Consider the following 57671-nt stretch of genomic DNA (forward strand, 5'->3'; position numbering starts at 1 on the left):
CTCCACCTGGCGGTAGGCCTCCAGGGCCTGGTGGTAGGCGCTCAGGGCCTCCTCGGGGCGGCCCGCCCGGCGCAGGGTGTTACCGGTGTTCCTCAGGCAGATCCCCTGGACCTGCGTCGTGCCCTCCACCTTGCGGTAGGTCTCCAGGGCCTGGTGGTAGGCGGTCAGGGCCTCCTCATAGCGCCCGACGTCGTCCAGGACGTTACCCGTGCTCAGCATGCAGTCGGCCTGGTCGCGCTCACTGTCCTCGGTCAGCCGGTAGGTCTCCAGCGCCTGGCGGTAGGCGGTCAGGGCCTCCTCGGGGCGACCCGCCCGGCGCAGGCAGTTCGCCATGTTCTCCCGGCAGATGGCCTGCTGACGCTCAGTGCCCTTAATCTGCTGGTACAGGTCCAGGCTCTGCTCGTGGGCGGTCACGGCCTCCTGGTAGTGCCTGAGATCCTCCAGGCAGTCACCGATATTGAACAGCACGAGGGCCTGCCGACGCTCGGTCCCCTCCACCTGGCGGTAGGCCTCCAGGGCCTGACGGTAGGCGGTCAGGGCGTCCTGGCAGCGGCCCAGCCCCGTCATGGCCAGGCCACGACCGTACAGGCAGTCGGCCTGCTCCCGCTTGCTTCCCTCCACCCGCCGGTAGGTCTCCAGGGCCTGGCGGTAGGAGGTCATGGCCTCCTCGTAGCGCCTGGCCCGGCGCAGGGTGCCGCCGATGTTGTACAGGCAGTTGGCCTGCTCCCGCGAGGTCCTCCCCACCTGGCGGTACAGCTCCAGGGACTGGCGGTAGGCCTCCACGGCCTCGGCGTACCGGCCGACGTCGTCCAGGGCGTTGGCGGTGCTGTGCAGGCAGTTGGCCTGGTCGAGCTCGGTCCCCGGCAGCTGCCGGTAGATGTCCAGGGCCAGGCTGTAGGGGGCCAGGGCCGCCTCGGGACGCCCGGCACCCGTCATGGCCAGGCCGACGCCGTTCAGGCAGTCGGCCTGGTCCTCCTCGGTGCCCTCCACCTGCCGGTAGAGGCTCAGGGCGTCCTGGTAGGCGAGGCGGGCCTCCTCGTACCGCTGCGAGCGGCGCAGGGCGTTGGCGGCGTTGTACCGGCAGTTGGCCTGGTCCCGCTGCGTGTCACCTACCTGGCGGTACAGCTCCAGGGCCTGCCGGTAGACCTCCAGGGCCTGGCTGTAGCGCCCCGTCGTCTGCAGGGTCAGGCCAATGCCGTAGTGCAGGCAGTTGGCCTGCGCCACGGTGGTGCCGGGCAGGGCGCGGTAGAGCTCCAGGGCCTGGCGGTAGGTCTCCAGGGCCTCCTCGCACCTGCCCGCCTCACGCAGCCTGACACCCTCCTTGCGCAGGGCGTCGGCCCGCTGGCGGTCCGGGCCGGGCCTGCCATTGGTGACCGGGGCGGGACCTGAGGGGAGGGGGCCTGGGGGGACGGCGCCCGGGGTGCCGGGCCCTTGCCCGTCGGTAGCGGACACGGTCCTGCCCATGCCGCGCAGACAGGACCTGTAGTTGTCCTGCCTCAGCTCCCTGGCCCACTTGGGCAGGGCGTCGTAGAGGCGCACGGCCTGCTCGTAGACCGCCCGCGCCTCCTGGCGCCTGCCCAGTGCGATCAAGGTCTCACCGGTGCCGTGCAGGCAGTCAGCGTACTCGTCCTTGGCGTAACCGAGGTCACGGTAGATGTTCACGGCCTGCTGGTAGGCGGCCAGGGCCTCCTCGTAGCGTCTCATGGCACGCAGGGTCTGGCCGATCCTGAACAGGCAGCTGGCAGGCTTCCAACCGGTGTCGGAGGTCTCACGGTAGATGCTCAAGGCACTTCTGAGCTCGGCAAGCGCCTCCTCGTACTGCTCGCCGTGCAGGAACTTCGTTCCTGCGTCGAAGTGCTTCTTCGCACGCCCCTCGTCCTTGTGCGCCATTCCTGCCTCCTGCCTCGCGTGATCCGTCGTGTGTGCGTACCTGGCGCGCCCGCCGTGAGACAGTTCTGGGTTCAGTGGCTCTCCGCCGTTGGGGAGGGGCGGGGCCGACGCGTGGGTGCCAGCTCCGAGCCTAGGAGGCCGAAGGGCCCAAGGGCGTGATCCACACGCCCTTGGGCCCGGTGATAGGACACGATGTCGGCGGTAACAGGCCGCTGGCGTGACCCGCGCCCCAGGTAAGGGGCGTCCGCGCAGGTCAGCCCTGGCGCGTGCGCCCGGGGGCGTCGCCGTCCTCGGTGAGGCGCCGGGTGCTCCAGGCGGCGCGCAGGTCCTCGGCGTCGGCCTGCCCGACCTCCTCGCACAGACCCGGGCAGAGATCCTCCGCCCCCTGGAAGGCTGCCGGGGCCTCCTCGTAGCGCCCCACCTCCACCAGGGCCAGGCCGGTGCTGTGCAGGCAGGCGGCCTGCTGGCGGCTGGTGTCCGGCAGGCTGCGGTAGAGCTCGACGGCGTCCTGGTAGGCGGTCAGGGCATCCTCGTGACGCCCCGCCACGCCCAGGACCACGCCCGTGTCGTACAGGCACCCGGCCTGCTCCGCCACGGTGCCACTCAGCGTGCGGTACAGGCCCAGGGACTTACCCAGGGCGGCCAGGGCCTCCTCGTAGCGCCCCGTCTGCGCCAGGGTGGTACCCAGCTCGTGCAGGCAGCCGGCCCTCTCCGCCACGGTGCTCTCCCCCCGGTAGTCCTCCAGGGCCTGGCGGTAGGCGGCCACGGCCTCCTGGTCGCGCCTCAGCTCCACCAGGAGGGTGCCGATGCGGAAGTGGCAGACGGCCCTCACCTTGCGCGCCTGGTCACCCTGCCCGCCAAGATCCAGGATCTGCCGGAGAGCGGTCAGGGCCTCCTCGTAGCGCCTCGTCACCCACTGGGCGATGTCCGCGCAGCGCAGGAGGCACTCGGCCTGCTCCTCCTGGGTGCCGGGCAGGCTGCGGTAGAGGCTCAGGGCCTGACGGTAGACCGTCTGCGCCTCCTGGAACTGACCCGCCTCACTGAGGCAGTCGGCAGCAGCCTGCAGGCACCAGGCCTGGTCCGACTGGGTGTCAGGCAGGCTGCGGTAGAGCTCCAGGGCGTCGTGGAGGACGGTGCGGGCCTCCTCGTAGCGCCCCAGCTTCCTCAGGGCCAGAGCGGTACCGCGCAGGCAGTCGGCCTGGTCCGACTGGGTGCCGTCCAGGGAGCGGTAGAGCTCCAGGGCGTCGCGCAGGACCGCCAGCACCTCCTCGTGGCGCCCCGCCCGCAGCAGGCTGAGGGCGGCCATGTGCAGGCAGTGGGCCTGCTCCTCCTCGCACCCCTCCACCTGCCGGTAGGTCTCCCGGGCCTGGCGGTAGGCCTCCGCGGCCTCCTGGTACCTGTCGAGGTCGTCCAGGACGCTACCGGTATCACCCAGGCACTCAGCCTGCTCCTCCCGGGTGCCCTCCACCTGCTGGTAGAGGCCCAGGGACTGCCGCAGGCAGGTCAGGGCCTCCTCGTGGCGCCCCAGCTTCCCCAGGGCCATACCGGTACCGCGCAGGCAGTCGGCCTGGTCCCGCTCGCTGCCCGCTACCTGGCGGTAGAGGTCCAGGGACTGCTCGAACCGGGTCAGGGCCTCCTGGTAGCGCCCCTCCCGGTGCAGGACGTGACCGATGTTCTCCAGGCAGACACCCTGCAGCCGCTGGGTGCCACTGACCTGGCGGTAGGCGTCCAGGGCCTGGAAGTAGGCGTCCGCAGCCTCCTGGTCCTGCCCCAGCGCCCCCAGGACCAGGCCGATGCTGTTGAGGCACTCGGCCTGGCCCACCTTGGTGCCCTCCTGACGGTAGGCGTCCAGGGCCTGGCCGTAGACGGCCAGGGCCTCCTGGTACCGTCCCGCCCTGCGCAGGACCAGGGCCTGGTCACGCAGGGAGTCGGCCCGCTGCTGCGCGACGCCGGAGGACGTAACGCCCTCTGACGATGGGGCAGGTGGAGCGGGCGGGGCAGGTGGAGCGGGGGCGGGCGGGGCTGACGGGGCGGGGGCGGTGTCCTGGGTCCCGCCCTGGCCCAGCGCACGCAGGGCGCGGTCGATCCCCGCCTGGCAGTCGGCCTGGTCCTTCTCGGTGCCCTCCACCTGACGGTAGGTCTCCAGGGCCTGGTGGTAGGAGGCCAGCGCCTCGGTGTAGCGGCTCATGCGGCACAGGGTGTTACCCGTGTTCTCCAGGCAGACCCCCTGGTTTCGCGTCGCATCCTCCATCTGGCGGTAGACCTCCAGGGCCTGGCCGTAGGTGTCCACGGCCTCGGCGTAGCGCCCCAGGTTGTCCAGCGTGTTGCCAATGTCAAGCAGGCAACCAGCCTGGCTGCGCGCTGTCCCGGGCACGCTGCGGTAGGCCTCCAGGGCCTGGCGGAAGTTGTCCAGCGCCTCCTCATAGCGCTTGAGGCCGCGCAGGGCCGTCCCGGTACTGCCCAGGCAGTCGGCCTGGTCCTCCGTGGTGCCACTCACCTGCCGGTAGAGGCCGAGGGCGTCCTGATAGGCCTCGCGGCTCTCCTCGAGGCGCCCCGCCAGGGACAGGGTCTTACCGGTGTTGTACAGGCAGTTGGCCTGGTCCTTCTGGCTGCCCTCCACCTGCCGGTAGATCTCCAGGGCCTGGCGGTAGACCTCCAGGGCCTGGCTGTAGTGCCCCGTCGTCTGCAGGGTCAGGCCAATGCCGTAGTGCAGGCAGTCGGCCTGGTCCTCCGCGGTGCCGCCAATGCCTCGGTAGGCCTCCAGGGCCTGCCGGAAGGCGTCCAGCGCCTCCTCGTGACGCCCTTCCCTGCGCAGGGCGAGAGCGTCGTTGCGCAGGGAGTCGGCCTGCTGGCGCGTGGTGCCGGACGACGGGACACCCCCTGACGGTACGCCGGACGGTGCGGCGGCCCCCGGCGCAGCACTGGCTGGCGCGGCGGTCCCTGGCGCGGAACCGCTCGACGCCGGCCCGGCACTGGCGGGCGCGGCGGCCCCGTCCCGGCCCAGCGCACGCAGGGCGCGGTCGATCCCCGCCTGGCAGTCGGCCTGGTCCTTCTCGGTGCCCTCCACCTGCCGGTAGATCTCCAGGGCCTGACGATAGGAGTCCAGCGCCTCAGCGTAATGACTTTCCTGGAGCAGGGAATCGCCAGTACTATAGTGGGAACTGGCCTGCTTCTTACTGATGTCAGACCGGTAAGGCCACAGATGCTGCGCCAGCCGGTAGGCGGCAGCAGCCTCCGTATAACGCCCTAGTGCGCACAGGGTGGCACTCGCGTCACTCAGACAGTAAGCTCGCTCCTTCTTGTAGTACTTGGAGCCTTTGTAGTCACGGTAAGTATTTGCAGCCTGCTGATAAGCGGTCACGGCCTCCTCGTAGCGCCCTAGCGCACGCAGCACATCGCCGACGTCACTCAGGCCGCTAGCCCGCCGCGTTTCGAAGCTCTTCTCCTTGCGCCAGTAGTCCAGGGCCTGCTGAAAAGCGGACAGGGCCTCCTCGTGCTGCCCCATTTCGTACAGAGCCTCACCAGTTTTTTTCATGAGTTGGCCCCGCTCGTAGTCCGAGTCGGACACCAATGCACCCTGCCGGTACTCCGCTATGGCCTCCTCGTATCGTTTCATGTCACGCAGGGAGTCGCCAGCTCCCTCCAGACAGTCTGCCCGTCGAAAATCGAAATCGCACACGTCCGCACCCTGTCGGTACGCCTTGAGGGCCTCCTCGTACCTCCCTAGCTTACGTAGAACCCCACCAATATCCTCCAGGCAACAAGACTGCTCGAACTCGTCACCCAGGCTGCGATATATACTGAGAGCCTCCTTATACGCGGCAAGCGCCTCAGCATACTTACTTTTCCACTTAAGTTCAAAGCCCTCATCGCACTTCTTCTTTGCGCGCCTGCGCTCTTTCCTGTCCTGACGTGACATTTTTATCTCCCGTCTACCTCAGACAAACACAACCTGACACGATCTCTCACAGACCCCTCCTGAGACGTCGCAGGTGGGCACCGCGGCGAGCACGGCCCTCAGACGCGCCGCGAGCAACGCCCTCAGACGGCGGACCTGGTCCTGGTCATCCTGCCAGTAGTACATTCCTATAACCCCCTAGCTGTCGATTACCTGCTGACAGTGTGCCCGCCCAGCACCCGAGCCCCGCGGGCCGCGGGACCGCCGTTCCAGGCGTCGCCTATCCACCCGATGAAGTCACCCGGGACCGCCGGCCGCCGCAGGCCACCGGCCCGGGCCCTGCCCGCGCACCCGGATCCCTTGGTGCCGTGCCCCTCCGCGGCCTAGAACTGCCTAGAACAGGTACCCCGCCTGGGCCATGCCCCACAGGATCGGGTCCAGGACCCTGAAGGGGGAGACGCCCCGCAGGGTCAGCTGCTGGTTGTGCTCCGGCGTCTCACCCAGGGCCGAGACCGCGAAGTGCCGCAGTTCGCCGATCTTGTGGCTCTGGTGCGCCTGCTCGGCCAGGAGCACCACACTGTTCTGCCCGAGCTCCTGATACAGGGTGCGCAGCTCGGCGTCGAGGAGCTCGGAGTCGCGGTCCAGGGCCTTGACCGCCTCGCGCGGTGGCAGGGCGGCACGGGCCATGGTGTCGTCCTGGTTGATCTGGGACCCGGGGTTGGCCAGGGGCAGTGCCAGGGGGTTATTGGCCTGCGGGAGCTGCTGCAGGGAGTCGAACTTGGAGATGGTCAGGGCCATGGGCGCCTTGCTCCTCTCCATCTGGTTGAGGACATTGGCGAGCACCTTCTCCGCGGGCGCGCCCAGGCGCTTGGGATCCACGTCCGGGATAATGCCGGACAGGACCTGGCGGACGCCGTTCAGGCGCAGCGGGTCGAACAGGAAGACCACGAGATCCGCCCGGCTGAAGAAGGAGAAGGCCTTGGACCGCCCCACGATCTTCTCCAGGTCCTCCCCCGCCGCGTCACGGATGACCAGGAAGAGCCTTCCCAGGGGCCCGCCGGACATGTCCCAGATCAGCGGGTCGCGCTGGTAGGCGCCACCGGCACTGACCGGAGGTGTGCCCCTCATGGTGATGTTCTCGTCGAACAGGGGCTTGTAGTACTCACGGTTGTAGACGTCCAGGGTGCCCTGCGTGTAGGGGCTCACCGTGCAGGCCCGGGACTGGGCGTAGCGTGTGAGCGACTGCATGCCGACCCCGATGTACACCGACTTGCCGGCGCCGCGCGCACCCGCCACCGCCACGGTGAAGGCGCGGGAGCTCCGCCAGCCCGCGGGGATGTCGTAGTGGCAGGTGGGGCAGATCTCCTGGGTGCACCGGCTCTGGCAGCGACGGCAGGGGACCGAGGAGGGCAGGACCTTGATCTCACCGGTCAGGGAGGCCCGGTACCAGGGTGTTAGGAGCACGTTCGTCCCGGCGTACTCGGAGGCCACCGGGTCACTGGTCTGGGGGCAGGTGCCCGTGCAGCGGAAGACGACCTGGTCGTCGGGCAGCGGCGTGAAGCACGAGGGGCAGGCGGTGGTCATGCGGGGACTCCATTCGTGTCTGCGGGGTGGCTGACCCACTCCAGGAGCGGGGTGAGTGTGCTGAACGTGTGCTGCGTGAACGCCGTGTCCTCACGGCGCAGCTCGTGCCACACCTCCTTGGTGGGCACGAAGACCTGCCCGGCGGGCAGGATCTCAGCGAGCTCCGGGGAGCCGATGACCAGGCTCTCGCCGTCGCCGTCCAGCAGCGGCATGTCGGTCACGACGACGGTGCGTCCCCTCCCCCGGAGCCGGGAACCGCCCACGTAGCCCACCCCGTGTGCCAGCGCCCCGCCGGCCCCCTCCCGGACCACCGCCGGGGGCGTGGCACCCAGGGTGGCGTAGACGTCGTCGAGCCACCGGGTCAGCGCCTCGACCTCCCGGGCGTGGCGGCGCATGGAGGAGGAGTCGTCCAGGAGCACCGTGCCCACGGTGGGACGCAGAACCCGTCCGTTCTCCTCACAGCGCCTGACGCACCACCCGCCCAGGCTGAGGGCGACCTGCCCCTCCGCGCCGGGTACGAGGACCAGCCCCCGCTCGGTACGACGCAGCTGGACCAGGGGCGCCTCCACCTGCCCGGTCACCGGCAGGCCGCGCAGGAGGTAGCCGGCTCCCCCGCCGGCGTCCACCGAGAGGTCCACGACGCAGTCCGCCGGGAAGGGCTCACGGCTCACGGTGAGTGCCCGGATAGTGACCGGCTTGTCCGGGGCGACGGCGCCCACGGGGAACGCGAGCGTGTCGCGGGCCGCCCCGAGGTACTTGGGCGTGGTGGTGGTACCCGTGGCCGCCACGGTGGCGGGGACCTTGCTGACGAGGGTCAGGGTGAGGGCGGAGCGCCCCGTGACCGGGAGCTCGTCCCACTCACCGTAGGAATGGATACTGGACATGAACTACGACCTCTCCTTGTAGTACCCGGCCTCAGCGGCCGCCGAAGAACCTGCCGCTGAGCTTCTTCCTGAGGCCCGACGCAGGCATAATGTGCTTCCTGACCCACTTCTCCGCGTCGGGGTCGCCGGGGAGCCCGGAGAGCACGGTCGCCACGAACCTGTTACCGGAGTCCTCGTCAAAGCCGCACACCCACGCGCGGCACAACGCCAGCACCAGCTCGTCCTGGGAGTGCAGGAGGTGGTGGGAGGCGGTCTCCACCTCGGTCAGGGCCTCCCGCTCGGCCTGCTGGTCCTGGTGCCTGGAGCCGCCCATGAGCCAGTAGAGCCGGACCACGGCCCCCGCGACGAGGACGGAGTCGACGTCCTCCCCGTCGACCAGGAAGGCGTTCGTCTCCTCCAGGCGTCCCGCGAGCAGCCCCAGACGCTCCTGGGCCAGCACGGTCATCTCCGGGCGCAGGCCCTCCAGGCGCACCGCCTGGTCGTTCCACAGCACCAGCAGGAGGACCGCGAGCGCCCGGTCGCAGACGTCCTGCTGGTAGGGGGTGAGCCGCACCGACTCCGGGGAGGGGGGCGCGGGCGGGCGGGGCGGGTCACCCGGGTAGCGGATGTCCTGCCGGGCGGGCGGGGCCTGGGTCCAGGGGTCCGGGCCCCACACGCCGTACGGGTCGGGCCCGATGTCGCCGTCCTGGGGGGCCGGGTCCTGCACGCCCTCCGGGACGGGCGGGGCGGCGTCGGGCACGGCCTCGGGCTGGACCACCTCCGGCTGGGGGGCGTCCGGCGGCCCGCCGCCACCGGGGGCCGGCCAGGCGGGCCGCCCGGCCACGGCCTGGGGGGCCCACATGCCCTGGGAGGTCAGCAGGGACTGCAGCGCCACCAGGATATTGCCCGCCAGGCAGCACGCCACGCTGGTCTCCAGGCCGCTGGCCAGGGGGACCTGCCGGGAGAGCGTCAGCAGCGCGGCGGCGGTCCCCTGGCTCATTGCCTCCAGGGGGGTGACGCTGAGCTGCTCGAGGGAGTGCTGCTTGACCCGCATGAGCCACTGGGCGGCCTCCTGGGCCCCCTCCCCCTGGGGGTCGCGGGCCAGTACCCGGCTCACCAGCACGACCCTGTCGGCGCACAGCGGCGTCATCGCCAGCGCCTGACGTGGGGTGCAGACGGCGACCAGGGAGTCCACCACCGTGGGGTCCAGGTGGAAGCGGCGGGACAGGGCCCCCAGGAAGGCCAGGACCGTCTCGACGTCGGTCCCCGGGGCCCCCACCAGGAAGGCCAGCGCCACCTCGGCGCCCAGGGCCGGTCCGAGCGTCCTGGGGCCGTCGGCGGCGAGCCAGGCGGCGACCTGCCTGTCCAGGCGGGGCAGTACCGGGACGTCCTCCACGGGGACCACCAGCAGGTCCTCCACGAGGACGCGGATGGCGTCCATGAGGTCCGGGGCCGGACTGAGGCTCAGGACCTGGCCCCGCAGCAGCGGGTTCCCGGGACCCACCAGGCTCTGGGCGGAGTCAATGACCAGGCGCGTTGTGTCCGCCTCCCCCAGGACCACGCCGTCACGGGTCAGCCGGTCGGCCAGGAGGAGGTGGGTGATGGGCGTGTCACCGACGGTGCGCTCAGCGGTCCTGACCAGGAGCCTCAGCCTCATGTCCCGGCCCGGCTCGGGCTCCGTGGTCCAGCTGCGCAGCCAGTACGTCACCGTGGCGGAGGCCTGACGGGTGTCGTCCAGCAGCCAGCCGCTGTCCGCGACCGCGCTGTCCAGGTACTTGTTCACCAGCCCGGAGACCACGCCGCCCACGGGCGTCCCGAGCGGGACGGCGTCCAGCTTGGCGTACCAGCTCGCCGGGTCGGTGTCCGAGGAGTCCAGGAAGCGCTCAGTCAGCAGGCCGGTCAGGTAGGGGTTCTGGGCCAGGGCGGCCGGCTGGCAGGTCATGAGCTCACGGTCGACGTCGGTTATGACGTTGATCACGTCTGAGAACAGGCCTGGTTCGCTGGCCTCGGCCATGGCCAGGGGCCAGGCCGGGGTGAGCTCACGGTGGTCCTCCAGGAGGCTGAGGACGGTCTCCAGGCCCTCCTGGCCTGTGACCCACCTCGCCATGCTGGAGGTCATGGCCGCCACGAGCTTGCCCCAGGTGCCCTGCGGGGCGGACGTGGGAGGGCTGTCCGGGTTAATGACGACCAGGCCGGGGCGCGCCTCGACCGCCTCCAGCTCCGCCAGGGGGACGCAGGCCAGGTCGGTGGGGGAGGCCATGACCGCGTCCACCTCCGTCATGGTCCCGGCCGTCTCCAGGGTGGAGAAGCCCAGGTAGCACCCGGTCAGCGGGGCGCAGCAGCGTTGCAGGGCCGCGACCCACAGGGCCGCCTCGTCGGTGGAGCGCACACCCAGCAGGACGGTGGTGTCCGGGGCGGGGCGGGGCGGGCCGGGCACGCGGGAGGCCAGGACCGGCTCCAGGGCGTCGGCGAGCGCGGTCAGGACGGCGCCGCGCCTCTCCTGGAGGACGAACTCGGTCACGGCGTCCATGGTGGTGACCTCGCCGGGGACCAGGTCCTGGGGCGGTGGCAGGACGGCGTCGCGCACGGCCTGCGCCCCGAAGGGCGTGACCCACCCCGGGCTGCGCCACAGGTCCGTGGTCCGCAGGGACGGCGCGGCCTGCCGGGGCAGCAGGAGGACGTGGGTCATGGAGTTGGTGCGCCCGGTGGAGTCCGTACCCGCGGGGGCGGTGTGGACCAGGACGGTACCGGAGGAGGAGGGCACCTGACGCAGGCGTCGGTCCGCGGCCGCCACCTGCTCGGGGGTGGGGTACCCCGGCAGCGGGCGGGTGCCGCTCAGGCCCGGGTCGATCAGGCTGCGCAGCCAGTCGGCCTCGGCCTCGTCCATGCCGGGGGTGGTGGCCATGGTCTGCCAGCCGCTGAGCTCCTGGCCGTCCACCACCCGGTCCACGTTGGTGTAGAGCAGCTGCTCCACCGAGGGCGTGCTGTTGTAGGTGGTCATGACGTCTCACCGCTTCCGTAGGAGGCTGAGGGGCGGGTCGGTGAGCGCGTAGCACTCCAGGGCGTGGCCGTGCCCCTCGGTACCGGCCACGGCCGGGCGGGCGTTGACCAGCAGGCGCACGTAGCCGGGCCCCAGGTCCTTGTGGTCGAACCACATGCTCATGGGCACCCCGTGAGGCGGCAGCAGGACCGCGGTGTGGGTCTCCTGACCCCCGTCCTTGGTGGGTCGCTCCAGGTAGAGGGGGACCGGCTGGCCGTCCCCGGCGTGGAGGGGGAAGTGGTCCGGGTTGTAGACCAGGCTCATGCCGACGGCGTCGTCCTGGCGGGTGATACCGACCTGGGACACGACCTCGACCTCCACCAGGGCGCCGAACAGGGTCACCTTCTTCATGAGCGGCCACTTGAGCGTGTACCGGTACCTCCACAGGGGCGGCGCCTCCAGGCTGACCGGGGCCGAGGTGATCTGCTGGCCCCCGTGGTAGGTCAGGGAGTTGAGGTAGACCGTGCTGCCCTCCGCCGGCAGGCCGCCGGGGACCATGCACCCGCCGTCGGTGCGGTACCGGTCCTGGTTGACGCTGACCAGCGGCGGGACGTCGGGGTCGAAGGGCTGGTCGACCGGCAGGGCCCGCAGCTCCACGGAGGTCGCGTCACCGGGCCAGGTGAAGGTCACCAGGTCCCAGGAGCCCCGGCGTCTCAGGGTGGCGTTGCGGATGCCGCCGGCCCGCTTGAGCTGTACCGGGGTGCCAATGGTGGAGGTGCCGTCCTCGTGCCTGGTCACGGGGGTGAGGTAGCAGGTGTCCCACTGGCTGCCCTCGGGCCAGACGACCTTCTCCAGGGTCCGCAGCTGGCGGTTGGGGTCCTCGGTGGCGCTCAGGCCCGCGGCGCTGGTGATGACGTCGGACTCCTTCAGGCCGGCGGACTCCAGCTGGCTCGTGGCCAGGGTGCCCTGCGCCAGCGCCGCGGCGTCCACCGGGGAGTCGGTGCGGTAGACGACGACGTCGGACAGGGGGTTCTGGGTCCAGGTGACGCTCAGGAGGGTGCCGCGCACACCCTCGGCGCCCTGTGCCTGCTGGTGGGCGCTCAGGTCGGTGACCGCCTCACGGACGAGCTCAGGGGTGATGTGCGCCACCTGCGGGGCGGAGGTGTAGGTCTGCCCGGACACGGTGACCTCGACGGCGGCCACGTAGGTGTGCTTCCTGCCGCCGACAAGGCCGTCACTGTCCTGGAACCCGGCCCCGTTGTTGGGGATCTGGCAGGAGAGCCAGGCCATGCCGCGCAGGTAGCGCCCCACGGGCTTGTCCACGGGGAGCCGGGCGGTGAGGACCGTGACCTGGCCGTCCGCGGGCGCCGTGGGCGGGTTCCACCTGCCCTCCACGGCCCGGGTCATGGTGTCGAAGGAGAGGGTCCACCCCTGCAGGGGGTGGACGACGACGGCGCTGGCCACCCGCCGCCCCTGCCCCAGGACGCTGGTCTTGGAGGAGGGGCGCGTGTACCCCCACACAGTGACGAACCGGACGGCGGTGGTGGGTGGTGTGGTGTCCCGGGCCTCCAGGTCCTCGGTGACCGCCACCTGCTCGAAGTCGTCGGGGACGTAGGGGTCCTCGGTGTCCGAGACGACCACCCGGTAGACCTCGTCCTCCCCGGGGTCCTCCCAGCGGTACAGGAGCGTGCCGTCCACCCGCTGCACGGTCACGGCGTGGTGCGTGCCGCCATCGACACCGACCTGGTCGCGGTCCGGCCGGGAGTAGTCGAAGTCCGGGAACACCCACGCCGGTGCGGGCTGCGGGGCCTCGGGTGCCGGCTCGGGCAGGGCGGCCGGGGCGGGCACCGCGGGCCCGGTCACCGGCGCGGGCCCGTCCACGGGGCGCGCCTGCGGGGCCTGTGGAGCCGGAGCCGCCTGGGGCGGGGCCGGTTGGGCCGGTGGCGCCGGGGTCGGGGCCGCCGCCTCCTGGCGGGGCGGGGGCACCTGGGCAGGTGGGGGCGTCCCCTGTCGCGACGCCGGGGACTCCGCAGCCGGGGGCTCCGCGGCCGGGGAGCTGGCGGCCGGGGGCTCGGCGGACGGGGAGGCCTGGGGGGCGCCGAAACGCTGGTTGAGCATGTCGGCCAGCGGGACGGCCACCCTGTCCCTCAGGCCCGCGTCCCCGTCCAGGGCGACCCGCGCAATGGTGTCGGGCGAGAAGGCCAGGTGCTCCCCCTGCTTGTCAGCCGTGGAGTAGATCGTCTTCCAGCTGGAGGGCTTGAGCCGCTCGCGCGCCTCGTCGGGGGCGGTGGACAGCCACTTGGTGACCGCCATCGTGAAGTCGAAGAAGGAGAAGGTCATTACGGTGTCCTCGTGTCAGAAGGTGACGTCACGCTGCCAGGGCTGCATACCGTCGGCAGGGGGGTCCTGCGCAGCCGGGCGTGAGGTGCCGGGGCCCTCCTGCTGCCAGTCGTGGACGACCCGCTCGTCACGGGGGGCGGGGTAGACGAAGTTCCCCGGGCTGATAGGCTGCGTGGCCGCCATGAGCACCATGGTCTCGGACAGCCCGTCCCTCTGCTCGCGGTACCAGGAGTACCGGGGCTGGGTGAGCACCGCCCCGCCGGTGCGGGCCCGGGCGCGCAGGACGGCCTGCACCACGCTCTTGTGGGCCGCCTGGGCCAGGTCCTGACGGTAGTCGACCAGCTGGCGGGTGTCGCCGTCGGGCATGGTGATCTCAAGGTCGAGCTCCGGCCCGGACCCGGTCTTGAGGATCTCCAGGCACCTGCCCCACCGCTGGGCGCCGGCCGAGGAGGTGACGCCGCCCTGCTCCAGGCCCTGGGCCCAGTTGCTCAGGGCGGTCCCCTGGGTGCCACGCTCGGCGGTGACCGACAGCTGGCGGGTGACCAGGAGCTGGCGCTGGTCGGGGGTGAGGTAGGCGCCCATGTGCTCGTTGAGGGCCTGCCAGGCCTCGGTGAGCCAGCCGACCTGGAAGACGTCGGTGCGCAGGGCGGCCGCCACGTTGGCCAGGTGCTCGGTGCCGGCAGAGACGGTGACCCGCTGGATACCGGCGGGCAGGACGGTCTCGTGCTCGCGGGCGGTGCGCTCGGTGTCCCTCTCCCCCAGGGGGTCGGTGAGGAAGGAGGTCAGGATGCTGGCCCACCGGTCGAACTGGGCGTAGGCCTCCCCCTGGGCGGCCAGGTCCTCCATCGCCAGGCGCAGGTTGGCCAGCAGGTCGGGGTACTGGGTGCTGGTCCTCTCCAGCCGGTAGCGCAGGCGGAAGAACTCACGCTGCTCCTTGACGAAGACCGTCAGGGAGACGATCAGCCACACCAGCACCAGGACAGCGCAGACGGCGCCGACAAGACCCCAACCGACCTTCCCCAGCACCCCGACCGCGGTCAGGACCGCGAGCCCGCCCAGCAGGAGGAGGGCCAGGACGGCGAGGATCCGGCCCAGACGACGCTGGCGCACCTCCAGGTCGCCGAGCTCGTCCTCGCTCTCCAGGGAGCGGATCTCGCCCCTGAGCCGGTCGATGTCGGCACGGGTGGCCTGGAAGACCTCTGCCAGGCTCCGCCCCACCTGCGGCAGGAGACGGTGCTGGTTACGGCCCTGCCACCGGCTCAGCTCCATGTGGCACTCGGCGGCCCGCCGTGCGCGCGGGTCCTGGGACCGGGCCAGCTCCTGGAGCCGGGAGGAGACCCGCTCGACCTCCAGCTGGTCCCAGCAGTGCAGCCTGGTACCGGCGGGGACGTCACCCAGGGACTCCCTGATCTCGAAGACGCCGTCGGCGCCCAGGGCCGGGGCGATGAGGGCCTGGTCGCACACGCAGCCCTCATGGGGGCCCAGCCCCAGGTTGGCGCAGCCCGAGCCGTCCACGAGCGCCATGCTGCCGGTGGTCAGGTCCTGCCACAGGGCACCGAAGTCACGCCTGACCGGCTGGCTGGAGCGCTTCATGTCCTCGGGCATGGCCGTGCTCGCGCTGCTGGCCGCCGCGGCCACCTCACGCCAGCCCACGGAGCGTCCGGAGCTGTCCACGCCGCCGACAATGACGTCCACGGCGCTGTCCTTACCGAAGATCACCGACGTCGTGGTGGACGCGATCCCGGCCTTGGCGCGGCGGACGAGGCCCCTGGCCCAGGTGCCCGGGGCCCCGATAATAGCCCGGAAGAGGAAGGAGAAGAACAGTCCGAGCGCCTTGAACAGGCCCATGGTCTGGGCCGGGACGACGCGCACCTGCACGGGCGGGCGCCGCAGGGACTCGGTGTGCCGCTTCCTCCAGGCCTGGGTGAGGGCCTCGATACGCGCCTCGGGGTCGGCGTAGGGCATCACCTGCATCCCGACCGAGACCTGGTTGGGGCGCGGGAAGGTGCCGGACAGGCGCAGGACCTGGTGGCGCAGCTTGTCCTCGACGTCGTGGGCGTCGGTGACCCGCACGAAGCAGCGGGCGACCTGGACGTCCAGGGAGGTGTCCGGCCCGGCCTCGTCGTAGGGGGCCTGGCTGACCGCGCCGGCGATACCCGCCTGCACGCTCAGGGCCACGGCCACGGCCCCGGGGACGGTGGCCGGGTTGTTCCACCAGGGCACCTGGTTGAAGCCGGGGTCGGCCGTGGACTCCGGGGAGACCATGACGTCCTCCCAGCCAATGCGCCCCAGCTCGGCGGGCAGGGGGTCCGCGCTCCAGGGGACCACGACCCGCACGCTGTGGCGCACGGCGCCGTTGGGCAGGCCCAGCAGCTGGTAGAACTGCTCGGCCGTGGCTGGCAGGGCGTCACCGGCGGGGTGGCCCACCGGGACCAGCACGAGCAGGCGCAGGCGCTCCAGGCCGTGGTGGTTGACCAGGCGCGAGTACGTGGAGGCGCTCAGCGCCCCGTCACGGACCTCGACGGTCCTGGGGTCCAGGCAGTCCTGGGCGTGCTCGGGGTCCCTGGGCGCCTCGACCCAGGCGAAGGGGGCCAGGAGCCCGGCGGCCGACAGGTCGGCCAGGGCCGCCAGGACCGGGCGCTGGCTGGGCGGGGCGACAATGAGGACGGCGGAGCTGGCCTTCTCCTGCTTGTGGGTGGCCATCTCAGAACACCATCCCGCCGTCGGAGAAGGGAAGGCTGCCGGGGCCCTCGGTGCCTGCGGGCTTGAGGGTCTTGAGGACGTTACGAACGTGCATGAGCTCCTCACTCATCTCCTGGGCCAGGTCGACGGTCAGCGGCGTCCACTCCACGAGGTTGCGCCGCCGGTAGTTGGTGAACCAGCCGGGCTCGTCCTTCTTGCCCCGGCCGGGCAGGTAGTGCTGGTCCAGGTAGGCCAGGACCGAGTCGCAGTAGGCGAGCAGCACCTCACGGCGCTCCTCGGGCGTGGTGGCCTTCTCCAGGCCCTGCACCGCCGGGGCCAGGTCGTCGACCGTGCCCGTGGCCAGCAGGTCAGCCAGGTTGTCCTCCACCGGGGTCGGGATGCCGAAGGTCCTCTCGGGGTCGTTCTTCCCCGCCTCGGCCCACCGGCGCATGACCGTCCAGGGCCGGAAGGCCTCCAGCCCCTTCTGGGAGACCTCCAGGTAGGCCAGCAGCGTGGACTCCAGCACCGCGGGCAGCAAGGCGTTGGCCACGATCATCTCGGAGGGGGGCGTGAGCAGCGGGGTGGGGAAGTCCAGCCAGCGCCGGTCCTCCCTGTCCCAGATGCGTACCGGGGTGTAGTCGGCCTGCTTGTCACCCCAGGCGGGGCGCTCCAGGCCGCCGCACAGCGAGGCCACCCACCAGCCGCGGACCTGCATCCGCCGGTCCGCGTCCCCCACCGGCACGCCCCCCACCAGGGGGCGGGCGCGCCGGAAGGTCCACATCTGCTTCCTGGCACCGGGGGACCCCTTGGCCTGCTCCCAGACCGTCTTGACGGAGTCCAGGATCCCGGAGTAGGCGGCCGGCAGGGTCCGGGAGAAGGAGCCGAAGACGTCAATGCGTGAGACGGCCGCGTCGGTCTGGGCGGCGCGTTGGATCCGGCGGGGCAGCTCGGCCTTGTCCACGTCCGGCAGGGTGGCGACGTAGTCGCACAGCTGCTCGGTCACCACATCCCCCACGGGGATGGGGGTGAAGCTGTACTCGCGCTGGAACTTAGCCGCAGCGGTCCCCTGGTGGAGCCGCTCGTAGAGGCCCTTGTTGACCTCCGTCAGGGGGCGGGCCATCTCCATGGTCCTCTTCAGGCCCTCGAGCACGGCCCGGGAGCGCTGGTCCCGCTCGTAGTCGCCCACGCCCTCGTCGCCGAGGTAGTCGCGGATGGACTGGGAGCAGAACTGCTCAAAGGACTCCCCGCGCCGGGCCACGAAGGCGCGCGAGCGCTCCAGCAGGTCCACCGGCCTCAGGCGCAGCTCGTAGCGGGCCGGGGTGGGCAGCACCCCGCCGGTGGCCCCCTGCAGGCCGCTGGGCACCCAGGCGGTGGCCACCGTCAGCAGGTCGGCCGGGGGCCTGACGTCGGCCCCCTGCTCCCACACCCCGGTGACGACCTCACGGACCGCCTCGGCGTAGGCCTGGTGCAGGTCCGCGTTGAAGGGGGGCTGGACGGAGTCGCGCACGTGCTCGTTAAAGCGTCCGGGGTACTCCGAGACCGGCATGAGGACCACCTCGTTGTGGGCGGTGGCGAAGCGCACCGGCACCGCCGCGGCCTCCGCCTGCCCCGCCTCGGGCTCGGCGGGCCAGGCGGTGTAGAACGAGGTCGCGACGTTGGCCACGCCCCGTTCGGTGGTCTCGGTGTGGCGCGCCCCCCGGAGGACCTTGCTGGCGTCCTCCAGGGCGTCCTGGAGAGGCTTGATCGCCGAGCGGGACAGGTCCTTCAGGGCGGTGGCCAGGTGGACGGAGGTCCGGGCGGCCAGCCACTGGTAGAGCTGCTCCTGGAGGGCGACCTGGACCGTCTCCGCCAGCCTCTCGGCCCCGACGCCGCCCAGGACCGCCTTGGCCATGGCGCGCATCTTGGTGACGAGGTCGTTGGGGATCTCCAGGGTGTTGGCGGGCTTGAGCCCCTCCAGGGCCGCCAGGCGCGGTACCAGGGAGTCAATGACGCCCCCGGGCTCGCGTACCCGGGCCAGGACCGTGGAGGCGTAGGGCAGGCCCAGCCGGGCGATGGCGGAGCGGGTGGTGACGACCACCTTCTGGGCGATCTCCTGGGAGCGCTGCAGGGCCAGGGCCGCCGCCACCTTCTCCAGCTCCTCCAGGGCGCGGGGCCGGTGGTAGTCCAGGAACTGGGCCATGCTCGTCCCCCACTCGGGGACGGGCATGCCGTCAGCCTGGGGACGCTGCCCCATGACGGTGGCCACGGCCTCCCCGGCCCGCTGGTTGAGGACGGCGCGGTTGACGCCCTGGCTGACCTCCTCGGAGAGCAGCCAGTTAATGACGCCCTGGTCCGTGGCGGTACCGGCGGTGCTGAGCACATTGACCCCCACGCCGTCGGGCAGTCCCAGGTCGCGTAGCTCCTGGCCCTGGTAGTGCTGCCAGAGGTTGGCCAGGCGCTGGGTGTCGCTGGTGGTGTCCCCCGGGATGCGGAACCCGTCCATGACGTGGTCCACGGCCCTGCGGGCCAGGCGCTGGGAGGCGTACTCCGCGTAGCGGTCCCGCCCCGTGCTCAGCGAGGCGTAGCCAAAGGAGCTCCACGCCGTGTTGTCCGGGTCTACGCCCCAGCTGACCAGGTCACGGTTAGGCACGTCAATATGATTCGCGACGTCATAGCTCACATAGTCCTGGAAGGCGTCGCCGGCGATATAGCGGGCGAGCCCGCGCCCCATACCGCGGAAGACCCCCTCGGAGCTGCCGTCGCCGAACACCGCGCCGGAGCCCCCGGCCTTGAGCCCAATAGGGGTCACCCGCTTAAAGGCCTTGCCTGCCGTCACAGAGACCCCCAGCTTGGCGTACAGGTCCCGGTCCACTCTCGCGGCCTCTCCGTCAGCACCCGACTGGGTGGCCACGATCTCACCGAGCATGGCCAGGGTGTTGCCCGGCATCCCCTGCCGCGCATTGGCCGGCACCGACTTCTGGAAGACCTCGGCCGTGTACAGGAAGACGCTGATACTGTCCGGGTTGATCCCCAGTTCCAGGCTCGTCCCTGCCACCAGGCGGCACACGTCCAGGGTCATGGAGGCCCCCGAGCCCCCCGCCATGGAGGAGACCACCAGCACCATGGGCGCCAGGTCAATGGCCGGGGCCGTGCCGACGCCGGGCACCCGCCGGGCCACCTCCTCGGCCGCCCGCAGGGAGTCGGGGTGGCCCATGGCCTCGACCGCCTGGCGCACCGCGTCCTGGATCTCCGCCAGCCTGGTGAGGATGACCAGCCGGCCGATCCCCCGGTACTGGCCGGCCCCGATGTTCAGCGGCACCGTGACGTCCTGCGGCCTGCGGGGCAGCCAGGTGGCCAGGTCCCGCAGCCCGGTGGAGGTCTGCGCCTGGACGTCCTCCATCAGGGCCTCGTCCACGATCCGGTAGGCGCCGCTGGAGACGCCGCAGGACACGTAGCGTCCGCCCTGCCTGGACACCGGGGCGACCGACGCGGGGGGTTCCTCCTGAAGGGGTGTGTCCACGTTGAGGAACTGCCAGCAGCCCGGAATCTCCTTGATCCCGTAGACCTTGAGGTCGGCCCGTAGCTGGTCCATCATGTAGGCGAGGGTCTTGGCCCCTGAGCCTCCGCACCCAATAACGAGTACGCGGTACATCGTGCTGTTCGTCCTTTCCGCCGGGTGACCGGCGCCCGGCCCTGGAACCACCAGGGTGGCGGTGAGTGGTAGAGGGTTGTCCCCGCGGCAGGGGCTAGAAGGTGGCGGGCGGAGGAGTCGTACCCGATGAGCCGCTGCCCCAGCCAGAGCCAGACGAGCCGCTGCCCCAGCCCTGGCCCGACGAGGGATCCGGTCCCGAGGAGCCCGAGCCGCTGCCAAAGCCGGAGGAGGCGGAGCCCGAGCCCCAGCCCGAGGACCCGCTGGTACCTGAGGACCCGCCGGAGCCCCACCCGGCCCCAGAGGCGCCCGAGCCGAATCCGGAGGATGTGGACGAGCCCGTCGAGCCGCCACTGCCCCAGCCCGAGCCGGAGGAGGCGGAGCCCGAGGACCCGCTGCCGCTGCCAAAGCCCGATCCTGATGAGCCGCCACTACCCCAGCCCGAGCCAGACGAGCCCGAGCCCCAGCCAGAGCCTGAGGAGCCCGAGCCAGACGAGCCCGAGCCTGAGCCTGAGCCCCAGCCAGAGCCTGAGGAGCCCGAGCCCGTCCCAAAGGAGGCGGAGGAGGTGGACGGCCCCGTCGAGCCGCTGCCAAAGCCCGGGTCCTGGGATCCGGCGTCGTCGCCCTGCCCGGCGTCCTGGGGGGCGATGCTGGCGACCCGGTCCGCCAGGTGGCGTCCGGCGTCGTCCAGGACCTGCTGGAGCGCCTGGTTGCCCTTGCTGGTGGCCGCGAGCGCCACCACGGTCACGTGCCGGGGCGAGTCGGGCTGGTCCAGGACGGCCACCCAGTTGCCGCGCACGCCCAGCGGCAGGACCGCGTGGCCCCTGCGCGCCCCGGGGTCGGCGCCGCAGACCGAGGGGACGTCGGGGGAGACCAGCTCCACGGTCGGCGCGGAGGTCGGCAGCAGGCCCGTGCGGACCCTGAACTCGTAGGGCCCCACGGTGAGCTGACGTGAGCGTCCGCGTAGGGAGAGCATGGTGACCTCGTTGCTCGGTACCCGGATGGTGACCGCACCGCCCTGCGCGGGCACCTCCACGACCCGGGTCGCGGTGTCCAGCGGGCCCCGCGGGATCCGCCCGGTGAGGAACTTGAGGACGTAGAGCAGGGCCAGCGGGATGAGGACGCCGGCCAGCAGCACCAGGACGAAGGTGGTCCAGGTGGTGGCCACGTTGAGCGGGCGGCGCATCTCGGCGCTGAAGGGGACCTGGACCGTCTGGGCCCGGTCGGGGGCGTCGTCCGGGGCGAGGGTCACCGCCAGGGTGCCCGAGAGCGCCCCGTTGGCGTGGCCCTGTACGGCCAGGGTCACCGGGAGGGTCGCGGTGGCGCCGTCGGCCACCTTGACGCAGGTGTCCGGGGAGGACGCCGGGGAGGACACGCTCACGCTCCCGGCGTCGGCCGGGGCGCCGGTCAGGGTCGGCTCGCCCGAGCTCAGCCACACGCAGCCGGGGCCGCTGACCGTGAGCTCGGTGGCGCCGCTCAGCTCGTCCTCCAGGGTGGGGAAGGCCGCCTGCCCGGTGACGGCGGGGAAGTTGACGGGGGCCAGGACGGTGACGTCCTGGGCGGCCTCGGTGGGGGTCAGGGCGGTGCCCGGGACGGTGCTGCCGTCCGGCAGGGTGGTGGAGGCGGTGGTGACCGTCACCGAGGTGGTCAGGGTGGCGCTGCCGATGGCGACGTCCGGGGGGAGTGCGACGGTGACCGGGGCCCCCAGGGCGGTGACGTCGGTGCCGCTCCACAGCTCGTGCTCGTTGCCGGCGGAGTCCTTGAGGGACACCGACATGGTGACCGAGCCCTTGACGCGGGAGGCCGGGACGGCCTGGCCGCCCACGTGGTCCAGGAGGGCCAGGTTGACGTCCCCCACGCTCTCGCCCTGGCGCAGCTCCGCCTTGTCCAGGTCCGTCCAGCTCAGGGTCAGGGGTGAGGACAGGTGGACGTTGACGTGGATCTGCTGGTTCTGGGAGGCCGAGGAGGGGTCCACGAAGGCCAGGCGCCACTGGCCGTCCCAGGTGGGCACCTTGGTGGAGTCCAGGTCGGCCTGGAAGGTGCCCGGGGTCAGCCACGTGGCGTCCACGCCCGTGCCGGCCGGGCTGCTCTGGCCTGCCTTGACCACCAGGGGCTGGGTGGCCCCGGGGGCGTAGAGGTAGGCGTCCAGCCCGGGGGCGTCGGAGGAGGCCATGACGTGGACGGCGTCCAGCGTGCCGTCCAGGACGAAGCTGAACTCCCCGGCGCTGCACGCGCTGCCCTGGCAGATGCTCACGGACTGGCTCTGCACGGTGTCCCCCGGGGTGGAGACGGAGTCGAAGGCCATGAGCAGGGTGTCCAGGCTGGAGACCGGGTAGAAGACTCCTGAGGGGCTGGAGACGTTGCCGCACTGCTCCAGGCCGGCCGCGGCGGCGTTGGAGCCCCCGCCCTGGCTGACGCGGCGCATGAGGGTGAAGTCCGGCTGGGGGCCGGGGCCGCTCAGGCCGATGCCGATGAGGGTCACCCCGCTGGAGCGGACCTGGTCGGCCAGGCCGGTGGGGCGGCACAGGTCGCCCCGGCCCGCCTGCTCGGCCTGCTGGACGCCGGACTCGCTGGACAGGTCGGCGCCGGTGGCGTAGCCCTTGGTCTCCCCGTAGTCGTGCTTGGCGGTGTCGGAGTCGCGCACGTCCAGGTCGAACTCCCCGTCCGAGAGCCAGGCGACGGCGCGGCACCCGGAGGAGTCGTGGTCCACCAGGTCCTGGCGCGCCCCGTTGAGGGCGTTCCAGTAGTCGGTGTCGTAGTCCCTGAGGTCGGCGCCCACGGTACGCACCGAGGCGGACACGGCGTCCTTGGTGGAGGCCGTCAGGGCGGTCCAGTCCCCCACCGGGTGGTAGTCGTCGGCGAATCCCGCCACCCGTACGTCAAGGGTGACGCCGCTGCGCCCGGCGAAGCTGCTCAGGCGGTCCACGAGGTAGGTGGCGGCCTTGACTCGGCCCTGGTCGGGGTCGGTCTGGCGCATGGAGCCGGACTGGTCCACCAGGAGCACCACCGAGCCCTGGCCGTGCCCGGACAGGCAGGCCCCGAACTCGCTGAGCCCGGGGGTGGACGCGGGGGCGGGCGGGGCCGCGGGGGATACCACGGGGGCGGCCAGGGAGGTCCCCGCCAGGGCGGCGCCCAGGAGGCTGGCGGCCAGGCCGACGGCGGCGGCCGTGCGCCGGAACCGGGGGCGTAGGAGGCTCACGTCTGTCACATCCTTCCGGCGATAAAGGCGATACGGACGGCGGCGGCTGTGATGCCCAGGAGCGCCACGGCGACGCTGGCGCGGTACAGGTGCGCGGTGGCCCGGGTGCGCGCGTAGAAGGGGAGGGTCTGGCGGGCCGAGTCCCTGAGCAGGAAGAGGACGGCCAGCCCCAGCCCCACCAGGGCGGACAGCGACCAGCTGAGCACGCCCAGGACCAGGCCCGCGCCCAGCGCCGCCAGGGCGATGCCGGCCAGGCTCGCGGCCAGGGAGCCGTAGAGGATGACGACCGGCGGGGAGACCACGGTGATCGCGTCCGACGCCGTCGTCCCGCCCAGGGGGGAGGGTGGCCGGGTGAAGCTCGGGGCCGGGACCACGGGGACCTCCCTGGTGCTCTCCTCCGGGAGGCCGTCGGGTGCGGGCGCCCGGGTGCCGGGGAGACTCTGCCACGCACCGGCCGCGGGCTGCTGGGACGGGTTGCTCATGCGTCAGACCTTCACATCTAGGGGAACCGGGGACGGGCTAGTTCCTGGGAGGGGTGTCAGGAAGTCATCGTGGTGAGGATCCTGTGGACCTCCTCACGGCCCGGGATCCTGATGCCGTAGCCCTCGAGCTGATCGTAGACGGTATCGACGTCCTGTGGGGAGACCTGGCCCACGTAGTTCCAGGCGTCGTCCACGACGTTGTCCTTGAGGGCCTCGGCCCCCAGGATCAGCGAGCCCACCGCCACGGGCAGGGGCAGCAGCAGCGCGGCGGCGAAGACGACGGCGGGCACCCGCCTGGGACGGCTGACGACCATCCCCCGGACGCTCAGCAGGAGGGCGAGGAAGACAAGCAACGCGGACAGGGTGGCGAGGAGGACGTCGGTGAGGTGGATAAGGGAGGCCCCGGAGAACACCACCCCGAAGACGTCGATCGAGGCCAGGAAGTGGTAGGAGCCCCAGGCGATTCCCACTAGTCCCAGGACGCACAGGACGACGGCGGGGCGCGTGGTGCGCGAGGAGCGCACCGGCGAGCCGGCGTCGTCAGCCGCCTGGCCGCTGGTACGGGAGGCGCGGGAGGTCCGGGAGGAGGCAGTGAGGCCGCTGGGGGAGACGGGAGCCGGGGTGCCGGGGGAGGCGGCCCCAAAGCCAGGGGCGCCTGAGGATCCTGAGGATCCTGAGAACCCTGAGGACCCCGAGGCGCCCGAGCCAGGGGCGCCTGAGCCAAAGCCCGCAGAGCCCCAGGCACCTGGGCTGCCCGAGGACCCGGAGCCAAAGCCCGCGGAGCCCCGGGCGCCAGAGGGCCCGGAGCCCTGGGCGCCCGAGCCGAACCCCGAGCCGCCCGACGCCTGCGGGGCGCCCGAGGACCCTGAGCTGCCCGAGCCGAACCCGGGTACGGCGGAGGCCTTCCGGCCCCGTCTCCTCCTGCTCCTGGTGGGCTCCTGCTCCTGGGGGTCGCGGCCGGAGCCGAAGGCGTTGGGGACCCCGCTGAAGTGAAAGTCGTTCACTGTGTGCCTCCTACCATGTCGAGTACCCGGCCCGGGCGATCTTGAACCCTGACCCCGTGTACTGGTTCCAGCAGGTCATTCCGTCGGTGGCGGAGGTGCAGGCGAAGTCGTCGTTGGCCGTCGACTCCCCGTACTCCAGGACGGTGCCGCTGCTCGAGATCGGCTGCCCGCAGGCGAGCTCCGTGCTCTTGTAGACGCTGATGGAGAAGTACTCATCGGAGCAGTCCTGCTGGCCGGACTCGGCGTAGTACCTCTCGTGGATGGAGCAGGTGACGTCGGAGCCGCTGAGCCTGCACGATATATTATGTGAGGGCGCCTCAATGAGCGTGGCGCTGCCCGCGCCCGCTGGCGCCGGGCTGACCTTGACGGGTGTCGGGCTGGCCGAGACGCTGCTGACCGACCGGGACCGGTGGCCGGTGTCGTCCTTCATGACAGCGGCCGCGCAACGCCACAGCAGGAGGACCGCGAACACGATCGCAACCGCCTTGAACACGGTGGGGCCGGTGCGCGAGGGCCTCCTCTGCGCGCCCGCGACCGGCCGACGCGGGGGCTCCCTCAGCACGGAGCCCCGCGGCACGGCCACAGTCGGTGCGGTCATAGTCGGTGCGGGGTCCGGTGCGGCAGGTCGAGGTGGGTTGCGCGGGCGGGTCCGCTCGGCCAGCTCCGCCTTCCACCTCCTCTGGTCCGCCTCCCCCAGCCGGCTCAGGACGTAGGAGCGCAGGTCCTCGGGGCAGGAGGGGTTGAGGAAGATGTCCTTCCACAGGGCGGGCTCCTGGTCGACCAGCTCCCCGAGGCGGTCCGCGCTCGTCCGAGGGTCGCGCGCCTCCAGGGACAGGTCACGATCGACACTCATAGTGCGTCTCCACAGTGGTTTCAGGGAGTGGGTGGGAAACTGCGTAACCAGGCAAGACGCTCAAGCGGGTCAAAGCAGCGGGGACTAGGTTAGGCCTAGGATCCCGGTCATGTCAACCCAGCAACACGCCCAAAACCTGCCTTCCGACTATCTCGGACGAACTCAGATGACGATTTTATAAACGACACCTAACGATCTCTTTGGTTGCGCTTGGCACTTTTTAAGTGCGTATCACATGATGGGCCTACGTCGTCCGGTCCGGCCCTCGTGTCCTGCCGCCCGTCCTGCGGCGCCCGCTCCACGCCACCTCCCGTGTCCGCGGGGGTCAGTTCCTGTACCGGGGTTGACAGGAGGCGCTGGGACCGCCAGACGCCGCGGAGGCCCCGGGGTACCCGGACGCAAGTCAGGGTCGCGCCGGGCCAGGGCACCCCAGGAGGCCCCGGGCGCAAGGCACCGGGCCCGGGAGCACATACCTCCACGCTGACGTTCCGGATCCGGGCAGGCCTCCAGGTATTACGCCCCCCTGCAGGTCAACCAGTGCTCGGTAACAACATTAGCAAGCTCGCGGGAGGAAGGACGGCTCGCGGGCGGCTCCTGGAGCGCCTCCTTGAGGACCGACAGGAGATCCTTGGAGAGGTTCTTGCGCCCGAGGTCAAGACCTTCGACCACGTACCTGTGCCGTAGATAGAGTACATCGGCCTCCTCGGCGGCGTCACGCATACTCGGCCGCGGCAGCTTCGCGCCGATCGGGTCAGCCGTGACCGCAATATGGACAATCCACCAGGCCAGGCAGTAGACGTCTGTCGCGGGCGTGTACTCGCCCAGGCGAAAGGACTGCGGGCAGAACACGTCCGACCTCATGCCCTTGAGCTCCCTGTTACCTCCTGCGGTACTGAATCCGTTAAAAGCGTCAATGACGTACGCCTTAGGGTCGTCAGACTCAGCCCACCGCACGAAGACATTATTTGACGAGATGTCCGCGTGGATGAGCCCGAGCTCGTGCAGGAACGAGATGGCCTCGCAGAGCGAGGAGAGGAACGACCACTTCGCGTTCGGTGGCAGGGGGTCGTTGGCACTGCCTGTACGAGAGGGGATAAGGTGCCTGTCGGAGACAATATTGCCAATCAGCACGTCCCGGGAGCTTCGCCTCCCCATGCGCTCGACCTCGATGTGGCAGGAGTCGGGCAGAATAGGGACGATCAGCCCGGCCAGGCCCCCGTCAGGGTCGTTGACGTACTGCATCGGGACGTTGAGCAGGTTGAACAGCAGGAGGGTCCGCGTGCTCCTGTACTCCATTCGGCTCAGCACCTCCAGGGCCGATCTTATGCACTTAGCCCTCCTGACGCGATCCGCAGGACTGGTGGTGTCGTTCTTAAACATCTTGACACCAAACGTCCGACTGTGGTGCTTCAGGTACAGGAAGTAGGCCTGACCACCCTCTCTCCTGTCAGACGTGTCCACCCCGTCTATGATCTTGCTGCGCTCGACCGGGTCGGCGGCGACAAGGGGCGAGTTATCATTGTACAGCCGGACCGTCCGCGCCATCTCGTTAATGCGGTCATAGTCACCGATATAGTAGTCCACCATGTAGCAGGAACCTCCAGGGCGTCCAAGTACTGTGTGCGAGCACGGGGTCGAGTACTTATTGAAGTATCGGGGCCGTTACGCCACCTCTGGCTGTCGCAGTGGGCGGCCCCCGCCAGGCGGTAAGGAGTCCGAGTCGGTACGCCACAGGGCGACGGCAGTCCGGTCGTCGCCGGCACCGACGGTACGGAAAGCGACCTGGCTGAGGAAGGTCCAACGGTCTGGTGGGGTCTGCCACGCGTCAGCCAGGAAGTACCCGACCTTGGTCTGGGAGTCCAGGTGGACAGACAGGCCGTCTGTCGCCAGGACAAGGAGCTGGTCGGGTTCCCAGGCGAAACGAGTCGTACGGGCGGGATACCTCGCCAGCGGCAACGCGAAGGATGTCGCACTTGTCTCTGAGGCGGCGGGACGGTTATCTACGGGCCTCCACAGTCCATCGCGTCCAAGGAATCGGACGTCGCCGTCGCCGTAGTGTACGAGACTGGCTCCCCACGGCTCTCCTGGTTCCCCGACCTCCACCTGTACCCAGATCATTGTGGTGGAGTACTCCGCAGGTGCCACGCCCGCCGCCTGAGCCATGTCTAGCAACTGGGCGGTACCCTGCTGCACGGGATCAGGATCACCTTGGGCCGCGCACCGTGCGACCGTGGTCGCCAGTACCGCAGCACCCTCGTTGCTGCGGGAGCGCGAGCCGACGCCGTCACAGACGACCGCGTTCACTACACGCCGCTCCCTGCTAATACGAAGGGCGTAGGCGTCCTGCCGGCGAGAGCCTGTGTTGACGTGGCTGTCGCCTACCAGGGAGGCCGCGCGCACCTCAATCAGACCCCCCACGGTTGACCCGGCGTCAAGGGCAACCCCTGGGCCGTCCATGAGGGTGGAGGTCATGCTTCCCGGGAGCGTGGAGAAGCGGCCTCCCACGTCCACCGGCGCCACAGGCGCGGGAACCACTGGGCCGCATGACGTGGTAGCCGGGACAAGAGGGTCACCTGCGGCCGTAGACGCAGGAGCCGTGGGGCGGTGGAGCGGAAGAGCGGGTTGCTGCGTGGCTACCGGAGTCGCAGGCACACCGGGGTAGGCGTCCGTAGACGGCCAGTCGTTCTGGGACGCTCCGGAGGCCGGGGCACCATGGCCTGCTACCGGTTCCAGGCCGTTCTGTGAGCTGGCGGCGCCCGGGGTGCCGGCGTCAGGGTTCCGCAGCCGCCGCCAGAAGCTAGGAATAGTTACCATAGAGACTCCTAAAGAACGAGAACTCTGCCTTGTTGCGGTCTTCAGTCAGTGCCGCGACGACGGTGGCGTCCATCTCCTCCTGCGTGGTCGGAGCCTGAGCCGCGTCAAGGGTCCTGGAGATCTTCTCAAACAACGAGGCGATTCGCTCGGCCACGTCCTTCCCGTCACTGAGGATCTCGTGGGTAAGGGCGCCGACATTAGTTCCGTACGCGGCGGTCAGCTGCGCGAACACATTTGGCACCGACTTACCCAGCGCGCAGGGGATGAGGCGCGGAGGAAAAGGCATCTCCCCCAGGGACTTGACAATGGGGACCCACTGCTCCGGGTAGTCCGTAGGGACCCCGTCAGTCATAATGAACGCCACGGGCCTGTACGCGCCGCGAGGGCCCCTGTTCTTCTTGTCGATAACGAGGCGTGACTTGAAGAGCTCCAGTGCGGGAGCAAGATTGGTAACCCCTGACGATGTCAGCGGGAGCATGGTCGTCCCCGAGTCGGTGGCAGCCATTTCACGGCTGAGCGACGCCCTCGTGTTGAAGGAGATGACACTCACATGGATGTCGATTGTCGTGAGCGGGCGACCATCGATCACCTGAAAGATGTTGTCAATAGACTCGTTGAGCACGTCGATAGGCCGCCTCCCTCCGTTTCTAGAGACGCTCATCGTCAGCGAGGTGTCACAGATCAGATACAGGGGAAGGATGCGGTCGGCATCACGAAGCGTTATTGTTGAGGACATGTCACTCCTTCTGCCAGCAAGACTTTAAGATTCCTGCGCAAACACTAATTCAATACTCAAGACGACGCTTAGACCAGGATGCACAACATAGCCTGGAAACATAGTTTCACGGTTCCGGCTTGTCGATCATTTTCACCACCTACAATGCTCCTGAAACTATCAACGCAATCCCTCCGTAGAACACCCAGGACAAGGCCGCGAGTAGGTGCAGCTCCCTGTCCGAGACCATCTTCCTCCCCCTGGCATCGTCCCCTCTCAGGAAGACCATTGCGGCAACCAGGAACGGGGATGACATGCACAACGTCAGAAACAGGCTCACGCCTCCTACGACCGGGACGGCGATCCAGACGTGAGACGAGTACATCATACCAGCCGGAAGTCCTGAGAAACTCGCATGCAGGAACATCAGGACCACCGGGCCGGAGATCGTCGCGGCCAGGAGGAACACCGCGCAAAATCGTGAGAGCAGTGAGGTGTCAGCACGTCGACCCGCCTTTCCGGGGACCGTCATCGTCGTGGTTGAGAGATTTCCTAGAGCCAGCAGGATGCTGGCCTCGGTCATGGCGGAGAGGATTCCGAAGACCGCGTGGCCGTAAAAACGTGATGCCGCCCAGAAGACCATCAGTGCGGACACCGAGGACGCACACAGCATAGTATTAGGTGCAGAGCGAGCGAGTTCGGCTGCGCCTGAGGCCGCTGCTCTGAGCCGCAAGAGCAGTCGCGTCCTCACTGACACGAGCCTAGTGAATGCATGTGCGAGGAACGAGCTCGTGGTACCGGTGACGCCTTTCAGGTGGAGACGCCTCACGGTCCTGGCTTGGGACTCTGCGCAAGTGCGTATCTTGCGCATGACGACGCCTACGTGTGTCCCCATTCGTGCGGGTGCCGCGCGACGGGCCGCGGACGACAGCGCCAGGAACCTGCCTACGACCCCGCCAAGACCTGTCCTCGTCCACACGAGGAGCTTATTCCAGGGATCTACGACCAGCGTCCTCACTCGAGGCACTGTCCGCAATCTGGCACGTAATGATCTCATGGCTTAGCCGCACTGTACTTGGCCGTCACGTGCCTGGAGATATCGTCGACAGCCTGGTCGAGGCTACCGGCGATACCCTGCTCAAGAGACCTGCGCAGGCCCTCCTGGGCACCTTCAATCGTCTGCCTGGCCTCCTCGCTCGCGGCAGGGAGGTCAGCAATCAGCTGGCTAATAGATCCAGCCTGACGCTCAAGGTCAGGGAAGCGGCACGACCGCATGACCTGACTCACTATCGCCTCGTACGACCCCGTGCTCGCCCTGTCCAGTCGTCGGACAAAGTCCTCTATCGACGGCAGCATGATTTCTGGCGCAGAGTCTCCCCCTATTCCTACGGCAGGTCGCCTCGGAAACGACTCCAGGATCGGAGAGATATCTACCGGCGGGAGACGGGGAGTATTAAGTGAAGCGCTCAGCGACCTGTAGTGCTTACTGCTTTCAATGTCGAACTTAGGGACGTCGAAAACTCGGACGAGATCGGAGTCCTGCTGGACCGTCTGACTGCCTCTGCATATCTCCAGCGTGAACACAGTCGGGTCGTGTACCTGCACAGGGTGCTGTCCCTGGAGCGGGTCCACCGGGACGACTGACCCATTGGGGCCATGGATAAAGGCCTTGGTAGCGTTAGACACGTTCCAGACCAGCATGGTGCCCCCGTCCCGCGGCACTACCGAGTCAAGAACGCGGAACTCATGAATAACGGGAACAATAAAATCATTCAGGGCCTGGTAGAGCTGTTTGGCTGTGGGGCGCTGGTCCGGGTCCTGGCTGAGCGAGGCCTTAATGACGTCGAGGCACTCCGGGCTCAGCTGGCCAGCTAGGTGGTCCGCTGACTTACGCTGCATAGCACCCCGCCCTCGGGAAAGGCACCGGACCACGCACAGCCCGAGCTTGTAGACGTCGGTACGGGTGTCCTGGAAGTGCGCCCTCCCCCGGGCGAACGGGTTACGCCCCGGCTCCTCGCACTCAGGAGCCAGGAATGACGGGGAGTTCGCCTGGCGCCTCGATGCATCATCCAGTCTAGCGACTCCGTCACAGTCCATGAGGACAGAACGAGGATACTCACCCAGACAGAACACCGCGTTCTTCAAGCTCATATCACCGTAGACCACCCCGTACTTGTGCATCAGGGCGACGGAGTACACCAGCCAGACCATGATTCTCATACGGACCAGGAGGTCACTGAACTCGTCAATCTGATCCTGCGAGAAGCCTGCCCCCTGAAGTGCAGCTGGTCTCGCAGGTAACCAGCCCAGCTCGCGAGTCCTTGAGTCCTTCTTGCCTGTGGCTGGCGGGTGCAGCTCGGCAAAGAACTCAGGGCGGATCAGCGGCATAAGGCACCCGCGGACTACGCCGCCCTCCTCCACCAGGGCCAGGGGCCACACGGTCACCTCATCCAGGTCAGAACGGTCCCCATCCGACATGGAGTCACGCAGCTGCACCGCCTGACGCATAGCCTCCACAGCCCGAGAGTACTTATCCTGAGACAAGGAGGACTTAAGCTCCTTGTAGGCAAGAGCACCACGGTACCCGGGAAGCCTGAACCCGGTACGGAAAACCTCCCCGAAACCACCACTGGCAATAGACGCAAGAGATCCTAGATCAGTTTTTGCAACCATTATCCTCTCCACCGCAGCTACCTACTTCACCCAGCTTTGGTTTCTGGCTCTGATCATTGCGCACATTGGAACAATTAGGCGAACGTGTGCACGCCGAGTCATACTCTGTCCTAAACTGAACAAAATTGTTCAGGGCCTGGTAGAGATGTTTGGCCGTGGGGCGCTGGTCCGGGTCCTGGCTAAGCGAGGCCTTAATGGCATCGAGGCACTCCGGGCTCAGCAGGCCGGTCAGGTGGTCCGCTGACTTAAGCTGTGTAGCACCGTGCCCCCGGGAGAGGCACCGGACCACGCACAGCCCGAGCTTGTAGACGTCGGTACGGGTGTCCTGGAAGTGCGCCCTCCCCCGGGAAAACGGGCTACGCCCCGGCTCCTCGCACTCAGGAGCCAGGAAGAACGGGGAGTTCGCCTGACGCCTCGACATATCATCCAGCCTAGCGACCCTGTCACAACTAGTGAGAACAGAACGAGGATGCTCACCCAGGCAGAACACCGCACTCCTCAGGTTGATATCACCGTAGACCGCCCCGTGACTGTGCAGCAGGGCAACGGAGTGCACCAGCCAGACCAGGATCCTCATACGGACCAGGAGACCACTGAACTCGTCAATCTCCTCCTGCGAGAACCCAGCACGTATGGCCGTCCGCGCCCCCATACACAGCCAGGCCAGGTCACGATTCCTCGAGACCGTCCTGCCCGTGGCGGGCGGGTGCAGTTCAATAGAGAGCTCAGGGCGGATCATCGGCATAAGGCACCCGCTGACTACGCCGTCTTTCTCTACCAGGGCCAGGGGCCACACGGTCACCTCATCCAGAGAAGAACGGTCCTCATCCGACATGAAGTCACGGAGCCGCACCGCCTGACGCATACCGCCAATAGCTCGGGAGTACTCCTCCTGGGACAGAGATGACCTAAGCTCCTTATAGACAAGAGGACCACGGTACCCAGGAAGCCTGAACCCGGTACGGAAAACCTCCCCGAGATCATCATCAGAGGTAAACCCGACAACCCCGAGATCTGTATACGACACCACCACCGATGCCGCGACGTCCTCCTGGTCACTACTACTGTCGCGAAGCACAAGACCCGAGTAGCCAGCTACGTTACCTTCACTGTTCTCGTCTTCTGGAGCGTCGGGTAGGTCAATCCATATTCCGACCGCGGTTCTGTCGTCCATAAAAGACTGTCGGGCGAATCCTACCTGTTGAACGAACGTGTACGGATCCGGCGGGGATCCCCACCACTCCGCAAGAGTTTTCTGTACCTCCGCGCTCATCTCCAGGGGAGTACCCACGCCGTCAGACATGAGGAAAACTCGGCGACCTCCTGGTGGCCAGGATATGGTATGCACACTCAAACAGCCCGACGGTAGCGCCCTGGTGCGCCCAGCTACCACCTCCGTGTCGGGCTGATCCGACCTTACCGGCGCGACCAGATGCCACACCGATTCATCATCCAGCACCCAGGCCTGGGAGTCTCCCACCCAGGCGATCTCACCAGAGATCCCACTATCACCTGCGCTGACGGCAGCAGCCACGACCGTGGTGGCCATGAGGTCGTTATCGCGTCCAGTTGAGCCTGGCCACGACTCTACCAGACGCATGAGGGAGTTGTTGGCCTCGAAGAACGCACTGTTCCAGCTACCGGACTTCAGGTAATACCAGGGGAGCTCACGGCACACGTGCGCCGCGGCCTCGTGGGAGTACTTGAACTCACCCACCCCGTCACAGACCACTACAATGAGGGTCCTAGTCCTCTGGTCATACATCAACCCGTACGCGTCCTGCCTGGGCTCACTATTACGCGGGTGCCGGTGCAGGATGCCGCGAACAGAACCGGCCCGCACGGTAAAAGGACCGACTTCATACTCTGAGGCCGCAATGTCAGGCGGCCACGGCTCAGCAGGAGGGACTCCGCCTCCGATCTCATTCGCCGCTCTCCCTGGCGGACCGATAGCGATCACACTATCCCACCTTTATCATTCAAGAATATCAGGGTTTCCGGACCGGAACTCAGAGCTGGGCTGCGCCTGGATCATGAGCTCAGGCTCACCCTGCCCGATCGAGTAGCTTGAGCTGATAATCGTCTTCCCGATCGTACCGATCATTGACTCAAGCAGCGCGCGCACATTGTTTGTCCGGGCCATGAACCACGCCCCCAGCTTTCTTCCGAAATTGGGGTACGCGATCTTCTTCATAATCTGCTCAGTAGCGTCCCTGAACCCGTACGACACAATGTACGGGTAACGCTTGTTACCTGTCCCGGTCTTAGGGTCCCAGGCGATCAGATCCTGGAACGTGCTCTCCCATTCCCCGGGGTCGGTCGGCTCTCCATCTGTGAGGAAGAACACGCACGGACGATACACTTTTGACCCTTCGGCCCTGAGGCGCTTGAAGTCCTCAGGGAATCGCCTGCTAAACTCCTTGAACGCACTGGAGTACGAGGTGCCCCCCATAATGCTCAGAGTCGGCACCGTAACAATGTCTCCCGCAGGGGTGAGCGGGACCAGCGTCTTCGCCTCGGTTCCGAACGCGATAATGCTGATCATTGTCGTGTCCTCAACAACCGGATCGCTGCTGATAGACGTCACCAGCTCCTCCAGGTTAGCCTGCAGATCCGGCAGGTCGGCGCTCATGGAGGCGGAGGCGTCGCAGATGATGTAGAAGGGCATGACCAGTTGCTCCTTGAACGACGACTCTGGGACCTCGGAAACTTCAGTCATGATTCTCTTCTCCTTATGTACTGTGTGCTGAGGTGCGGGGGTGTGATACTTGTTAGTGGGTGTCCTGGTCCGACGGTGCGGTACGTCTGAATACCTTTGCGAGACCTCTTCTCAGAATACTGCGTGACGGTTCCTCCTGAACTGACGGGGCGACGGGGAACTCCTGCGGATACCCTACCTTGTACAGCAGCTCGTTGACGACATCAAACTTGTCGGTCACGACCCGCTGTCCGTCTACCTCCGCATTCGGTCCAGGGGCGTCCTTGTCCGTGATCAGCCAGCCGATGTCGGCACGTTCCTTGAGACTACGGTACAGTTTCAGGCAACGCTCTCCCGACATGGCTGCATCTGGTAGGACAAACAGGACCAGGGGCTTGCTAAGCTTCTGCCCGCGCCGTTGGCAGGACTCAATGTCCTCAGTAACTAGCTGCAGCAGCTCGCGCATTACCCTGGTCATGTCCAGGAAATCAGAGCTGGGCTTCCAGATGCTGGCCTTGTCAATGCTTCCGGTATCTCGCATAATGGGCCTTCGCGACTCCCCTTGGCCAGCGGCCACGAGCCGTGTCTTGCTCGCAAACGTATTATGGTGGGGAGTCAGTCCGCGGTCGAGGTCTACGACCAGCTCGACAATCCTGTTATGTATTTTTTTTGGCTTTGACTCCACGCCATTAGCGATGACCAGGTAAGTCAGTCGCAGAGGAAGGCCTCCTGGGGCCATGTAAGGATCCTGGGGAGAGGGCTGCAGGAGAGCAGGACGGTGCTCCTGGGCGCTAACGGAGGACGCTATAGCCACCTGGTTCGCGTGCGCGGCGGACTCCTCCTGGTCCATCATGCGTGCTGGCTCCACCTCGTCCGCGACACGAGAACCTATCTTGACTGAGCTGAAGACCTTGCCGAGCTCGAGCGCTGGTACCGACATCCTTGTGGACGACTGCGAGGACTCAATGATCTCCTCGCAGACCCTCAGAATGAGGGGGTCAAGGCCCTGGTCAGGGCCCAGGGCGGTTACCCCTTTAATCGGCTCCCCGGAGATCGGTGTGAGGCTAATGCCACGCACCTGCATGCGGATGCCAGTCAGCTGCGGAGCGCTTCGCAGACCCATCATAATGGTTTCCAGGTTCTGCCCGTGATCGACCACGATGACACCCAGGACCACGCGAGTGAACTGGTCGAGGTCGCTCTTCAACAGCCCGGACTCAAATGACTTGCGAATACGCTCTGCGTCAGTCGAGCCGAAGGCACTGGTTCCCCTGTGCCGCAGGGAGGTCCTTAGACCCTGTGGTCCGACGAGAACGAGGGCCTCCGAGAGGACCGGGTCGACAGACAGGGAGTAGTCTGCGTTAAGGAAGGCCCGTGAGACCTTGCTCCTGACACCCTCGGAACAGGCTACCACTACTACGCCGACTATACGCTCATCCATCTCACCGCTCACGCTCCCCGGGACCTGAGGAGGAACGTCTGTCTGTCTCATATCTTACTCCCGTCCGGAAGGCCGTTTGAGGTACTACGTGCAGTCGAGGGACGGTTGCCCCCAGGCTGAGCGGGGCTGGCAGCAGCAGCATTCTTCACCTGCGAGCTCCACTCAGACAGCGCACGCTTCAGAATCTCCTCCATCTCCTTGGCGACGTGCGCGTTGGCGGTCCTTCCCAGCTCGATCTCCCGGTCGAGCATGTCATCACGGATGGCCTTCTCCCGACGAGTCTCCCGGTTACGCTGCTCCTGGTCGCGGTCGGTGGTCGTCTCAACCCGGTCATACTCATCGTCCTGGAGCTTTCGGGCGATCCTGTCGTACTGGGTGACACCCTTTGCGGCAATGAACACCTTAATGATGACAGGCAGCAGCTCAATCGAGATGAACAGACCTGCGACGAAGAGATGTGACAGCCACGGCGTCCAGCCTTTCGAGCCGAGACGGTGGAGCGCAATGATCTGGAAGAGCAGTCCGGAGCTGTTCCGGATGAGGTCGCCGTTCTTCTCCGCCTCCAGCTGGGCACTGAACCTGTCGCGCTTTGCGATCAGCCCACCTTGACAGCCGGGATCCTTTACCTCATGCCCCTTGTCGTCCTTGACCGCCTTACCCTGACTGTCCTTCTGGGAGCCGCAGAGCGCTATGTTCGCCTCGCGCACGGCCTGCTCGGTCTTCTCCTTGTTGGCCTCCCTGACTGCGTCCTGAGCCGCAGTCAGGTTATCCTGAGCCTTCTGCTTTTCCGTCTCCGCGTTCACAACATTCTTATTGGCTTGCTCGTATTCAGCTTTTCTTGCTTCAGCAGCAGGGCCATTACCGGGGATCCCACTTGCGCGACCACCGCAACTCTGACCGTTCTGCTCGCATATATAGACTTCATGAGCCTGCTCACGCGCATCCTTGGCACTTTTTAGCTTGGCTTCGGCGGCCGCGTACTCCGTCTTCGCCTGCTCCAGCTCCGGCGACGTCAGACCGGCGGGGCCTTCATTGACGATCTTCTGCTGTGCGTCGATCTCCTGATCGACTGCTTCCAGGTCCGTCTTGGTGGAGCCGTTCTCGGCCGCCTCCCTGCTATCACGGATCAGGTCGTCCTGATACGCCTTAACCTCGGCGCTGACCTCACTGTGAAAGATCTGCAACGTAATGGGCGTCGACACCACCACACCTATGAAGACCGCCAGAATGAACCTTGGAAACGCGTACTTCGTTGCCCGCCACCATCCCGCGATACCCTGCATCGTCTTAATGAGCGCCCTGTCCAGGACGAGAATCAGGGCGCCCCACAAGAGGCCCAGGACGATGGACGCCGCCAGACGGCTGCCCGGTTGGTTTGCCGCTGCCGCTCCCGTCTGAGGGTCGACTACGACGAGGACCGCGTTGCGGAGGGCGAACATCATGGACAGTGCGGCCACGAACGCGGTGCCGAGCATGACCAGACCCAGCCCGATAAAAGTGTTCCGTTCGGATCGCGCATGCTTAAGGACGTCAGGATCGGCTCCGCCCAGAATCGAGAGAAAGTTGAATATCCGACTCACCGCTGACCTTACCTTCCTAATCGGGGACACAAGTACTAAGAGGGTAGTCCTTGTAAATCTTCAAATAATATCACTCACATGCACCGACGGAACGCCGGGAAGAATGCGGCCACGGGGTTACCGTACCGGACAGCTCCAGCACCAAGAAAATATCCATGCTCATAGAAAAGTATCTCCGTGGGTCCAGGGACTGAAAATCATGGCGTCTGCCGACCGTCAAAGCCGGGGAACGCCTCTGCGGGCAGGACAGCAGTGGAAGTCTACGCTCAGGGCCCGCCGACAGCCAGCCTCACAAAGTACAAGTAATTGCCACGAAAAACCTTGCGAGGCTCAAACTATTATATTTTTGAATATTTCAATAGCCAGACCTTATAATGGATCCACCCTCTACTTGACCATCATAGATGATTTTATGTCATTTTATGTGACGCCAATCGTGATCGTCGTCCACGACGGGAGACCTCACTGGCGCCCTTCGTGACATTCCTAGGGGTCAGTTCCTGTACCGGGGTTGACAGGAGGCGCCAGGACCGCCCGGCACCCGACGCCGGAGGCCCCGAGGTACCCGGACGCAAGTCAGGGTCGCGCCGGGCCAGGGCGACCGTGCACCAGAGGCCCTCGGGTACCCGGGCGCAAGGCACCGGGCCCGGTGCTACCGAGCCGCCCCACCTGCGGCCCCACTGCCAGCAGGGGCTGCTCAGATCTCCTCCAGGCGCAGCACCCGCCCGGCACGTCGGAGCTGGATGGTGGCCTGGGACGGGGCGTGGGGCGGGGTGAGGCGGACGACCAGCTGGTCCCCGCCGTCGGCCTCCCGGAGGACGGCGCGCACCGCATCCACCAGCCCGGGCGGCAGGCCCGACGCCGTCGCCCGACTCGGCCCTGCCGTCCCAGCAGGCTCCTGCGCCCCGGGCCCGGCCTCACCACCCGCCCCGGGTACAGCTGGCCCCGCCTCTCCGGGTTCCTCCGCGCTGCCGGGTCGATGAGGCCCGCTACCTGCCCTGTCCACCAGGCCCACCCCGCTCGCGGCCCCGGCGTCCTGGGCCCCGGCCCCGGCAGCCCTGGGCCCGGCCTCACTACCCGCCCCGGGCCCAGGATCTAAGGGATGCCCCGGCAGATCGCCATTCGTGACGGGCGCGGGCCCCTCCCCTCCCCGGGGTACGGAGCCGAGGGCCGTATCCTGCCGCCCGGCGAGGCGCGGCCCCTCCCCCCGGGCGCCGGAGGGGGTGGTGTCGAGCTGGCCGGTGGCGGCGGTGAGCGGCCCCTCCTCTCCCCGGCGGCCTCCGTCCGCAGGGGCCACCGCCACCGGCACCCCTGAGTCGTCGAGCTGCACCACCACGACCCCCGCCCGACGCGCCTGACGCACCAGGGTGGTCAGCTCGGCGTCGGCCGCCAGCCGCGGGGCCCGGATGAGGTCACGCAGGTCGGCCTCGACCCACCCGGCCTGCTCCACGAGCTCAGGGATCGCGCCCCGCAGCGCCAGCTGGCCGATCACCTTCAGGGAGCGGCCCCTGACCTCCCTGAGGAAGTCCTCCTGGACCCGTACCGCCTCCTCCTGGGCCGCCTGCCGGACACAGGCCGCCTGCGCCCTGGCCTGCTCACGGGACAGACGGCGCCTCATCCACCTCAGCGCGACGCCCGCCAGCCACACGTTGAGGGCCTGGACCAGCGGGTAGGGCAGGAACCTGAGCACCACCAGGTGGTCCACACCGACCGCGTGCGCCCCCACCCACAGGCCCGCGCCCGAGGCCGCCAGCGTCAGGAACGCCAGGACGTCGCGCCTGTGCATGAGCGGGGCCACGCAGGCCAGCGCGGTAAAGGGCACCGCCCACCCCGCCGAGGAGATGGCCAGGGCCCCCGGGGGCAGCCCCGACCCCACGATCACGGCCGCGAGCGCCGCCGCGCACGGTGCGAGCACGTGGACCCAACCTCCCCAGGGACCCGCGGGCCCGCGTATCAGGAGCACGACCGCCGCGCTCTGGACCACCAGCGCCACCAGGACCAGCCCCACGGCGTGGGTGCTGGGCTGCATGAGCCCGTGCAGCCACATGGTGGCCACCAGGAGGAGGCCGACGCCCCGCCCCCTGGGGCTGTGCAGGTAGCGGTGCGCCTGCGTCAGGAGCCCCGGTCTGGGAGGCGGCGTCGCCCCGCCCCCGCTCGGCTCCCAGGTCAGAATGACGCGGGTGCCCTGGCCGGGCTCGGACTCGACCCTGGCCCCGCCGCCCTCGAGAGACTCCATGCGGGCCAGGACCGAGCCGCGCAGCCCCATGCGCTCGGGGCTGAGCCGGGACAGGCTGAACCCGGGGCCGTCGTCGACGACCTCAATGACCACGCCCGCAACCTGGCCCCTGAGGGTCACGCTCAGGGTGACTCCCCCACCGGGCGGCCCGCCTATCTCGGTGACCTCACTGGACCCCCTGCCCCCGGTGACTCCCCCACCGGGCGGCCCGCCTCCCGGGGCGCCCACCTCCCTGCCGCCACCGGGTACGCCCCCCGGCCCGGCAGCCGACACCGCGTGGCGGCGCACATTGCGCACGGCCTCCTGGGCCGCCAGCAGCAGGGCCTCCCAGGCCGGGGCGGGCAGCGCCATACGGGGGTCGAGGAGCTCGGCGCGGACCACCGTCCGGCAGCGCCCGCCCACCTGGTCCTGGACGACCTGGCGCAGCGCGGCCTCCAGGTCAGCCAGGTCGTGCCGCCCGGGGTCGGCGCCCGGCGCGTCCTGGGCGGTGGGAAGCATGACCTCCAGGGCCTGACGGGCCTGGTGGCGTACCTCCTCGTCGGAGGCGCCCCGGACCCGGCTGGCGGTGACCAGGGCGGCAATGACCCGGTCGTGGACCATGCTGGCCACCACCCGGCCAGCCCGGACACGTGAGGCCGAGGCGGCTCCGGCCTCCAGGGTGGCCTGGGTGGCCCGGACCGCGGCGTCCAGGCGCTCCCCCTGCTCCAGGAACCGGGACAGGAAGGGGAAGTAGACCAGGCACAGGAGCGTGCCGAAGGTGGTGTCCAGGACGACGACCCTCAGGGGCTCCCCGCCCGCGTACCAGCGCACCAGGAGCATGAGCGTCGTCAGGGGCGCGAACGTCCAGTACGCCCGGGGCAGGGGCAGGCAGATGCACAGCATCCCCACCAGCCCGGCCAGGTACGCGGTGCTGGCCAGGTGACCGCCCTCCATCTGCGGGGTCAGCGCCAGGTGCGGGTTGAGGTGGTGGTAGGCCACGATGACGCCGTTGACCACCAGCGTGAGCACGTACATGCCCCAGGTCGCGGCCGTCTGGTAGCGGCGGCGTCGTACGGCGTCCCACCGAGAGCGCACCCCCCACAGCGTGAGCGCCACGGGCAGGAGCGGCGAGGCCAGGAAGGCGATCAGGAGCGTCGCGAGCCAGGGCGGGGCCTGGGCCACCTGGGCCCGGTTGGAGCGCGCGTCGAGCACCTCGGCCAGCAGTCCCAGGCCGCAGACGGCCAGCACGAGGGTGGTGCGCACGCCCTGCTCCCAGGATGGTGTCCTGCCGGGCGTCCACTGCTCGGCCACCACGACGCGCCGGGCCCTCAGGGCGCCGGCCAACTCCCCGCCGTCACCTCGGTCCTGGTCCGTCCGGGACCCCCGACGCCCCCGGCAGACCCCTCCCAGGAGCGTCAGGAGCGCCCTCACCACGGGACCTCCACCAGCTCCTCGTGGCCCCGCCTGCGGATGACGGCCGCGCAGGCGCCGTGCGGCGGGCTCAGGCGTATGAGGACGTCGTCGCCGCTCTGGGCGGCATCCAGGACCCGCACGGCGGCGGGCACGAGCCCCGCGGGGACGGGCGGGCAGGTCCGCGGCCCGACGGCGCCGGGATCCGGCCCGACGACGCCGGGAGCCATCCCGCCAGCCCCGGACACCGTCCCGCCAGCGCCGGGACCCGACCCACCAGCCCCGGGCACCACCCCACCAGTCCCGGGCACGGTCGCCGGGGTGGGGGCGGCGCGCCCGGCGTCGTCGATCTGGGTCACCCGCACCCCGCGCTCGCGGGCCCGGCGCACGGCCTCCACCAGGTCCGGCAGGGCGGTCAGGCGCGGCACCCGCACCAGGTCGCGCAGCTCGGCCTCCACCCGGGACACCTGCGCACCCAGGGAGTCCTCCAGGGGTACCGGGGCGTCGCGCAGGCGCCGGAGCACCGGGTGGGATATGTCACGCACCCGTCCCAGCAGGCGCCGCTCCTCCTCCAGGCGGGCCACGGTGGCCTCCTGCTCCAGTCCTGCCAGCCGGGCCAGGTGGCGCGCCTCGCCCTCAGCGGCCTCCACCCGGCGCACCAGGGCGATGACCCCGGAGAGCACCGTGGTGTCGTAGAGCTGGTAGGCCAGGGACACGAGCAGGGGCACGGCGGGCAGCTGCCGGACAAGCCCCACGCCCAGGGTCGTGGCGGCCGTGCCGGCCAGGGCCAGCCACGCCCAGCGGGAGCGGTCCCGCAGGATGAGGAGGTTGATCACGGCCACCGCGTAGCTGTACGGCCAGCCGTCCTGCCCCATGACAGGGGCCGGGACCCAGGACGCCAGGAAGAAGGCCGGTGCCAGCGCCACGCAGGCCGCCGCCGCCCGTATCCGCCAGCACCCCGGGCTACCTGCCAGGGGACCGGCCACGCACAGGCTGGCCACGGTGAGAGCAGCGGCGGAGCAGCACCCGGCCAGCAGGCCCCATTCCCCCGACCGCGCCCCCCAGTAGGCCGCGTGCACCCAGGCGCCGAGGGACACGGCCGCCGTGAGGAGGCGGGTTGCCCAGCCGCCCCAGGACACGGCGAGCCCGTCGTGGGGCGGGCACCGACGGGGCTCCGGGGCGGCGGGCAGGTACCCGGGGCGGGGCGGGGCCCACCCCAGGAAGACCCGTGTGCCCCTGCCGGGGGCGGTGTCCACCTGGACCCATCCCCCGGGCAGGGCGTCCATGCGCTCACGCACCGACAGCCGCAGCCCCAGGTGCACCTGCGGGGCGTCGGCGGGGTCAAAGCCGACGCCGTCGTCACGCACCACCACGCGGACGCCGTCACGGACCTGGCGCACGGTGAGCAGCACGCGGACCCGGCGTCCGGCGTCCCGGCCCCGGGCGTGGCACTCCACATTGCGCAGGGCCTCCAGGACCGCCTCACGCAGGGCGGCCAGGACCTGCGGGGGCAGGGGCCGGGCCCCTGGACCCGCTCCGGCCTCCCCCACCGCGGCCTCCCCCGCTCCGGCCTCCCCTGCTCCAACATCCCCCGCTCCAGCCGACCGCCGGGTGGGACCGGCGTCGACCTGCCAGGTGCAGGCGGGGGTGGTGTGGGCCCGGCACCAGGCGGCCAGGAGGCCCGTGAGGTGGTCCAGGTCCCGTGGCGGGCCGGCGTCGGGCGAGGGGTCCAGGGCGTCCAGGGCGTGGTGCGCCTGCTGGTGGACCTGGTCGGCGTCCAGGCCGCGGGAGGGCAGGACCGCCAGGAGGGCGGCCAGGACGTGGTCGTGGGTGAGGCGCCGGGCCCTCTCCTGGCCCTCCAGGCGGCTGGCGGCCACCAGGGTGCGGGCCTGGCTGGCGTAGCGCGAGGCGTCCTCCTGGTCCACGCACTGGGCGCGCGCCAGGAGGCAGGTGACCGGGTAGGAGCAGGTCACGGTCAGGACGACGTCGTAGCTGGTGGCCAGCAGCACCTCGGTCAGGCCCTCCCCTCCCACCACGGAGCGCACGACCACCTGGAGGACGCTAATGGCGCCGATCCCGGCGGCCAGGCGCCATGGGTGGCGCCACACGACCACCGCCAGGTAGGAGGCGGGCAGAACCGGCAGGACCGGCAGGACCGGTGCGGAGCCCAGCGCGGCGCGGGTGCGGGGGTCTACCGCGAAGGTGGCGACGAGGCTGAGGCTGCCGGCCAGGTAGGTCAGGACGTAGAGCCAGGAGGTGGTGCGTGCCCACCCGGCGAGGGTCTCGATACCGCTGGCCAGGCCACCTGGACGGTACCTGGTGGTACCGACCCCCACCAGCAGGACGACCAGGGGCACCAGGGGCGAGAGGAGGACCGGAACCACGGCCGCCAGGGTGGCCCAGGTCTGGGCGCCGAGCACCTGCGGGTAGCGGACCAGGGAGAGAACCGGGCAGACCACCCCCACGGCGCTGATCGCCGCCGTCAGCACCACGGTGGCGGCCGCCGTGAGCTCTCCGGTGAGACGAGCCGTCATGGTTGCTGCTGGTCTATGGGCAGGATGGTGGGGATCAGCCCGGCGTCCTGGGCCCGGCGCAGGAGGTCCACCCTGCTGGCGGCGGGCAGGCCCACGTCCATGAACCGCTGACGGATGGCGTTAATGCGCTTGTTAACGGTGTTCACGCTGCGGCCCACGCGGCGGGCGACGTAGTCCGCCTGGGCCCCGGAGGCGTACAGCGCCAGGATCTGCCGCTCCAGCTCGGACAGGGACCCCAGGACGAAGGCCGTGTCGGAGTCCAGGATGCTGGCCCACTCCAGGGAGGGGGTCAGCTCCCCGTGGGCCGCGGCACGGATCGTGTCAATCAGGACCTGGGGGTCCTCGGACTTGCGGACAATGCCCAGGACCCCGGCTTCGCAGGCCCGGCGCATGAGGTAGACGTCGTCCCCGGAGGTGTAGACGACGACGGCGCAGTTCAGGGCCTGGAGCGCGGTGACGTTGGCGGCCGGGTCGGAGCGGTCGTCCAGGAGCAGGTCCAGGAGCACCACGTCGGGCGCGCCCTCGTGCCCCAGGTCCACCACCATGGCCTGCAGGTTCGGGTAGGTGCCCAGGAAGCGCAGGTCCGTGACGGGGGCCAGCATGGTGGCTACCCCGACACCCAGGACCGCGTGGTCGTCAATGAGGGCGATGCGGGAACGGCGGGTCGAGACGGTATCTAACATAACGAACCTTACAGGAGCCGGGAGTAACACAGAGAATAACGGACTCAGCCTACTCACAGGTACCTGCTGCCCGGTAGGCCCGTAGTCCGCCGTGCCACGTCTGAGGACGCGACCCGCACTCGCCCACCTACTAGTAGATTATGTAATTGAACGAATAATTCCTCGACCATGTGCGTCCCGCTCCCCTGCACGTGTCGCAATCTGAGGATCAGAGCGGTGGGCACTCTTAACCGTACCAGGGCCCAGGCCTCTGACCTGCGCAGACATTGAGCGTACAAAAGTGGAATCGGGGTGGGTCCGGCTCTGATCCTCAGATTGCGACAAAACCAGGTCCCAGTACCGCCACAGCCGTGAACAGCCCCTGCGCGGCAGGCACAGACCGCCCCCGTAAGCAGGACAGGAGGCGCACCCGCCAGCGCCTGCCCAGCCGCTCCCGCAAGCAGGCAGGAACTGGCCCGCCGCAGACGGGCGGACCCGTCGGTCGGCCGCCTACAATGGCCCCGGGCGCAGCACCCCGCGCCCGCTTCCCGCTTAAGGAGGATCGCGTGTCCCAGCTCCAGCAGCTCAAGCAGCAGATCAACGGCCTGGGGCAGGCTGCCCGGCGCACCGGCCAGGAGCTGGCCCAGTTCGACTCCGCCTTCGCCCAGCAGAGCGCCCAGGTGCAGGCCACGATCGGGGGGTCCGCGCAGAGCAAGGACCGGGTCATGACCGCCTCGATCCAGGAGGCCAAGACCAAGGTCCACGCGGCGGTCGAGGCCCTGGCGCGCCTGAGCCAGACGGCGAACCAGTACGCCGCAAGCCTGTGACGCAGGCATGGCGGACTCCCAGGCCCTGTCCCGGCAGGCTGCTGAGGCCGGAACCGCAGCTCGGGGCCTTAGGCAGACGGCCGGCTGGATCTCTGAGATGGCTAGGCTGGCCACGACCCTGAGCGAGGGCGTCGACAGCGTCCTGGCGGGGAGCTCGACGGGTATCGACCGCGACCTCCACCACCACCTGACAATGTTCGCCACCCACGCCCACACGGCGCAGCTGCAGGCACAGGACTCGGCCGCCCAGGCGACGGCGCTCAGCGGGAGGCTGAGCGTCATGACCCAGGAGGCGGCCGCCCGGGAGCGGGCCGAGGCCCGCAGAAGGAGGTAGCCGGTGCCGTCCCGGATCCAGCAGGTGGCCAGGAGCGTCCAGAGCCTGGGCCAGCAGGCGGGCCGGGTGCAGCGCACCGCGGCGGAAGGCGCCCAGAGGCTCCGCTCGGCGTCGGCCCGGCTGCCCCGGGGCACGGGCTGCCCGGAGGAGGGGCGTGCGGCGGCCAGCGCCCACGCCGCCATTGCGAGCCTGGGGCGGGCCATGGAGGAGCTGGCCGCCTTCGCGCCCTACGCCCAGCAGTTCGCCCAGTCCCTGGTAGGGGCCACCGGCTCCGGCGGGGGTGCCGGCTCCGGAGGCATCGGCTCCGGCGGGGCCACAACCACCGGCGGCACTGGACTCAGTGGCGGCATCAGCCCCGGCGAGGCCACAGCCACCGGAGGTACCGGACTCAGTGGGAGCACTGGACTCAGCGGGGCCACCAGCTCCGGCGGAGCCACAACCACCGGAGGCACCGGACTCAGCGGCGGCGCCGGTGCTCCCGTGGGGCCGCCGGGAGACGGGAGCCCGCCCCGGAGCACGGCGGCCTCGGTCCTGGCTGAACGCGGCCTGACAATGGTCGCCGTTGACAGCATGGTCGTTGACGACCCGGTCGACATCGGCAACCACGGCCGCGGCCCTGATGACTACTCCTGGCTGGTCAGCACCTGGCACAGCCGCATACTCCCGGGCCTCGACGCCGGAATGACCCGGGACGACTTCGCCCGCCTCGACCATGAGGGATCCGCCCCGGAGAACCGCAGGCTCGCCGCCGCGTACGACGTGTTCCTGGGCGACAGGAGCATGGCTGGCAATGAGCTGCCCGACGGTGGCGTGGGCATAAGCGGCGGACGCCACAGGGCCGAGGCCGCGCGGAGCCTGGGTATCACCCACCTGCCGGTGAGGCTCCGCCGCCCGGGGAGGCGTTAGGACTGCGGCCCCGCGGGTGGGGCTAGAGGAACATTTTGTGCGCCCCGCCGCCCTGCTGTCCCCTCAGAAGAAGAGGGTGGTGGTGCGGTTCATAAAGGCGCCGTGGCCGGTGGCCGTGTTCCAGCAGGTCAGGCCGTTCTCGGCGGAGGCGCACACGAGGGTCCGGTAGTAGACGACCTGCCCGTACCCGACCACCATGGGCGCCAGATAGTCCCGGGGGTTCTCCTGGCCCAGCAGGTAGGTTGACGCGCCCCCGCGCGTGGCCATATGGGGGACCCCGGAGGAGCTGAGCCCGGCGACCCACCACAGGGAATAGCCGATCTCGTTAACACCGAAGGGCTTGTCCTGAATGTAACTGGATATGCCGCACCCCCCGTAATACTCATCGGGGCCGAGGTCGCAGCCAATATTGCCGGAGGGGGTGACGAGAATGGCCGTCTCAAAGCTCTGGCCCGGGTAGGCAATAGTCGTGACGGGCACGGCACCGGCGGGCCTGGGGCCGCCGGCACCGGGGAAGGCGCCGGGCACGGGGGCGGGGGCCTGGTCGGTGTCGCTGGGGTCGGTGGCCTCGGGCAGCTCCCCCTCCAGACGCACGCTCCCGGTGGCCTCGTCCCAGGTCAGGGTGACCGGGGACGTGCCCGAGGCGGTGGCCGGCGCCTCCCCGGGCCGGGCCCAGGTGTAGGTCACGGCCAGGGCGTCGTCCGCGGTGCGCCGGATCTGGGGGGCGTAGGCGTAGGGGTGGGCGGTGGCCGTGCCCAGGTACTGGCCGCGGTGGAAGAGCATAATGTGGCGTGGGGAGGACAGGGCCGGGCTGTGGATGCTCAGGGTGATCCACGACAGGGCGGCGCAGGGGTCCCAGGTGCTGACCTCGGCGCCCTCCAGGTCCCAGGTGCGCGGGTCGTCGCCCGCCAGGCCGTCCCACGCCGAGGGCACGCTGGGCCCCCACTCCTTGAGGACCTGCTCACCGCTCATGGTGGAGCACCCGGGCGTGGCACTGGCGGCCGCCTCGGTCTCCCCCGACGTCGCTGACGCCGAGGGAGCCGATGAGGCCGCCTCCGACCCACTGCCGGAGACGGGAAGCCGACACCCGGACACCACCAGTACAACGGCCACGAGTAGCGCGCCCAGCCGGCACCTCGCACCCGGACGCAGCCGAATACCCTGAGCTCGTGCGAGCATGAGCCTCACCCCGTCACCTGGACCTTAATGACACGTGGTCGCGGCAGGAGCACCATAGCCTGTCGAGGAACCCGTGCTATATCTTTCTTGAGGCGGACCCTAGCATATTGACGCCGCCCGGTACACGGGGAACCGGGGACAATAACCTACCCCCTTTCCCGCAATACCAGCCTGACACCAGAACGTGCTGAGCGTATAATGCCGGCCCACTCACCCACGCCCGCACCCGTTCACCCGCGCCGGGTCCACGGTCGCAGGCGCCCTGGGCGCGGGAAGAGCGTCCGTCCCGCGCCCAGGGCGCCTCTTCTGCCTCCGCGGCCTCCGCGGATCGTGATGCGGAGCCCGTCCCGCGCCCAGGGAGGGCGCCTCACCGGCGGGCCTCAGGCCGTGAGCACCGTCAGGCCGTGAGCACGCCGGGTCCCTACACGCTCCCGCCCATAAAGACGCGGCGGCTGGGGGTGGAGCCCACCCCCGTCTCGGTGCGCTCCACCCGTCCGGCGGGGACGGCCCGGGTGTGCCCCCACTGCCGGATCGCGGCCACCTCCTCGGGGTTGGACCGGGAGAAGGGGACGACGGCGCGGAAGTGCTGGGTGATCGTCAGGTCGTCGGGCAGGACGCGGGTCTGCCGGGTGTACATGATCTCCGCGACCTCGTTGACCACGGCGTCAATGTCCGAGCCCGCGAAGCCGTCGGTGAGCATGACCAGGTCTCGCAGCAGGTCCAGCGTCGGCTCGCACTGGGTGTAACGGCGGAAGCACAGGCGCAGGATCTCCTCACGCTCCTCCTCGGTGGGCAGGTCCACGAAGAAGACGGCGTCGAACCGTCCCTTGCGCAGCAGCTCCGGCGGGAGGGTGGAGACGTCGTTGGACGTCGCCACGAGGAAGACCTTGGAGGTGGACTCCTGCATCCAGAACAGGAACTGGCCAATGAGCCGACGGGTCACCGAGTTGTCCCCCGTCCCCGAGGCGAGCCCCTTCTCGATCTCGTCGATCCACAGGACGCAGGGGGCGGCCCGGTCCGCCGTGGCCAGGGCCTCGCGCAGGCGCGACTCGGACTCCCCCACGTACATGCCCATAATCGCGGCCATGTCCAGACGGTAGAGCGGCAGCTCCCACTCCTGGGCGATCGCCTTGGCGGACAGCGACTTCCCGCAGCCGGGGACGCCGCAGAGCAGCACGCCCTTGGGTGGACGCACGCCCCAGCCGGTCAGGTCCCCGGTCATGAGGCGCTGCTTGCCGGTCAGCCACTCCTTGAGGTTCTCCAGGCCGCCGACCTTGTAGTCCTCCTGAAGGCGCACCCTCTCCAGACCGGCCAGGGCCCCGAAGATACGGTCCTTGAACTGGCTCAGCTCGGCCAGGTCCTCGTTACGCACCTCCTCCTTGGCCAGGAGGGTGGAGATGACGTTAATGGCCTCCCCCTCCGTCACCCCGCTGAGGATCTCGGCGGCACGGTGGATCTCCAGGTCCTGCCACTCGATCGGGATGCTCAGGCGGTAGGGCTCGATCGTGGAGCTGACCACCTCGTAGAGCTCCTCGACGGTGGGCACGTCCAGCGTCGTGGTCATTCCCAGGCGGCTCAGCCCCGACCAGACCGGGCGGTCGCCAATGAGGATGATCGCGCACGAGTTGCGTTCGGCCAGGTGGATCAGCTGGGAGAAGTGCCGGGACGTCGGTGAGTCGTTCTCCAGGTCCTCCAGGTCGGAGAAGACGAAGTTGACGTTCGCCCGGGACCTGAAGGTCTGCTGGGCCTGGTCCAGGGCGGCCACCAGGGAGTAGTCGTCCGTCACGGCCGAGTCCGAGAGGACCTCCCGCAGCCCCTCCGTGCGCGTGTAGGAGAAGAAGGGCATCTGCCTGAAGTCATTGGCCATCTCGTTGATAATGGCCAGCGCCCGCGTGGGCTCCACCGTCCTGATGACAATGACAGGAACACGCGCCTTGAGGAACCTGCGGACCTCTTCGGCGGTCTGTCGTCCGTCCATATCTGAAACTCCTTAGTGGGATCGCCGCTTGAACAGGCTGGACCAGCGGGAGGCACCGGCAGAGGGGGCTGAGTGCGGTGGCTCCTGGCTGACCGGCGGGGCGCTGGCGGCGTCGGCCATCCTGATAATCGCCGAGCCGTCGACGTAGCCGTCGTCAAAGACGCGCATGAGCGAGTTATCCCTCACCGCGCGCGTGAGCTGGTCATTTCCGGAGGCGATGTTCTCGACCTGCTTCTGAAGGTTGGTGACATCGTCGCGCATGAGCGTCATGAGCCCGGATCTGGTCTTCGGGGGCAGCCCCGGGTGCTGGCACAGCCGGAGCCGGGGAAGGAGCCGACGCCGGGCCCCCACGAGGGCGAGCTGGACGGCGTGGAGGTCACTGTTGACCACGGCTGCCTGCAGGTCACGCTGGAAGCTGCCAACCCAGCTCGCCATCATGGTGCCGACCGCGGTCATGAGGTGGTCGTTGAACCGCCTGGAGGTTGCGGCGCTGAAGGACTCGGCACTCAGGGCAGGGAGCGCGTCCAGGCTGGTGGAGGGGTCCCGGGACCAGGCCTTGAGGGTCGTCACCCAGATCTTGTACGCGCTGGCGCCGGTAGCGGGCCCGTTCATGACGCACGCCCTCGCGGACGGGTAAGGATCTCGTGGGGCGGCAGCGGGGACCACGAGGGCAGGTTCCCGGCGACCTTGGTCCCGGACGACAGGACCGGCCCTCCCGTCCTGTCGCGCGTGCGGGCCAGCAGGTCCTTACGGTCCAGGACCGTGTCCGGCTTGGCGGGCTTGGGGGGCAGGAAGCGCGGCACGCGCCGCGGGCGACGCACCAGGGGCGTCGTCGACGCCGCGGGCGACGCGGGGGCACCGGGGACGGCTGGCGCTGCGGGCGCACCCGGGGCCGCGGGCGCACCCGGGGAAGGAGCCGGAGGTACCGGGACCGATGAGGCGGCGGGCACTGTCGGCGTCGGGGGCGCGCCAGGCGCGGGCACGGGCGACGTGGGCGCCGGGGGCGCTGGCACCACGGGCACCGCCCCGGTGGGGGCCGACGGGGCAGAGACGGGCGGGGCCGACGGGGCGGAGACGGCGGGAGCCGAGGCCGCGGAGACCGGGAACGCACCAGAGGCAGGCACCGGCGGCGTGGGCACCGGCCCAGCGGGCGCAGGCGCCGGGGGCGCTGGCACCACGGGCACCGCCCCGGTGGGGGCCGATGGGGCGGAGACGGCGGGAGCCGAGGCCGCAGAGGCCGGGAACGCACCAGAGGCAGGCACCGGCGGCGTGGGCACCGGCCCAGCGGGCGCAGGCGCCGGGGGCGCTGGCACCACGGGCACCGCCCCGGTGGGGGCCGATGGGGCGGAGACGGCGGGAGCCGAGGCCGCAGAGGCCGGGAACGCACCAGAGGCAGGCACCGGCGGCGTCGGCACCGGCGGCGTCGGCACCGGTGCAGCGGGCGCGGGTACCGGCGGCGTGGGTACCGGAGCAGACGGCACGCCTGCAGCAGGCACCGAGGCTGCCGGGGGCGCTGGCACCGGCCCAGCTGGCACGCCTGCGGCGGGCGCCGTGGCCCCGGGTGCAGGGGGAATGGGCCTCCCGGGCACCGGCCCAACCGGCATAGGAGGCGGCGGCACGGGCGGCATACCCGTGGGCAGCACGACAGTAGGAGCCGAGGAGCCCGAGGCCGCAGGCACCGGGGAGGCACCAGGGGCGGACGCCACCGGAGCCTGGGCCCCGGAAGACGCGGGCGTCGGAGGTGCAGGCACCGGAGGCACGGGCACCGGCGCAGCGGGAGCAGCGGGCACCGAGGCCGCCGGGGGCGCGGGCACCGGCCCAGCTGGCATAGGGGGCGGCGGCACGGGTGGCATACCCGTGGGCAGCACGACAGTAGGGGCCGAGGCGGCCGAGGCCGCAGGCACCGGGGAGGCACCAGGGGCGGACGCCACCGGAGCCTGGGCCCCGGAAGACGCGGGCGTCGGGGGCGCAGGCACCGGCGGCGTCGGCACGCCCGCAGCAGGCACCGGCGGCACAGGCACCGGCGCAGCGGGTGCAGCGGACGCAGCAGGCACCGAGGCCGCCGTGACCAGGGGCGCGGCAGGCGAGGAGGCCGAGGCCGCGGTGCCCGACGACGGCAGCGAGGTCGGCACGGCGTCCACCAGGTCCCCGGTAGCGGAGTCCACCGAGGACGTGGACCCCGGGGCCACCGGCACCGCCGTGGCCGGGATAGGGGGCGCCGAGGGGACAGGCACCGAGCCCGCGGAGTCCGCCGAGGGCGCGGAGGGGACAGGCGTGGAGGCCGCCGCGGGGGAGGCCGCGGAGGAGGTGGGTACGTCGGCAGGGGTGGTGCCCTGAGGCGTGTCGGTCATGGTCAGTTCTCCTTCTTGCTGTTGTCCCCGTCGGGCCACACGTCAATCACACGCAGGAGCTCGTCCTCGTCCGCGTCCCGCTCCTCGTAGAGCATCTCCAGGTCCTCGAACTCCGCGCGCGCGTCCTGGAGCATGGTGAAGGACTTCATGTAGGCCGCCTCCTTGACCGCGACAGCCTTATTGACCCGGTCGCGCGCCTGCTTCTGCATCTGCATAATCACGAAGGCCGCCACGCCCCCGGCCACGAGCATGACGAGGACCCCGGCGACCCGGTTCACGAGAAGGAACAGGAGGGAGACGCCGAGGGCGACGGCAATGGGCAGGACCATCTGCGAGTTCTTGAACGACACCTGGTGGATGTAGTCGGCGAAGGTCTGCTCCCACACCTGGCGCAGCTGCGTGGCCATGACGTTCTCATCGACCTCCGTCGATGTGGAGAAGCCGGGGAACCCCATGTTCTGCGCGGTGGCGTGATGGTCCGGGGCGAGGTTGAGCGGCACGTTGGACACGTGCTCCATGCGGTACTTCTTGGTGTAGGCCCTGACCGCCGTACGGAAGTCCTCCTTGCCCGCGCCAATGGCCACCTGCTGGGTGCGTACCGACACCCCCAGGGAGTCGGGGGCGATCGCCGCGTTGGTCTGGAGCGTCACCGCGTCCACCCGCTCGTCGAGCACGGAGATCTCCTGGTCCGCCTTGACCCGGGCCCGGTCCAGGTCGCCGCCGGTGTCGATAATGGCGTCCTGGTAGGCGACCTCACGGGTCAGGGGCAGCTCCTCGTCGTCGTACTCCGTGACCAGCTGGATGAGCAGGTCGTCCAGGAGGCTGGAGATGACCCCGCCGGAGGTGAACTCGGAGTCCTTAATGGCCTCGTACTTCCTCGCGCAGGCACTGAGCGCGGTCACCGCCTCGGCCTGGGCCTTGACCCGGGCAAAGCTCGGCGGCGGGGTCAGGCGGCGCAGCATCTTCGCCTCGGCGGGGTCCAGGACGCCCTGGCACAGGCCGATCTCCTGCTGCCACCTGCGCACCTGCTCGGCCACGACCTTGTCGTCCGTGCGCAGGTGGGTGGTCCAGTCAGTCAGCTGGGCGCGCACCAGGGCCGTGCCGTGGGGGCCGAACTGCCCCTGGGAGGCGGCCTCCAGGATGACCGCGAACTCACGGGTCAGCGCCTGCGGGTCGCAGGCGGCCAGGTAGTGGCGCAGCCACCGCGCCGACTCGGCCTCCCGGCCCTGGCGGCGCAGGACCAGGGCGAAGAAGAGCGCGGTCTTGGCCTGGCTGCGGGCGTAGGCCTCCGTCACGGAGCGCTTGCAGACCTCCTCGTCGTCCCGCGACCAGGCGGCCAGCGCCACCAGGGCCGGGGCGAGCCAGTAGCGGGGCGTCTGGATCATGAGCTCCTCGCTGACCTGGCTGGCCGTGGACTCCGAGACGTTGCCCACGTCAAAGGCCTGGAGCAGCCCGACGCTGGAGCGGCGCACCACCTTGTAGTGACCGAACTCGCGCTCCAGGTCGGCCTTGAGGGTGCCGACCTTGGTCTCGGCCCGCTGGACGTTGGCAGTGCGCTCGGCCTGCTCCACGTACTCCTCGAACCTGCGCCGCAGGTCGGCCAGCTCCTCCTGGGTGCTGCTCAGCTTGCCGTCAATAACCTGGATATTGTCACTGACCTTTTCAAGGTCGTTGCCGATGAGCGAGACATTGTCGCCGACATGTTCAATAGCGTTGACAATGGGGCTTAGGTCAATATAGCCGTCCGCCATGAGGTGTCCTTTCAGTGGGTGGGGCAGGGAGGGCGTGGAGTATCAGGAGACGGAGCCGTCAGCGAGGACGGGGATAATATCGCCGTCGGAGTAGACCTCGACGTACTCGTAGACCGGCGACTGGGCCAGGGTGCGAGCGGCGTCAAAGGGCGGGGGGACAATGTCCGTGGGACGGTAGTGCTCCAGGATGTGGCCGACCACGGTCAGGCGGTGGTCGACGTAGGGCGGCCCCAGGTGGCACCGGGCGAACAGGCCCAGGAGCACCCCGCCCATCCGCTCGGTGTAGGCGTCCTCGATCCACTCGGTGAGCTCGGCGCGGTAGGCGGCGTCCTGCGTCAGGTCCAGGTTCCGCACGGCTTGTAGGAGCTCGCCCGGGCGGGGCTCACGGCGGCGACGCCGCTCCAGGGCGGAGGGCGGGCGCTGGAGCGTCTGGGCGGGGACGGTGTCGGGGGCCAGGCTGACCGGCTGGAGGCTGACCGGCTGGGGACCGACCTGGATCAGACGACGTTTCTGGGGGCTCACGGTGACTCTCTCGTAGCAGGTGGTGTCACGCGAACGCGATTATCCCGCACACCACGGCAATGACCAGGACGACGGCAAGGACAAGTTTTAGGGTCAGGGAGGCCGGTGCCGGGGCGGGCTCGGCGCGCGGTGCGGGTGAGGCTGGCTCGGGTGAGACCGGCTCCGGTGAGAGCGGCGCGGGCGGGGCCGTGGGAGGGGCGGGCGGCGCCGCCGGGGCCGCAGGGACCTGGGCGGTATCGACCCCGCGCCAGAGCTCCTGGGCCGCGTTCAGGTCCGCCCGCAGGCCGCGCACGGCACGCCCGCACCCGGCCAGGTCCCTGGGCGGGTCGGCCGGGACGCCGGGCGCCTCGGCGGCCTCGGCCACCGGCAGGCCGTGGGAGCGCGCCAGGGTCTGGGCCGAGCGGGACAGGTGGGTGGTCTCCGTGAGGATCCGGTCCCACTCCTGCTCGTGCTCCCGGCGGTCCATGGCGGCGTGGCGCAGGTCGTCACGCCCGTAGTCACCGGCCTGATCCCGTGCCCGGGCGGCACGCTCGGCCGCGCTGCCCAGCACCTCCAGCGCGTCGAGGTAGTCCTGGTAGCCGCTCATGCCACGTCCTCCTGCCCGCCGGGGCGCTGGGTACCGACCGGGGAGGGCTGCCCGGCACCCTGGTCCGGTCCCCCGGCGTCCTGGACGGCACCCTGGCCCGGTCCTCGGGCACCCTGCCCGGCGAGCTGCGCCACCACCGAGGCGTCCGGTGCCGCCAGGGGCACCAGGACCTGCATCTCGGCGTCACTGGCGTGGTCCAGCAGCCCGACCCGCGGTCCGCGGCCCAGGGGCTTGGTGTGCGGGCCGGTGAGCTCGCGCAGGTCGGCCAGGCCCAGACGCAGCAGGACCGTGGCGCGGACCCCGGGACGCTGGTACTGGCCCAGGTCCCGTCCCATGGCGCGCAGGGTCGTCCACCACCCGAGGGCGAACACCTGCTGGAGGCCGCCGTCGGTGAACACCCGCTGGAGCACCGAGGCCGGTGTCACCGGCTCCGGCGCCAGCCCGAGGGCGCCCGCCCCCGCGCCCTCCCAGCCGCCGGCGCCCAGGTCGATCCCGGCCGCCAGGGCGTCCCAGTCCGGCTCCACGGCGTCCGCCGGCCCCAGGAGGTCCACCGCGGGCGACGGCGCCGCCAGGTCCCCGCTCCCCGGTGCCGTGGTCCCCGGCCCCAGTGCTGCGGTCCCCGGCCCCGGCGCGGTACCTGAGGCCCCCGCCGCCGAGTCCGCCAGCGCCGAGTCCGCCGCGGTCCCCGCCGAGTCCGCCGGCGCGGTGGCGGGCGCCTGGTAGGGGCGGCTCATACCGACCACCCGCTGGAGGCCCACGCCCACCACGAGCATCGGGTGGGGCGCGCCGTCGGCCAGGAGCGGGGCGACCTCCTCCACCAGCACCCGGGCGACCTCGGTGCGTCCCACCACGCGCACGCCGCGTCCGGCCTGCCGCCAGGCGTCCACGGCGGCCTCCAGGCGCCCGGGGAGCTGGTCGAGCCCGGTCAGGACCAGCAGGGAGGCCTCCTGCGGCGTGGTGGCCAGCGCCGTCAGGACCGCCGAGCCCATGACGGACCCGGCCAGCTCCTCCCCCGAGCCGACCAGCACCACGCCCTGGTCGACGTCGGTGTCCAGCTCCAGGACGCTCGGGGCGTCACTGACCGCCACGGGACGCCCCAGCCACAGCCTGGGCGCGCTCGGCGTGCCGGTCCCCCGGAGGTGCTCCAGGTGCGCCGTCGGCCAGCGCGCCTCCTCGGCACCCAGGAACACCAGGGGAGGCGCGGCGTGCCCGCGGGACCACAGGCCCTGCTGGAGGACGGCCATGACCTCGCTCTGGGCCCAGGCGGCGGTGCCCCGCACGTTGGATCCCGCCGGGTCGTGGCCGAAGTTGCGGTTGAGGACCACCTCACCGCGGTAGGTCAGCTCGGCGGCGGCGCGGTTGTGCTGGGACAGGATGGCCTCGGACTCCTGGGCCGTGTTCTTCAGGGACATACGCAGGGGGAACTGGGCGAAGATGGAGTCGCCCTTGGCGCGCAGGCCCGATATCCCCGAGACCGTCTGGGAGGCCAGGAGCAGGTGGATGCCGTAGGCGCGCCCCTGCTTGGCAATGGTCTCGGTGATCGCCACCGCCTGGTCGACCAGGTCGTCGTCGCCCTCGAACATGACGTGGAACTCGTCGATGATGACCAGCATGCGGGGCATGACCTCACCGGTGGTCCGGCGGTAGGCGACGATGGAGCTGGCCCCGGCGTCCTTGAACAGCTCTGAGCGCCGCTCAAGCTCCTGGCGTACGTAGTCCAGGACCGCGACGCCGAACTCCTGGTCGGACTCCAGAGAGAGCACCGAGACGTGGGGTAGCCAGTTCTGCCCGTCCTCGTCCGGGGCGAAGCGCGCGAACTCCAGGCCGCGCTTGTAGTCCAACAGGAGCATGGTGAGCTCCTCGGGCGGGTACCTCACCGCGAGGGAGTAGACAATGTCCAGCAGGAGGTTGGACTTCCCCTGCCCCACGGCGCCGCCAATGAGGAGGTTGGGGTGCGGGGGGTTCTCGGTGCGCAGGGAGAGCACCAGCGGCTCGCGCCCGACCCGCCCGACCACCGCCTCCAGGCTGTCGCGCGAGGAGCCCGTCCAGGGACGCTCCATGTCGTCGCCAATGAGCTCCACCAGGGGGATCCTGGGTCCGGTGACGCTGCGGCTGCGCTGCACGGCCTGGCGGATGACGTGCTCGACGGCGTCCAGGGCGGGGGCGCCGTCGTGGGCGACGCGGACGGTAGCCGGCAGGCCGGGGACCTGCCAGCAGCCGTCCTGGGCGCAGAGGGCCAGCCAGGGGCCCGGCGGCACCTGCGGGGGGCCGTAGGCGGGGTCGGACTGGACCACCAGGTGCAGGCCCGATGCCGGGCTCATGGCGGCCACCTGCTTCAGGACCCGGCTCAGCTGGTCGTCCACGCAGTAGGGGTGGTCCAGGAGCACCACGACGGTCAGGACGCCACTGGCCTCGCCCTCCCGGCGCCACAGGTCCAGCAGGTCCCTGGCGCCGGCCACGGCAATGCGCTCGGCGTTCTGCGTGGTGGCCTCCAGGGCCTGTCGCAGGGCGGCGACCAGGGCCCCGGGGTCGGCCACGGGGGGCGGGAAGGACGTCCCGGAGGCGGCCCGCAGCGGGCTGAGGGGCCCGACGACGCCGGTGACGCGGGGGTCGAAGACGAGGACACGCAGGTGCTTGAGGGGGACCTGCCCGATGACGCGGGTCAGGGCGGAGAGCACCAGCTCCTGGTCCTGGCGGGTGGAGCCGGAGAGGTGCCAGTGGCTGCGGCACAGGAACGGGGCCAGGGCCGCCACCGACTCCGCGGTCGCCTCACCCACGGCCCCGTCTCGGGCCGGGCTGGGCGAGACGGCCGGGCCAGACGGGGCGGCCGGGGCGCCCTGGCCGGGGAGCTGGGCCGTACCCACCCGCAGGAACCGGGCCGGGTCGGCCTGCGTGCTGGCGTCGGCCTGCGTGCCGGCGCCCAGGGGGCTGCCCGCCACGCCGGGGGCCAGCTCGGTGACCAGGGAGCGCAGGGCGGTGCTCGCGGCCTGCCACTCGGCCTGCGCCGCCTGGTCGGCCTGGGCGCGGCGCGCTCGCCGCTCGCCCTCGATGCGCTGCTGGAGGGCGGTGGTCTGGGCGTCCAGGCCCTCCAG

At 69.8% G+C, this 57671-nt stretch carries 35 protein-coding genes (2 of these 35 only partly in view); 4 read left to right on the forward strand and 31 right to left on the reverse strand.

Annotated elements, in window-relative coordinates; all coding sequences use genetic code 11:
* The 23 genes from JJJ15_RS04500 to JJJ15_RS04615 all read right to left on the reverse strand — a co-directional run.
* Nucleotides 1–1890: the 5' end (the start) of a tetratricopeptide repeat protein gene (locus JJJ15_RS04500; RefSeq protein ID WP_200511573.1), read on the reverse strand. Its footprint begins 2208 nt before the window's first position; only the first 1890 of its 4098 coding nucleotides appear in the window; its start codon is at nt 1888–1890; its stop codon lies beyond the left edge, outside the window.
* A gap of 253 nt (nt 1891–2143) precedes the next feature.
* The gene (locus JJJ15_RS04505; RefSeq protein ID WP_200511574.1) at nt 2144–5809 is read right to left on the reverse strand and encodes a tetratricopeptide repeat protein; all 3666 of its coding nucleotides are present in this window, start codon (nt 5807–5809) and stop codon (nt 2144–2146) included.
* Between the two features lie 372 nt (nt 5810–6181).
* The gene (locus JJJ15_RS04510; protein WP_106109654.1) at nt 6182–7372 is read right to left on the reverse strand and encodes a GTPase domain-containing protein; all 1191 of its coding nucleotides are present in this window, start codon (nt 7370–7372) and stop codon (nt 6182–6184) included.
* Nucleotides 7369–8256 carry a hypothetical protein gene (locus JJJ15_RS04515; protein WP_106109655.1) on the reverse strand — a complete coding sequence of 296 codons (888 nt, stop codon included), beginning with the start codon at nt 8254–8256 and terminating at the stop codon, nt 7369–7371. The genes JJJ15_RS04510 and JJJ15_RS04515 overlap by 4 nt, the downstream gene beginning before the upstream one ends.
* A gap of 31 nt (nt 8257–8287) precedes the next feature.
* Nucleotides 8288–11236 carry a hypothetical protein gene (locus JJJ15_RS13400; RefSeq protein ID WP_200511575.1) on the reverse strand — a complete coding sequence of 983 codons (2949 nt, stop codon included), beginning with the start codon at nt 11234–11236 and terminating at the stop codon, nt 8288–8290.
* Between the two features lie 6 nt (nt 11237–11242).
* Nucleotides 11243–13555 carry a hypothetical protein gene (locus tag JJJ15_RS04525; RefSeq protein WP_200511576.1) on the reverse strand — a complete coding sequence of 771 codons (2313 nt, stop codon included), beginning with the start codon at nt 13553–13555 and terminating at the stop codon, nt 11243–11245.
* 15 nt (nt 13556–13570) lie between these two features.
* Nucleotides 13571–16258 carry a hypothetical protein gene (locus JJJ15_RS04530; RefSeq protein WP_200511577.1) on the reverse strand — a complete coding sequence of 896 codons (2688 nt, stop codon included), beginning with the start codon at nt 16256–16258 and terminating at the stop codon, nt 13571–13573.
* A 1-nt stretch (nt 16259) separates the two neighbouring features.
* The gene (locus tag JJJ15_RS04535) at nt 16260–19868 is read right to left on the reverse strand and encodes a tubulin-like doman-containing protein (RefSeq protein WP_200511578.1); all 3609 of its coding nucleotides are present in this window, start codon (nt 19866–19868) and stop codon (nt 16260–16262) included.
* A 94-nt stretch (nt 19869–19962) separates the two neighbouring features.
* Nucleotides 19963–23064 carry a vWA domain-containing protein gene (locus tag JJJ15_RS04540; RefSeq protein ID WP_200511579.1) on the reverse strand — a complete coding sequence of 1034 codons (3102 nt, stop codon included), beginning with the start codon at nt 23062–23064 and terminating at the stop codon, nt 19963–19965.
* A 5-nt stretch (nt 23065–23069) separates the two neighbouring features.
* A complete protein-coding gene (locus JJJ15_RS04545; RefSeq protein WP_200511580.1) occupies nt 23070–23546 on the reverse strand; it encodes a hypothetical protein in 477 nt (158 codons plus the stop codon).
* Nucleotides 23547–23602: 56 nt separating this feature from the next.
* Entirely contained in the window at nt 23603–24550 is a 948-nt protein-coding gene (locus JJJ15_RS04550; RefSeq protein WP_200511581.1) for a hypothetical protein, read from the reverse strand.
* 10 nt (nt 24551–24560) lie between these two features.
* Nucleotides 24561–25403, reverse strand: coding sequence for a hypothetical protein (locus tag JJJ15_RS04555; protein WP_200511582.1), 843 nt, complete (start codon nt 25401–25403; stop codon nt 24561–24563).
* Between the two features lie 513 nt (nt 25404–25916).
* A complete protein-coding gene (locus JJJ15_RS04560) occupies nt 25917–26990 on the reverse strand; it encodes a hypothetical protein (protein WP_200511583.1) in 1074 nt (357 codons plus the stop codon).
* Nucleotides 26991–28200: 1210 nt separating this feature from the next.
* On the reverse strand, nt 28201–28953 hold the full coding sequence (locus JJJ15_RS04570; RefSeq protein WP_200511585.1) for a hypothetical protein: 753 nt from the start codon (nt 28951–28953) through the stop codon (nt 28201–28203).
* Nucleotides 28954–29092: 139 nt separating this feature from the next.
* A complete protein-coding gene (locus JJJ15_RS04575; protein WP_200511586.1) occupies nt 29093–29515 on the reverse strand; it encodes a hypothetical protein in 423 nt (140 codons plus the stop codon).
* A 470-nt stretch (nt 29516–29985) separates the two neighbouring features.
* A complete protein-coding gene (locus JJJ15_RS04580) occupies nt 29986–31617 on the reverse strand; it encodes a hypothetical protein (RefSeq protein ID WP_129591507.1) in 1632 nt (543 codons plus the stop codon).
* Nucleotides 31589–33565, reverse strand: a complete 1977-nt coding sequence (locus tag JJJ15_RS04585) for a protein phosphatase 2C domain-containing protein (RefSeq protein WP_200511587.1) — start codon at nt 33563–33565, stop codon at nt 31589–31591. Before JJJ15_RS04585 ends, JJJ15_RS04580 begins: the two co-directional genes overlap by 29 nt.
* Before the next feature lie 15 nt (nt 33566–33580).
* Nucleotides 33581–34324: a VWA domain-containing protein gene (locus JJJ15_RS04590; protein WP_106109670.1), complete on the reverse strand. Its 744-nt coding sequence runs from the start codon at nt 34322–34324 to the stop codon at nt 33581–33583.
* A 52-nt stretch (nt 34325–34376) separates the two neighbouring features.
* Nucleotides 34377–35795, reverse strand: coding sequence for a hypothetical protein (locus JJJ15_RS04595; protein WP_200511588.1), 1419 nt, complete (start codon nt 35793–35795; stop codon nt 34377–34379).
* Nucleotides 35792–37354 carry a DUF4407 domain-containing protein gene (locus JJJ15_RS04600; RefSeq protein WP_106109672.1) on the reverse strand — a complete coding sequence of 521 codons (1563 nt, stop codon included), beginning with the start codon at nt 37352–37354 and terminating at the stop codon, nt 35792–35794. The genes JJJ15_RS04595 and JJJ15_RS04600 overlap by 4 nt, the downstream gene beginning before the upstream one ends.
* Before the next feature lie 667 nt (nt 37355–38021).
* A complete protein-coding gene (locus JJJ15_RS13405; RefSeq protein WP_210338797.1) occupies nt 38022–40973 on the reverse strand; it encodes a hypothetical protein in 2952 nt (983 codons plus the stop codon).
* Entirely contained in the window at nt 40967–43483 is a 2517-nt protein-coding gene (locus JJJ15_RS04610; RefSeq protein WP_200511589.1) for an ATP-binding protein, read from the reverse strand. The genes JJJ15_RS13405 and JJJ15_RS04610 overlap by 7 nt, the downstream gene beginning before the upstream one ends.
* On the reverse strand, nt 43480–44166 hold the full coding sequence (locus JJJ15_RS04615; protein WP_200511590.1) for a response regulator transcription factor: 687 nt from the start codon (nt 44164–44166) through the stop codon (nt 43480–43482). The genes JJJ15_RS04610 and JJJ15_RS04615 overlap by 4 nt, the downstream gene beginning before the upstream one ends.
* A gap of 545 nt (nt 44167–44711) precedes the next feature.
* Here JJJ15_RS04615 and JJJ15_RS04620 point away from each other — a divergent pair.
* From JJJ15_RS04620 to JJJ15_RS04630, 3 genes are all read left to right on the forward strand, one after another.
* The gene (locus tag JJJ15_RS04620; protein WP_106109675.1) at nt 44712–44972 is read left to right on the forward strand and encodes a hypothetical protein; all 261 of its coding nucleotides are present in this window, start codon (nt 44712–44714) and stop codon (nt 44970–44972) included.
* Nucleotides 44973–45069: 97 nt separating this feature from the next.
* Nucleotides 45070–45306 carry a hypothetical protein gene (locus JJJ15_RS04625; protein WP_200511591.1) on the forward strand — a complete coding sequence of 79 codons (237 nt, stop codon included), beginning with the start codon at nt 45070–45072 and terminating at the stop codon, nt 45304–45306.
* A gap of 3 nt (nt 45307–45309) precedes the next feature.
* The gene (locus JJJ15_RS04630; protein WP_200511592.1) at nt 45310–46212 is read left to right on the forward strand and encodes a hypothetical protein; all 903 of its coding nucleotides are present in this window, start codon (nt 45310–45312) and stop codon (nt 46210–46212) included.
* Nucleotides 46213–46275: 63 nt separating this feature from the next.
* On the opposite strand, the gene JJJ15_RS04635 is transcribed toward JJJ15_RS04630, so the two are convergent.
* The 4 genes from JJJ15_RS04635 to JJJ15_RS04650 form a co-directional block, all read right to left on the reverse strand.
* Nucleotides 46276–47184: an LppP/LprE family lipoprotein gene (locus JJJ15_RS04635; protein ID WP_200511593.1), complete on the reverse strand. Its 909-nt coding sequence runs from the start codon at nt 47182–47184 to the stop codon at nt 46276–46278.
* A 628-nt stretch (nt 47185–47812) separates the two neighbouring features.
* On the reverse strand, nt 47813–49369 hold the full coding sequence (locus JJJ15_RS04640) for an AAA family ATPase (RefSeq protein ID WP_200511594.1): 1557 nt from the start codon (nt 49367–49369) through the stop codon (nt 47813–47815).
* Between the two features lie 12 nt (nt 49370–49381).
* Nucleotides 49382–49981, reverse strand: a complete 600-nt coding sequence (locus JJJ15_RS04645) for a hypothetical protein (RefSeq protein ID WP_200511595.1) — start codon at nt 49979–49981, stop codon at nt 49382–49384.
* Nucleotides 49978–50190 carry a hypothetical protein gene (locus JJJ15_RS04650; protein ID WP_129591511.1) on the reverse strand — a complete coding sequence of 71 codons (213 nt, stop codon included), beginning with the start codon at nt 50188–50190 and terminating at the stop codon, nt 49978–49980. Before JJJ15_RS04650 ends, JJJ15_RS04645 begins: the two co-directional genes overlap by 4 nt.
* A 1036-nt stretch (nt 50191–51226) precedes the next feature.
* On the opposite strand from JJJ15_RS04650, the gene JJJ15_RS04655 reads away from it, so the two are divergent.
* Nucleotides 51227–51706, forward strand: coding sequence for a hypothetical protein (locus JJJ15_RS04655; RefSeq protein ID WP_200511596.1), 480 nt, complete (start codon nt 51227–51229; stop codon nt 51704–51706).
* 16 nt (nt 51707–51722) lie between these two features.
* Here JJJ15_RS04655 and JJJ15_RS04660 read toward each other — a convergent pair whose 3' ends face one another.
* The 4 genes in view from JJJ15_RS04660 to JJJ15_RS04675 are tightly spaced (at most 42 nt apart) and all read right to left on the reverse strand, a layout consistent with a single transcriptional unit that may run on beyond the window.
* A complete protein-coding gene (locus JJJ15_RS04660; RefSeq protein ID WP_200511597.1) occupies nt 51723–53471 on the reverse strand; it encodes a hypothetical protein in 1749 nt (582 codons plus the stop codon).
* 42 nt (nt 53472–53513) lie between these two features.
* Nucleotides 53514–53993: a hypothetical protein gene (locus tag JJJ15_RS04665; protein WP_200511598.1), complete on the reverse strand. Its 480-nt coding sequence runs from the start codon at nt 53991–53993 to the stop codon at nt 53514–53516.
* 25 nt (nt 53994–54018) lie between these two features.
* Nucleotides 54019–54579 carry a hypothetical protein gene (locus JJJ15_RS04670; RefSeq protein WP_200511599.1) on the reverse strand — a complete coding sequence of 187 codons (561 nt, stop codon included), beginning with the start codon at nt 54577–54579 and terminating at the stop codon, nt 54019–54021.
* Nucleotides 54576–57671: the 3' portion of an FtsK/SpoIIIE domain-containing protein gene (locus JJJ15_RS04675; RefSeq protein WP_200511600.1), read on the reverse strand. Its footprint extends 267 nt past the window's final position; the window shows 3096 of its 3363 coding nt (coding positions 268–3363); the start codon falls outside the window, past its right edge — the gene reads right to left on this strand; the stop codon is at nt 54576–54578. Before JJJ15_RS04675 ends, JJJ15_RS04670 begins: the two co-directional genes overlap by 4 nt.

The sequence above is a fragment of the Actinomyces sp. HMT897 genome, from assembly GCF_016626125.1.
GTDB lineage: Bacteria > Actinomycetota > Actinomycetes > Actinomycetales > Actinomycetaceae > Actinomyces.

Excerpts from the sequence above, each read along its gene's own strand:
- JJJ15_RS04505 (WP_200511574.1), bottom strand. The coding sequence starts at position 5,809 with ATGTCACGTCAGGACAGGAAAGAGCGCAGGCGCGCAAAGAAGAAGTGC.
- JJJ15_RS04610 (WP_200511589.1), bottom strand. The coding sequence starts at position 43,483 with ATGACGGCTCGTCTCACCGGAGAGCTCACGGCGGCCGCCACCGTGGTG.
- JJJ15_RS04590 (WP_106109670.1), bottom strand. The coding sequence starts at position 34,324 with ATGACTGAAGTTTCCGAGGTCCCAGAGTCGTCGTTCAAGGAGCAACTG.
- JJJ15_RS04535 (WP_200511578.1), bottom strand. The coding sequence starts at position 19,868 with ATGTACCGCGTACTCGTTATTGGGTGCGGAGGCTCAGGGGCCAAGACC.
- JJJ15_RS04660 (WP_200511597.1), bottom strand. The coding sequence starts at position 53,471 with ATGGCGGACGGCTATATTGACCTAAGCCCCATTGTCAACGCTATTGAA.
- JJJ15_RS04525 (WP_200511576.1), bottom strand. The coding sequence starts at position 13,555 with ATGACCTTCTCCTTCTTCGACTTCACGATGGCGGTCACCAAGTGGCTG.
- JJJ15_RS04510 (WP_106109654.1), bottom strand. The coding sequence starts at position 7,372 with ATGACCACCGCCTGCCCCTCGTGCTTCACGCCGCTGCCCGACGACCAG.
- JJJ15_RS04625 (WP_200511591.1), top strand. The coding sequence starts at position 45,070 with ATGGCTAGGCTGGCCACGACCCTGAGCGAGGGCGTCGACAGCGTCCTG.
- JJJ15_RS04545 (WP_200511580.1), bottom strand. The coding sequence starts at position 23,546 with ATGAGCAACCCGTCCCAGCAGCCCGCGGCCGGTGCGTGGCAGAGTCTC.
- JJJ15_RS04595 (WP_200511588.1), bottom strand. The coding sequence starts at position 35,795 with ATGAGACAGACAGACGTTCCTCCTCAGGTCCCGGGGAGCGTGAGCGGT.
- JJJ15_RS04640 (WP_200511594.1), bottom strand. The coding sequence starts at position 49,369 with ATGGACGGACGACAGACCGCCGAAGAGGTCCGCAGGTTCCTCAAGGCG.
- JJJ15_RS04635 (WP_200511593.1), bottom strand. The coding sequence starts at position 47,184 with ATGAGCGGTGAGCAGGTCCTCAAGGAGTGGGGGCCCAGCGTGCCCTCG.
- JJJ15_RS04555 (WP_200511582.1), bottom strand. The coding sequence starts at position 25,403 with ATGAGTGTCGATCGTGACCTGTCCCTGGAGGCGCGCGACCCTCGGACG.
- JJJ15_RS04615 (WP_200511590.1), bottom strand. The coding sequence starts at position 44,166 with ATGTTAGATACCGTCTCGACCCGCCGTTCCCGCATCGCCCTCATTGAC.
- JJJ15_RS13400 (WP_200511575.1), bottom strand. The coding sequence starts at position 11,236 with ATGACCACCTACAACAGCACGCCCTCGGTGGAGCAGCTGCTCTACACC.
- JJJ15_RS04515 (WP_106109655.1), bottom strand. The coding sequence starts at position 8,256 with ATGTCCAGTATCCATTCCTACGGTGAGTGGGACGAGCTCCCGGTCACG.
- JJJ15_RS04570 (WP_200511585.1), bottom strand. The coding sequence starts at position 28,953 with ATGTCCTCAACAATAACGCTTCGTGATGCCGACCGCATCCTTCCCCTG.
- JJJ15_RS04645 (WP_200511595.1), bottom strand. The coding sequence starts at position 49,981 with ATGAACGGGCCCGCTACCGGCGCCAGCGCGTACAAGATCTGGGTGACG.
- JJJ15_RS04560 (WP_200511583.1), bottom strand. The coding sequence starts at position 26,990 with ATGGTGGACTACTATATCGGTGACTATGACCGCATTAACGAGATGGCG.
- JJJ15_RS04575 (WP_200511586.1), bottom strand. The coding sequence starts at position 29,515 with ATGACCGAGGCCAGCATCCTGCTGGCTCTAGGAAATCTCTCAACCACG.
- JJJ15_RS04670 (WP_200511599.1), bottom strand. The coding sequence starts at position 54,579 with ATGAGCGGCTACCAGGACTACCTCGACGCGCTGGAGGTGCTGGGCAGC.
- JJJ15_RS04530 (WP_200511577.1), bottom strand. The coding sequence starts at position 16,258 with ATGGCCACCCACAAGCAGGAGAAGGCCAGCTCCGCCGTCCTCATTGTC.